The organism is Stenotrophomonas sp. PAMC25021, assembly GCF_004795795.1.
Taxonomy (GTDB): domain Bacteria; phylum Pseudomonadota; class Gammaproteobacteria; order Xanthomonadales; family Xanthomonadaceae; genus Stenotrophomonas; species Stenotrophomonas muris.
Genome location: NZ_CP039255.1, coordinates 734,919 through 790,586, shown reverse-complemented (window position 1 = coordinate 790,586; position 55,668 = coordinate 734,919). Strand labels below are relative to the sequence as shown.

Sequence of the window (55,668 nt, the reverse complement as noted above, 5' to 3'; positions counted from 1 at the left end):
GAAGGTGCCGGTGCACCTCAACGTGTTTGCCGACGACGCCAAATCGCTGAAGCCGAGCGAGGCGCAGATCACGATGCACCGCGCGCTGGTGCAGCAGGCCGACAAGCTCTACGGCGCGCGGCACTACAACCACTATGAGTTCCTGCTGGCATTGACCGACCGCCTCGGCGGCATCGGCCTGGAGCATCACCGTTCCAGTGAGAACAGCGCCGACCCGGGCTACTTCACCGAGTGGGACAACAACGCGTGGATGCGCGATCTGCTGCCGCACGAGTACACCCATTCCTGGAACGGCAAGTACCGTCGCGGCGCGGATCTCGCCACCGCCAACTTCAACACGCCGATGGGCGACAGCCTGCTGTGGGTCTACGAAGGCCAGACCCAGTTCTGGGGCCAGGTGCTGGCGGCGCGTTCAGGGCTGTGGTCGACCGCGCAGGCGCGCGACATGCTGGCCAACGTGGCCGCGACCTATGACCGTGGTCGCCCGGGCCTGGCCTGGCGGCCGCTGCAGGACACCACCAATGACCCGACCATCGCGCAGCGCCGCACTCTGCCTTACCGCAACTATCAGATGAGCGAGGACTACTACTCCGGCGGCCAGATGCTGTGGCTGGAAGTGGAGGGCAAGCTGCGCGAACTGAGCGGCAACCGGCGTAGCCTGGATGACTTCGCACGTGCGTTCTTCGGCGTCGGCAACGGCGACTGGGACGTCAACCCGTACACCTTCAACGACGTGGTCGCGACCTTGAACGGCATCGCGCCGTATGACTGGGCGACGTTCCTGCGCGGGCGCCTGGACGGCCACGGCTCGTTGACCGGCGGCCTGGAACTGGCGGGCTGGAAGCTGGTCTACCGCGATACGCCGAACGATGCCTACAAGGCACAGGAAAAACGCGCCAAGGCGGCGCTGCTGGCGTACTCGCTGGGTGCGACCGTGCTCGACAGCGGTGTGGTCGGCGACGTGATCTGGGACAGCCCGGCGTTCAATGCCGGCCTGGCGCCGGGCATGAAGGTGATTGCCGTTGGCGGGCGCGAGTACAGCAGCCAGCGCTTGAAGGATGCGGTAGCTGCGGCGGCGAAGGACAAGGCGCCGATCGTGCTGCTGGTGAAGCAGTTCGACCGCATCGAAACGATGAACATCGCCTACCACGGTGGCCTGCAGTACCCGGTGCTGGAGCGTATCGCCGGCAAGCCTGACCGCCTTGCGGACCTGTGGAAGGCACGATGAAACCGCGCGCCCGCGATGGCGTGATCCTGTTGATGGCGATCCTCGCCATCCTCGGTGCGTTCCTGCACGGCGACGGGCGCTGGCTGCATTGGCTGGCCAAGCCGACCACCACGCTGCTGATCGCTGCCATCGCCTGGCGCGTGCATGATCCAGCGCAGCCGTTCTACCGACGCGCGGTGCTGGCTGGCATGCTGCTGTCGTGCGTGGGGGATATCGCGCTGATGTTGCCGATGGATGCGTTCGTGCCGGGGCTGGTCGCGTTCCTGCTGGCGCACCTCTGCTACATCGTCGCCTTCCGCGATGGCCTGCGTGCCGGGCGTGGCCTGCTCGCCGCCAGCGTCCTGCTCGGTGCGTTCGCTGTACTCAATGTACTTGGCCTGTGGCCGCACCTGCCCGCACCGATGCGCATTCCGGTGCTGGCATACGTGGTGGTGCTAGCCTCGATGGCGGTCCTGGCGCTCGCACGCCAGTGGCGGCGACCGCACACCGATGCAATGGATGCCAGCAGCTCCCGCTGGGCGGCCGCCGGTGCGCTGCTGTTCGTCGCCAGCGACTCGCTGCTGGCCTGGGACCGCTTCGCCGGCGGCCTGCCACTGGCCAGCCTGCTGGTGCTGTCCACCTACTACGGCGCGCAGTACGCCATCGCCCGCTCCGTGAAACAGCAAAAAGGGGACGGAGGGGATTAAGTCGCAGACGGCACCAAGGCACAAACGACTTAATCCCCTCCGTCCCCTTTTCGCGTTGACTATCGGAGGGTCGCGTTGCCGGAACGGCCTTGTGCGTCGAAAGAGAGGCGTGCGGACTGGCGATCACCGACGACTTCGTCCGGCAGCCAGACCAGAGTGCCACCCTTGCGCACGATCACATAGACGTGGCCGACTTCACCGGGAGTGCCCATCAATGCGTTGCGCTGTGCCTGCAGTGCCTGGGCCACGCGCGGCACCGCCTCGAAATCGATGTTGGCCAGCGCCGTGCTGCTGCGGCGCAGGGTGATGGTGGGCGCGAAGCGCTGCGGATTGACCGGGTCGCCCTTGCGCCACTGGCCGCGTTCGAAGTGGTAGCTGTCCACGCGTGACGGCTGCTGCGGATCCACCAGGTCCAGATTGATCCGGCCATCGTCGTAGAAGTGGATGCTGTGGAATACCGTCAGCCGGTGCCCGGCCAGCGCAGGCATCTGTTCCAGTGCCTGGCGGGCGGCCAGCAGGTAGTCCGCATCGAACAACCGGTTGTTGCGTTCGGGCACCGGCGGCAACCGCGGCTCGGTCATCGGCGCGAGCGAAGCGGGCCTCTCGCGCGCTGGCGGCATGGCGATCGGCGCGCTTGCGCTGTTGGCCTGCACCGAATGGCCCAGTGTTTCGCCCAGCGTCTGCAGGGCTCCGCCAGCCACGGCGACGCCGGCCAGCACCAGCAACACCACGGAGAACACCAGCCGGGTCGAGGGCGGCTGCTTCATACACCCTCCAGGCGAACGTTGCGGCGATCTTCCGGGTCGTACAACAGCGTGACCCGCTCGCGCGGAAGATTGGCCAGCTCGATCAACGGGATGAAGCGGCGCACGCTCACCTGCTGCACGCCACCTTCGCGGTCGATGTATTCCAGCTGGAACTCCACCTGCGGCTGCTCGTTGAGATAGGTGCCGGTCTGGCGCAGCTTCAGCACCTTCGCATCCACGCCGATGCCGCGATACTTCAGCGCGTCACCGCGGGCGTCGGCCTGCAGCAGCCGGCCGAGCAGGCGCAGGCCCAGCGCGTAGCCGCACAACACCAGCGGGCACACCAGCAGCGGATGACCGAGCGACAGGAAGGTCCAGCCCAGTCCCTCACTCTGCAGCCGATAGGCGGCCACATAGGCACTGGCCACCGCCACGATGCCGATCGCTGCGCCGACACCACGACGCCAGAGGCTGGCGACATCCAATTCAGGCTGGGCACCCTCCAGCACCACGTTGGGGAACGCGCCCGGCATCCGGCTCAGGCGTACCTCGATACGCTTGCCGGCCACGAAACGCTGCAGCTGCGGCTTGCTGTCCACCACCAGCATCTGTTCGTTGATGGGCGTGCCGGACAGGTTCTGGAAGCCCAGTTGCAGCTTCCACTGCGCGAAGCCGCGCACGTGCACGCCGGTCGGCTCGGCCTGTTCGATCAACGCGTCGCGCGGCTCACCGCCGGCCAGGATGGTGCGCACCCGATGCAGCGCGCGCGGCGGGCCCAGCAGCAGGTAGTGCAGGAAGGCGAGCAGCAGGGCCAGCCACAGGATCACCGACAGCGCGAGCAGCAGCAGGGCCAGCCATGGCGCGCTGCGGTCGGCCAGTTGCACCGGCCACGACGTGCCGACATAGAGGATGCAGGGGAAGGGCAACGCGAAGAACAGCAGGAACGCGCCCCAGAACCAGAGATAGGCCTTCATGGGGTGGTGGGGAACCGATGGAACAGGGCGCGTAGGGTACTACGCTCAGCGGATCTGCAGGGTCAGCAGGAAGTAGCGGCCGAGCGGATCGTCGAGCCCCGGCATCTGGCCACCGTTGCCAACCAGATAGTTCACCGGTTGCGTGTCGAGCACGTTGTGCACGTCCAGCGCGGCGACCACGCGCGGCCCCAGGCGTCGTGCGAGATGCAGGTTCCAGCGCAGCTGCCGGGGGTTCATGCAGTGGTTCTGCTCGCGCTGTTCCTCCGGGCATTCCGCACCGGGCAGCCAGGCGCGCGTGCGCCCCACCTGGTTGCCGCGCAGGGCGATGTCCCAGTTGCTGTTCTGCCACTGCACGTTCAGCACGGCGGCCATCGTCGGCGTGACATGGCCGCGCAGGTCCACCGTTGCATCATGGCCACGTTCGCGGCGCAGTTCCTGCTGCTTCAGCGCATCGAGCGAGAACAGCCACTGGCCGGTGCTGCCGGTATCGATGTGGTACTCCCCGCGCAGTACAAAGTTGCGCGAGGTGGTGCGGCCGATGTTGTCGAAGGACAGGCGCAGGTTGCTCAGGTGGCCGTCCTCGTCCAGCTCCCAGGTGCCGGGGTTCCACACCGCGTCGGCCGGTTGCAGGGCCAGGATCTCGTTGCGCAGTTCGACGATGTTGTGGGTGAGTGACAGCGAGAACGTATCGGTCGGCGTCCAGGTCGCGGCCAGGGAATGGCTGCGCGACCGCTCGGCCTTCAACGCATCGTTCTCCACCACGTCCACGGTGACGCTGCAGCGCCCGTTGCCGCTGCTCTGCGCGCAGTCGGGCAGGGCGCTGGAGGCCGGCAGCTCGATCGCACCGAAATAGCCCGGGGGGCGCCGCTGCTCGAACAGGCTGGGCGCACGGTAGCCGCGCCCGCTGGCAAGCAGGAAGGACCACCGGGGCGTGGGGCTCCAGCGCAGGCCAACACGGGGTGAAAAGGCCTGGTAGTCGCCATCGCGGTCCCAGCGTGCGGCCAGGTCCATGCGCAGCGTGTGCGCCAGGGGCAGGCCGAGTTCGGCGTAGGCGCCGCCACTGCGGCGCGCCAGGTGGCGCTGCTCCTGCGGCAGGCCCAGCGCCAGGTCACCCTGGCTCAGCAGGGCGTCGGGATGCGAGGTCCAGCGCTCCTGGCGCAGGTCGATGCCGGTGGCCAGCTGTGCAGCACCGCCGGCCAATGGCATCAGCTCCCGCTGCATGCCCCACCAGCCCTGCCACTGCTCGGTGCGCCCGCGATTGCGGATCGACGGGAACAACTGCTCGGCCGCGCCCGCCGGCAACGAGGTGAAGCCGGGCAGGAAATCCAGTGTCTCGGCGACCCGCAGCAGGGGCTCGGCGCGCACGGTGCCCGACGTGGACAGGCTGACATCGCTGCGCTGTGCGCTGATGCCGGCATCCCAGCTGCGCCGGCCCTGGTCGCGGCCAATGCCGAAGGTGACGTCGGCGTCGGTGGCACGTACATGCGGACGCACGTTGCCGGCTTCGCGCAGCACGCTGTTGAAGGTGAACCCGTACAGGCCGATGGCAACGGCGGTTGGACCAAGGTCGAAGCGTTGCCGGTTGTGGCTGGCCCGCGCCTCGGCGTAGGCATAGCGACCTTCGCCGCGCTCATGTCGGTAGCGCAGGTAGGTCGAAGCGGTATCCGAGGCCGGTTGCAGCGAGCGTGGTCGGGCGCTGTCGAACCAGCAGGCACCATCGCGCCGCGTCAATGGGCCTTCGCAGCGTTCTGCCGGCCAGTAGCGTCCATCGCGGAACGCGCCGATCAGGTACTGCGAGGTTTCCGCATGCCATTGGCGGCGATCACCGGCCACGTGGTCGATGCGGTGCAGGTCGATGCCGGCGAACCAGCGGTCCCCTCCGTCGCGCACGCCGCCGGTGGCCGCCTGCACGCGATACTGGCCAGCGTCGCCGCGCCCGCTCAGGCCGGTCTGCAGCATGGCTTCCGGGCCGTCAGCCTGGTCGCGCAGGATGATGTTGACCACGCCAGACATCGCGTCGGCGCCATAGATGGCCGAGGCGCCGCCACGTACCAGCTCGATGCGTTCGACGAAGCTGAGCGGAATTCCCCCAAGATCGGTGAGCCCACCCTGTTCCAGCGACACCATGGGATAGCGTGGCAGGCGACGGCCATTGACCAGGAACAGGGTCGCACGCGGGCCCATGCCGTCCAGGCTGGTGGTGGTGGCCGCACCCACCGGCAGGTACTGCGAATCGCCACTGCGCGAGGTGCTCATCGCCGGGTGGCCGTTCATGCCCGGCAAGTGCCGCAGCAGGTCGAACAGGCTGCCGTAGCCGCTGCGCAGGATGTCATCGCGGTCGATGATGGTGACCGGCAGCGTGGTCTGCACGGAGGTGCGCGGCAGCCGGCTGCCGGTGACATGGATCGGCGCCAGTTCCACCTGCGGCGGCGCGTCGGCGGACTTGTGTGGCGAACCTGCTGCGGGCGTGGCGCGTGCCGCGACCGACGGTGGCGATGGCGGCGCGGGGCGGGTGCGGCGGACGACGAATCCGCCAGCAGGCGTACGCAGGATGTTCACCGGCATGCCCGCGACCAGTTCCTTCAGGGCCGCAGCCGCATCGCGGTGGCCATGGGTGCCGGCCGTGCGCAGGCCATCCAGCTCACGCGCATCGAACAGCAGGGCAATGCCGCTCTGTCGCGCCCACTGCTGCAGGGCCGGCGCCAGCGGGCCTGAACCAACATCGACCTCCAGGGTGCCCGCTTGCTCGGCCGCAGCGGCAGACGGCAGGGCGGGGATGCCCAACGCGAGGCAGAACAGGGTGCGGAGCAGCAGCCCCCCCTGCAGCGCGCCCGGTACTGCCATCACCGCAGGCCTCCTCAGTACGTGCGGCGCAGTTCCAGCGCGCCATCCGGTCGCGTCTGGCCAGCCACCGACCAGCCCAGTTCCAGTGCCGACAGCAGTTCCTGCGCGTCGCCGGCACGGAAGGTACCGCTTACCGCCAGGCTGGCGATCTCCGGATCGGCGATCACCAGCGGCGTGTGGCCGTAGCGGTTCATGCGTTCGACCACGATCGACAGCGGTGTGGCATCGAACACCAGCTGTCCCTGCAGCCAGCCTTCAGCGGCGGCATTGGACGACAGTGCCGGACCGGGCTGGATGCGGCCCGACGGCAGTACCTGCAGTTGCTGGCCGGGCGCCAGGGTGTGCTGGGTGCCCCCGCTGCTGACTTCCACCGCACCTTCCAGCAGTGCGACTTCGACCAGGCCATCATGCAGGCGTTCCACCTGAAAGGTGGTGCCGATGTCGCGGATGGTGCTGTCGCCGGCGCGCAGCTGCAGGGCCTTGCCCGACGGTGCGACCTGCAGCTGCAGGCGGCCACGTTCCAGCACCAGGTTGCGATGGCGCCAACCGAAACGGGCGTGCAGGGTGGTGCCCGCATCCAGCGTGGCCACGCTGCCATCGGCCAGCGTCTGCTGCCGGGGCTGGTGGGAATCGTTGGCATAGCGCAGCGGCGTGGGGTTGCCGTCGACGGCAATCATCCAGCCGATCCCGATGGCCAGGCAGACGCCTGCGGCGGCGGCCACTGCCGGCAGCCAGCGACGCGGCGCCGGCCGTGCCGCACGTGCCGCGGCGGTGCGCAGCCACGGGTCGGCGGCCAGTTCCTCGCCCTGCTGGAACAGGGTCTCGGCCTGGATCCAGGCAGTGACATGGGCCGGGTCCTCGGCCAACCAGTCCTCGAACGTCTCGCGCTCGCCCGGCGTACAGTCCGGAGCCTCCAGCCGCGCCACCCAGGCGCTGGCGCGTTCGAACAGCTGCGTATCTTCCCTGGGCCTGGCGTGACTCATCCGTTGTCCCTGTCGTTGTGCAGCGGATCCGTTCCGAGTTCCTGGCGCAGGCCCTGCAGGGCGCGGGCGATGTGTTTTTCCACGGTCTTGGCAGTAATTCCACAGTGCCGCGCGATCTGCGTGTAGCTCATGCCGGTGATCCGGTTGAGCAGGTACACCTCGCGCGCGCGCTCGGGCAGCTTGAACAGGGCCTGCCGCAGCAGGGACAGCATCTGCCCGGACTCGGCCTGGCGCAATGGATCGGGCGACGTGCTGGAAGGCTCGTTGCCGCCATCATGTTCGGCGAGGGACAGATGCGGCCGCGACTGCGACGAACGGCCGCGGTCTGCCAGGCGGTTGCGGGCGATACGATACAGCAGCAGCCGCAGCTCGTCGGCACTGTGCGCGCGATAGCGGATCAGCCGCTCCATGCAGTCCTGCGCGATGTCCTCGGCATCCTCCGGCCCGACACCGCGCGTGCGCAGGAACGCACACAACGGCGCGCGTTCCTCCCGCACGAACGCAATGAACGCGTCCGCCGGCGCGGACAGGTCCGGCGCGCGATGGATCAGAGGAGAGGGGGCGGACAGGGCTGGCCTCGGACGTCGGTGGCGGGTACGTCTTCGAGTTTTACGCGACGATGACCGGATGGGGAAGAGTGTGCGTGGCCCACGAATCCATTGTGAATGCGTTCATGTTTCGAGGGGCGCTGCACTGGGGGAGGGCGCACCGTCCGGACGTTGAACTTTCGACCCGTGCGTTGCGGGTGGAGAGAGAGAACACATGAAGCATTCGAAGTTGAGCCTGGCCCTGGCAGCGTTGCTGGGCATCACCGCCATGGCGGCGGTTGATGACGTCATGGCAATGAATTATCACGTGCAGGACGATCGCGTCTTCCTCAGCGGCGGCGTAACCGTTGCCGATGTGGTGGCGCTGCCCGCGCTGCTGGCCAAGGCGCAGGCCGAAGGACGCCCGATCCGCGAAGTCGTGCTGCGCACGTCCAACGGTGGCGCGCTGATCGCCGGCGAGTGGCTGCAGGCGGTGATCCGCACCCAGGGCCTGGACACGATCGTGTCCGGCCACTGCATTTCGTCCTGCTCGATCATGCAGTCCGGCGGCGTCAACCGTTATCTCGGCGGCGACCTGCCGCTGGTCGATTCGGTGCAGATCCATGCCGCCAGCAGTGGTGGCAGGATCACCTACGCACCGTCGCCGCGCATGACCCAGATCTACACCGGCAACTATGGCGGCGGCATGGATGCCGGCCTGCTGCACAAGGCCATGTATGAGGTGGTGCGGCCCAATGGCCTGCTGGTGTTCCGCGACCCGGCGCGCACCACGGGTACATCGGTCACCTTCGATCCGGATGGCAGCGGCAGCAAGCTGGAGTCGTTCCCGGGCCAGGACATCCGCGGCAACAACATCATCAACACGGCAGGCTATCGCGATCCGGGCGACACCCTGCATGTGACCAGCAACGTCAGCGGCGACATCAATCCGGGCTACCTGCGCACCGCGCGCCAGTTGCAGGCCTTCGTCGACGACGATTTCGCGCGCTGGAACACCGACTGGGCCAGCACCTACATCAACTACGCGGTGAGCCTGTACAACGTCTCCACGCGGGGGCCGAACGGCATCGGCACGCAGTCGCTGCAGCAGCTGCTTGCCGACCCCGACCTCCAGGATGAGCTGCGCGGCCAGTTGCGGCTGGCCGATCTGGATGCCTCCACCCTGGCAAGTTCGGCGGGCGTGATCCGTGTCAGCAATGGCGCCACCTGGCGCACCGCCGAAACCACCGGCGCCGATTTCATGCTGGTCGACAACGGCACCATCGCGCTGGAGGGCGGCGCGCTGCGCACCCCCGAGCTGCGGGTGATGCCGGGCAGCATCGTGGTTGGCCACGGTGATATCGCATCGGTCGGCACCGACAGCGATGCCTTGCTGGATGGCACCGGCCCGTCCTGGCGCGAAGACGGCTTCAACCGCCTGCGCGTGTTCGGCACGCTGATGCCGCGTGGCGGTGATCTGGTGACCCACGGCTACGTCAACATCATGCCCGGCGGGCAGGTGCTGTTCGATGTTACCGAGGCCGGTGGCACCGGCAGTGGCCGCCTGCGTGTCGGCAGCTTCTACGATGGCGGTGCCGAAGAGGGGGCGCTGGTGATCGCGCAGGGCGCACACCTGGCGTTGAACGTCGCCCAGGGCTTCTATGCCGGCACCTACCGCCGCGATCTGGTGGAAGGGCCGATCTACCAGGGCGGTTTCCAGGATGCCGTGCGACTGGGCGACACCGGCTACAGCGCCAGCATCACCGCGGGCGAAGTATTCCGCCCGCGCCACAATTCGCTGCTCAGCTTCAACGTCAACCAGACGACCGACGGGCTGTGGCTGACCGCCAACCCGGGCTTCGATCAGCTGGGCCTGTTTGCCAACGGCACCTCCGGCGATGGACTGGGGCGCGCGCTGGCAGCCGCATCGGATCGCCAGGACAGCGGCCTGAAGTCGCTGCTCGGCGCGCTGCAGTTCACCGACCGCGATGTGATCGCACAGCAGGCCGGCGCCCTGCGCGGTGATGCACATGCCAGCCTGCGCCTGGCCGACAATGCACTGCTGGGCAGCATCGGCAACGTGGTGCAGCAGCACCAGGCAGCGATGCGCAGTGGCGGCGATGCCGATGGCCTGGCCTCGCAGGCGGCGCAGTCGGTGTCGGCGCAGCCGGGCATGCGCCATGGCAGCCTGTTCAACCAGCTGGCCATGCATCTGGTCGAGCCGGCCGGCGAGGCTGCTGGCGACAGCCGCGCGGCGGGTGGCAGCCGTGGCCTGTGGGCGCGCGGTTTCGCCAGCCATGGCCGCATCGACGCCGACGGTGGCGTGGCCGGCCTGAGCCATAACATCGGCGGCATCGTGGTCGGTGCCGACACGCACGTGGCCGATGACCGCGTCACCCTCGGCGTCAGCGTGGCCGCCGCGGACATGTCGACCAAGGCCAGCGATGGCTCCGGTTTCAGTGGCGACGTGCGCGCGCTGGATGTGGGCGGCTACCTGGATGCGACCTATTCGCGTGGCTACCTGTCGGCGGCCGTGCGCTACACCGACCTGCGCCACGATACCCGCCGCAGCCTTTCGGCCATCGATGGCCTGCAACAGCCGCTGCGTGCCCGATACAGCAACGACGCGATCTCGGCGCGGGTGGAGCATGCGTTCTCCTTCACCACCGGCAAGGGACTGGTGATCCAGCCGCTGCTGCCGGTGGTGGATTACGCGCGGACCTCGGCCACCCGCTTCAACGAAGGGCAGGGCGCTGGTGCGCTGGCAGGACGCAGCGGCAGCCTGGAGAGCATCCGCGTGGGTGCCGGCCTGCAGCTGTTCAAGACCTTCGAGGGCAACAACGGCGAGCGCATCACCCCGCGTGCCCGCGTGGTCTGGCAGAAGGAGCTGGGCGACTCGCAGGCGCGCTATAGCACCGGTTTTGCTGCGGCCCCGGACCTGGTGTTTGGTGCCAGCAGCCAGGCCGTGGGCGAGCAGGTACTGGCCTGGAACGTGGGCGTGACCAGTCGCGCCAGCGAGCGCCTGTCGATCATGGCCGACTACGTGGGTGAGCGCCGCGACGGGCAGATCCAGAACGGCGTGATGCTGGGTCTGGGCTACCGGTTCTAAGCGGTACCCGGCCCCGGCGATATGCGTATCGCCGGGGCCATCCCATCAGGGCAGGTGCTGCGGTATGGTCGGCAGGGAACTCCAGCCAGGCCCCGTCATGCAGATCGCCGTTTTCAGTGCCCGCCCCTACGATCGTCGCTTCCTGGACGAGGCCAACCAGCGCGATGCGACCGGGCAGGGCTTTGCGTTCGTGTACTTCGATGCCGCGCTGGACGTGCATACCGCTGCGTTGGCACAGGACTGCGCCGCCGTCTGCGTGTTCGTCAATGACCGCCTCGACGCGCCGGTACTGCACGCGCTGCATGCACTGGGCGTACGCGCCGTACTGCTGCGCTGCGCCGGCTTCAACAATGTGGACCTGGCCGCCGCGAAAGCGCTGGACCTGTTCGTCGCACGGGTGCCGGCCTATTCCCCCGAAGCCGTGGCCGAGCACGCGCTGGCGCTGGTGATGACGCTCAACCGGCAGACCCATCGCGCCTACAACCGCGTGCGCGAGGGCAACTTCATGCTCGATGGCCTGCTCGGGCGCACCCTGCATGGGCGCACGGTCGGCATCGTCGGCACCGGCAAGATCGGCCTGGCCACCGCGCGCATCTTCAAGGGCATGGGCTGCACCGTGCTGGGGCACGACCCGTATCCATCGCCGGCCTTCGCCGGCGTGGGGGGCAGGGTTGGTCTGGATGAACTGCTGGCGCGGGCCGACATCGTCTCGCTGCATTGCCCGTTGACGCCCGATACCCAGCACCTGATCAATGACGCCTCGTTGGCGCGGATGAAGACCGGCGCGATGCTGGTCAACACGTCACGCGGCGCGCTTGTGGACACCCATGCGGTGATCCGCGCGCTGAAATCGCGGCGGCTGGGTCATCTGGCCATCGACGTCTACGAGCAGGAAAGCGCGCTGTTCTTCCAGGACCTTTCCGGCGAGATCATCGACGACGAGGCCTTCCAACGCCTGATGACCTTCCCCAACGTGCTGGTGACCGGCCACCAGGGCTTCTTCACCATGGAGGCGCTGCAGGAGATCTCGGCGATCACGCTGGAGAACCTGCGCGATTTCGCCGCGGGGCGCGCCTGCGTCAATGCGGTGGGTACTGGCTGATAATGCGGCCAGGTAGGCCACCGACGATGCCTGCAGAGGGAGTAATACATCCATGACCCAGACGACGTTCAGGGCCATCATGAAGTGGATCAATCTGGCGGTCGCGCTGCTGATCATCCTGCTGGCGACGCGTTACCTGTGGAGCCGGGCCACCAGCGGACAGCTGGGCGGCATGCACGACGTCGCCCTGGTCGGGCTTTCGTTGTTCTGCGTGTTTTTCGGGGTGCTGACCGTGCAGTCGATCCGCCGCGCCAGGGGCAGGCAGGGGGAGCGCCAGCAGGCTGACCTCGATTGACCTGCTGATCGCCACCCCCTACAATTCCCTGCTAGGCCGGAATAGCTCAGTTGGTAGAGCGGCGCATTCGTAATGCGTAGGTCGTAGGTTCGATTCCTATTTCCGGCACCAGTTTCAAGGTTGCAAAAAGCAGTAAAATCAAGGGGTTGGCCGGGTATCCGTCCAGCCCCTTTTTCTTGCCACCCCCAGTCCACCCCGGGAAAAACAGGGATTTCCAGGGATCGTTTTTCCCCACTTTTTCCCCAGCCCATGAACGGAATGCTGCACATCTTGCGCACCATGTTCCCCGACAAGCCGCTCTTGTCGGTCGAAGACGTGGCGCGCGTGCTCAACCGAACGGGGGCCGGCGGCTACGAGCAAACCCGCGAGCAACTGGCGGCCGGCGTCATCGTTCCCGGCCTGCGCAAACTGGGCGGTAGTTGGCTGGTGCCGGTGACCGCGCTCGCCGAGGCGCTCGACGGGCTCACAGACACCGACGCGGCCGGGCAGGCCACCCCAAAGGCCCACCCAGCCCGGCACACGGTCACCCGTGCCAACCCCATCGTGCCGCGCAAGGGGGGGCGGGTTCCTGACCGGGCCAAGCACATGGCACTGGCCGACATGACGTCCCTGGCTTTTGCGTTGGCCACCTTCGATGCAGCGGAGTTTTGGGGCGAGGTGCTGGCCGTGCTGGGGCAGCCCTTGCCGCGCCCTGCGCTGACCGCAACGCCCGCCGACTGCTTCGCCGAGCTTCAGCCCTGGGTGCGGCAGAACGGGCGTTTGGTGGGCCATGTGCAACTGCTGCCCATCGAGGAGCGCGACAGGGCCCTGGCAGAGGGCGAAATCTGGGAGGCCCCCCTGGCCGAGGCGCTGCTGGAGCCTTGGACCAGCGTTGCGGCGCGCGAGCCATTCGATGACGCGATGGAGGCGGCTCAGTCCGCGTTCCAGGCGGCGTGGAGGGAGGTCCGCAACCAAGCCCGTGCTCAAGGCTTGGACGACGGTCTGCCGCCCGCGGCGGACCCAATCACTCGCACGCCGTTCCGCTTCTAAGCATCTACAGTCCCCACCGATCCTAGTGGTTGCCCCGTATGTCGTTTGATTCGAAAGCAAAGACCGAAGCGGCGCTGATCCGTCGCTATGCTGACCGCTACGGGCACGTGGATGACACGTTCGCGGGCGGGTGGGGGGTAACCTGGGGAAAGTTGCTGCGCGCTCTGGACAAAGAGCTGGCCGATGAGAAGAAGCAACGCCAGGAACTGGGGGCTGGCAAGCGGGAGGCGGTGTGGATGGACACATGGACCGCAGCCGAGGCCGCGGGCCTGCTGAACATGACTTACGAAGCCTTCAACGCGTGGGCTCGCAAGGTGGGCGTGGTGGTGGACAAGCCGGGGCAGGCACGCACCCACGCAGCCATATCGTTGGTGGACCTTCTCGACGCCCTCGAGGACGAGAAAACGCGTCCGGCAGGGCGCCCATGGCGGGACGCGAGGGAGCCAGGCCATCTCTTGGGGGCCACGCGAACGTTGCCGGAAGGCTTGGCGACGTTTCGAGAGCAGCTCAATGGCGACCTCCTGCTCACGATTGGGGTCGATGAGCGAGGCGAGCGGGTGGTGGCGTCGGTAAGACCTGGTCAAACCTTGGGCGCGAAGGATCACATTCGGATGTTCTTCCGAGGCAAGAGCATCGCTGAGGTTGATCAACACAACTACTTCAAACTCGAGGTCGAGAAGTGCGGACTGGCCGAAGCGTTCGGCATGCCTTGGGCACAGCCCGCACTGAAAGGCGCGTTGCTCCAATGCCACAAGGACTGGCTGGGTGCCGTTTCCGACTTCATGGCGTGGGAGGAATCCCTGGCCATCAAAGACGCATCGGAAGCCCGGGCTGCATTCGATGCCGAAGAGGACCCGCAGGCCGCGCCAGCCATGGTGCTGAAAGCGCGCGAAGCAGAGCGAATGAAGGACGCGAAGATGGCGCTCACGGCTCGTAACGAAGCAAGGGCGGAACTGCTGGACGTCTCGCTTCCGGCCCCTGCCCCGAGCAGAAAGGGAACGCCCTTTTAGACGGCCCTTCAGGGGCGCAACGCCCCTGTCTCGCCGGCTGCCCGCCGGCTCGGTCGTGGAGAGATAAAAGCGGGGAGGCAGCGGCTTCCGCCGCCGCCCCAGCGTGGCTGGATGAATGAGGATTCAGGTCCAAGAGGGGAGGCCCTCTTAGGGCATCGAAGCGCGCGGATCGTGACTGGAAAATGGAGCCACACCAGCACGGAGACAGTCATGCAACCGCTCATCCTCTCGCTCGACCCCTCGCTCTTGAACCAGTTCTCTAACGTGACCTCGCAGGCCCTCGCGGACGCCCTGGCCGACGTTCTGCCCCACGCGTTGGGCGTGCTTGCCGCCGACACCAGCACGTCGGTCAACGTGCCCAACCGCGACCTGCGGGGCGTGCCCTCCGGCCAGGTGCTCACCCTGCAGCTGGCAACGCTGGACGCCTTCCTCGACGTCCAAGACGCCGCCAACGGCTAAGCCAGCAGCGCAGCGGTAGCCCGGGGCCAGGTCTGGCCCAACCCCTCAACCCTTTTCGCGAAACGCGGCCGACCAGCCGTGCTGGCGGAGCTTTGCCCCAAAAAACTCAAACCTGGAGATTTCCCATGAACGTTGTTGCTCGCCCCCTCCCTGTTTCGACCAAGCCGAAGAAGCCCGCGAAGAAGCCCAAGCAGACCAGGCTTTCGCTCGCCGTCGCCAACAACGTTGGTTACGACCGGGCGCCGGAAGGCATCACGACCGAAACCTGGCTCACCCCGCCGGAGATCGTCCACGGCCTGGGTCCGTTTGACCTGGATCCCTGCATCCCGCAGCAGGGCATGCCCTGGCGCACGGCCACCCGGATGCTGAAGCCCAGCGACGACGGGCTCAAGACGCCCTGGCCAAAGTCGGCGTTTGTGTGGATGAATCCGCCCTACGGCGGGCACAAGAACAGCCCGACCAGCCAGCACCGCTGGATGGAGAAGGCCGCCGAGCATGGCAACGGGATTGCCCTTGTGCTGGCGCGGATGGAAACGAGCTGGATGCAGGAGTCGGTGCTCAACCACCCCAGCGTTTCAGCGGTGGTGTTCACGAAGGGGCGTCTGTCGTTCTGCCGCCCGGATGGGACCCTGGGCACGAGTTGCCCGGCGGGATCGGTGTTCATCGGCTACGGTGCTGCAGCCGCGCGCAGGCTCAAGCGGGGAGTGGAGTCTGGCCTGATTCGCGGAACCTACCTCGACATGGCCCACGTGAGCCGGGTGGCGGGCGCTGACGTGGGGGCGGCTAACAATGAATGAGGTCACTGCGCTTGTGAAGGCCATCCGCGCCATTCCTTCCACTCCTGGCAAGCCGTGGAATCCGCGGGTTGCATTCGAAACGTTCGTTCAGCACGCACTGATGTCAATGGCACATATCCACGCAGACACCAAGGGTCACCTCGACACCAAAGTCCTTGCTTTTGGACCCTTGAAAAAAAATGTCGAAGAAGCGCCTGAAGTGGTAGCAGCCATCAACGCTTACATCAAAGCGGTCTTCGCAAGCAGGCCGTTTGACGATGTCCTGGGACGGGTCCATGCCGAGCTGCTGGCCAGGAAGGGTGGAGAAGGGCTGGGTCAGTCTTTCACTCCCGGCGATCTTCTCGATCTGGTTCAAGCCCTTGCCACCAGGCATCGGCCTGGTGGGAGCGGAGCCAAGGTCTACGACAGCTGTTGCGGCGCGGGTTCGCTTGCCCTTGCCGCGATCAGGAGTCAACTGAAACACCTTCCAAGCGAAAAAATCCTGGTGCTGGCGGGTGACATCGATCCGTTGTGCGCAGCGATGACGGCTTTGCAGATCCACGCGAATCAAACGTTTCATTTCCTGCCGCTTGGGGCGGTCAAAGTCACGGTGGGGAACGAACTGACCGGTCCCAGGCGCCCCGGGTTTTGGTCCCACTTCCACCTCTACGAGTAGAGGCCGGAGGCCCGCCTTCCCTCTTCAAGACTCGGCGGCGAGCAGCCGCCGGCTCTTGCTCCAAGCCGCTTTTGCTTTTGCTCTTCAACCCGCAGAAACCGGGTAACAAGTGCTTGTTACCCCGCTTTCATGAAAGCCGTTCCATACGAAAAATAATCCAACCGTATCGGTTTGTTAGGAAAGACTGCTGGTTAACGCTCCTGCTGGTTAACGCCAAAACCGTTAACCAGCATACAAACCAGCAGCAAAACCCTTGCCACGTAAGGCTTTGAAGGCTCCTGCTGGTTTGCTGGTTAATTTTTTCACTTTTTCTCTGCAACTATAAAATGTTAAGAGTGAGTGAAAATCTCTCGACCAGATGAGACGTTGGCGCGTAGCGTAAACCTGTTTTTTTAACCAGCAAGCCAGCAGCTAGCTTATTTTTTGAACAAAAACGAGATTAAACAATCACTTGGAAGGTTTTTAGTTGCTGGTTTGGCTGCTGGTTTAAGAAAAAACAGAAAACCAGCAGGAAAGTTAACCAGCGGCTAAAAAATATTTCTGGGAAAGGGGCTTGACGGTTTCAAGAAACCTGCTTTCTTGAATGTATTACGGATGCAACACGGAGAACCCATGAGCACGCAGCAGAACCAAACCCCACGCAAAGACCCTTTCAATGCCCGCATGGAAAGGGCGTTGATTGAGCGGCTGAAAGCCGAAGCCAAACGCTCGGGGATCTCGCCCAGCGAGAAACTGCGCCGAATCCTGGACAACGCGTTGCCGCACGTCGCCTAACCCCACAAACGCGAAACCCCGCCTGGCAGGGCGGGGAGTCGTTGGAGCCAACAACAATGTCTACAAACAATCTCGCCCAAGATCCGTCGGTCGTCAACCCCCCAGAGGTTGCTTTTCTCATCGAAAAGCACTGGGAGAAAAACCGTCGGGATTACGCCAGCAATCTCAAGGTTGAACAACGCGCCTTGGATCGCCACAAGCAAACCAAGCTCAACAAAGGCGAGCTGCGCCCGGAAAGCCTGGACTTCCTGTTCGCTCGCCACCTCCAGCTGGGGCTCGACGGGCACCTCTGGGCCAGCGTCCGCGACGAATCCGCGACGCAATCGACGCTGGTCTACCGCTGGAGTGCAAACCACTGGGCGTTGGTTCACCGCGGCCTCGGCGACGGCCTGGCGTCCGACTGGCTCGATGCCAATATCCCGGCGAAGGCCAGCGACAAGCTCGCCTCCAGCTGCTGGGCCTACGCCCGGACGCGGTTGGGTCAGCAGAGCGCGCTGCCGCAACTGGAACCCAAGCGGGCGGTGGTCCCGTGCGCTGACGCTTACCTGGAAATCACGGCAGATGGCATTCAAGCGCTGGAGCCCAAGCCGCGCTATGGCATGACCCACGCCCTGAACATCGCCACGGGCGCCACGCCCGGCCAGCGCTACATCCCCAGCTCGGTGCCCGCCGACAGCCTGCTGGGCAAGTTCTTGGCCCATGCGCTGCCGGACGAGGGCGTGCGTGCCTTGGTGCAGGAACAATGCGGCATGACCTTGCTGCCCGGTTCCTACCAGATTGCAGCGTGGTGGCACGGGGCCGCCGGCAGCGGCAAATCGACGCTCGCCGAATGCGTGGAAGGCGTCCACAACAAGGTGGCTCGCTTGGACTTGGCCACCCTGGGGGACACGTTTGCGCTCGAAGGCATCCTCGGCAGCCAGCTGATCCTGGTGGATGAGGTGGAGTGCGAGAAGTGGAAGGAAGGCACGTTCAAAACGCTGGTGAGTGGCAACGGGATCGGCATCAACCGAAAACACCTCTCCGTTCTGAACTACCACTCCAAGGCCAAGTGGATCATCAGCAGCAACAGCGCGCCGTTCTACCGCGACAAGTCCGGTGGCGTTGCCCGACGCCTTTCCATCGTGGAGTGGGCCAACGTCATCCCGGAAAAAGACCGCGTGGAGGACTTCAGTCGTAAGTTGCTGGAGGAAGAAGGCCAACTGTTCCTCGATTGGATGCTCGAAGGCGCCCGCCGAGTCGTGGCCCGCGGTCGCTTCATGGCCGACCACGAGCTCCCGGAGGCTGCGCGTGCTTACAAGCAGGCCGTCATCCACAACGCCGATTCCATCGCCGCCTGGGCCCATGCCGACCGCGTGCAGTTCGGTGCCGCCGCTGGCAGTGAGCAGTGGCAAAGCGTCAAGGCCATCCATGCCCGCTATGTGGCCTGGTGCGAGAAGAAGGGCTTTGAACCGGAGGAAATCCTCTCGCAGCGCCAGTTCACCCGCGGCTTGAAGACGGCTGGACACCTTCGTGGGCGCCCGTCGAACCGCCGCATCCATGGAGAGCAAGCGGACTGCTACCTCTGCAGCTGGAAGGGCGAGCAGACCGACGCCGAACGCGCGCAAGAGCAGGAGCTCAAGCGGCTGGAGGCCCTGACCCCAGAAGCCCGTCAAGCCGAAACTGAGCAGGTCAAGGCGGCCAACGACGCCCAGAACGCAGCACTGGCCGCCGCCGCCGAACGGCAAGATGAGCAGGATTTTGCCGAGCTGCCCGAGGCGATCCAGCACCTGTTCGGCTTTGCCAACACGCCCTACGAGCAGGTCCAGGCCGAACGCCGCGCAGAGCGGGAGCGCCAAGCCAAGAACGCCGCCGCATGGGAGAGGCAGGATCGCCGGGAGCGACAGGCGCGCGAGCAACGCAAGGCCGAAGCGGAAAAGAAGAAGGCCGGCTAACCCAGCAACGCCGGGCATTTCCGGGGCAGGCCTTTACAACCGGCGACGTTGCGCTATTGCAAAGGGGTATCCAAACCAAAACGGAGCCCCCATGCCATCGCCCAACCACATCCCCGACGACGCGTTCCCCGAATCGGCCATCAGCCCGGCCGATCTAGAGAGCCCAGAGACGCCGGAAGCGGACCCGCAATACTTGCTCGTGCAGAGCGGGTTTGGTCTCCACGTCCGTCTTGGCAAAGACGGCGACCAGGGATTGCGCAGCGAGGACGAAATCGCCGAGCTGGTGCGGCGAGCGTTGTATCACCGCAAGAGTCTGACCCTTCATATCGAGTTCTGACCCCATCCACCCACAACCACCTGTTGAGAGGCGCAGGAGGTTGAAAAAGATTTGAGGCAACCACCCATGTCCAAGTATTCGGATCTCATCCAAACCACCGCCGAGCGAATGCTCCAACTCATGCAGCAAGGCACCATCCCCTGGCGCCGCCCATGGAATGATCCCGACGCCCCGCAGAACGGCTCGATCAACGGGCCTTGGAACCCGACCACGGGCAAGGCTTATCGCGGCAGCAACACACTCATCCTGCGCGGTGCCCAACTAACCCATGGCTACCAAGACGACCGCTGGCTGACCTATCGCCAGGCCGAAAGCATTGGCACCCAGGTCAAGCGCGGCGAGAAGGGGCAGCGGATCGCCTACTGGGATTTCAGCAAGACGGGCAAGGCCAAAGACGGGGCCGAGCCGTTGACCGAGGGCGAAGAGAAGAACGGATACCAAGGGCCATCGGTGTTCGTCGCCACGGTGTTCAATGCCAGCCAAATGGACGGCATGCCCGAGCCCCCGCCGCCCTTCGTCATGCCCGAGTCGATCCGCCACTTGCGTGTGCGGGAGTTGTTGGACAAGCACCAGCCAAAACTTCATCACGACGGTGGCAACCGAGCGTTCTACTCCATCGCCGCGGATTCGATTCACCTGCCGAAGCACCACACTTTCAGAGATGACGTCAGCTATCAGGCCACGTTGCTCCACGAGTTGGCCCACTGGACCGGCGCCAAACACCGGCTCGACCGCGACCAGGCCGGTCGGTTCGGCAGCCAGGACTACGCAAAAGAGGAACTGGTGGCGGAGTTGTCCAGCCTTTTCATTTCCGAGCGCCTGGGTATTGCCCTGGGCAAGGAGCACGAAGAGCAACACGCCGCCTACCTGCAGTCCTGGATGAAAGCCCTGGCCGATGACCCCAGGACCCTGTTCCGCGCAGCCAGCCAAGCGGAGAAGGTCATGACCTTTTTGGACATCCCGGCGTTTGAACGCGAGCCGCTGCCGCAGGTCAAGAAGGAGCAGGACATGGAGCAGGGGCGAAAGACGGAAGCCGGTCGAAGGACCCCATCGCGACGCAAGGAACGCCAGGTTGCTTAGCGCAGGTAGGGGGTTGACCTTTTGAGGTTTCGAGTTAGAAATGAATGTGCTGGGGGAAGACCCGGCTGTGGTCCGATTCCTCTACTTCTAACTGAGAACTTTTCCAGGGTGAGCGGTTAGAAGGTGGTTGGGTGGTTATCCTTGCTGTATCGGTGGTTTCCGGTGGTTGCTGTCGCCGGGGTGGAAAGAATGCTTAGTTAACCGACCTGAGAAATCACTAACTAGGCACCATGTTTTTTCTTGAGCTTCTTACGCTGGGTTGAGAGGGGTGGCGAAAGCCGCCCCTTTTCTCTTTGCGGCCCCTTGCGCATCCCCCTTTCTTTGTTAAGACATGAGTATCACTCACCAAGCGGAGGAACCATGGCTGGCAACGTCTTTTCAAATCTACTTCGACCCTTCATCCGTCAAAAGGACACGGAACTACCAGGCGTGGCTTCTTCTGAGCCGCCTGAACCCCCGGTCCGGGAGCGCTTGGATGATTCAAGCCAGCGGCCAGTGGCTTCGGTGGAGCCGGTAAAAGTTTCACCCGGTGAACGTCCTCAGATGATCCCATCTTCCAATCAGACCCGGTCGGGTCAACAGAGCGCTCTGCAGGCCCAAGGGGCGATCCCATCTTCTAGTCGGACCCGGTTGGGATCGCAGAGTGCGCCCCCATCGTTCAACGATGAGGCAACGGATCGGTTGGGGAGCACTTTGGCCTTCGCTGGTCTGAAGACGAAGGGTCGCTTCGAGGACGAGGTAAGGCAGGCCATCGAAGACGGCGCCGATGTGAAAGGGTATCGCGACGCGCGCGGCGATTCCGCCTTGCATAAATGTCAGGAGCCGTGGCAGATGGAACTGCTTATCTCGGCTGGGGCGGATGTTCACGCGTTGGACAAACAAGGGCGTTCGCCTTTTGATCGCCTGTTGAGCACATACCAAAGGGAACCCGCTTGGTCCGAAAAACCTACTGCGGAAGGTTTGGCGCTGTTGGCGAAGGCCGGAGCGGATGTCAATGCCCTAAGCCAAGGGCAATCCGCTCTGCATGTTGCTGCGAAGCGAGGGCTTGAAGGCGATTGCCACATGCTTATCGATGCCGGCGCCGACGTGAATCTGCGGACGGACGGGGGAGACACCCCGCTCCACCTGGCCAGCGACCCAAGCGTTGTGCTGCGCTTGCTGGATGCCAAGGCCGATCCCTCCCTGCTGAACTCGAATGGCGAGCCAGCGCTAAAACATGATCCTATGCTTTATCGAGAAAGTATTCGGAACCACCGAGACGATTTTTCGCCGCGTGAGCGCGTCGATGCGGCGACCGACCCGATTTTCCTGGCCGAGACGCCCAGCGAGCTTGTCGCTGCGTTGGGGCAGGGCGGTAGTGTGAGGGACACCGATGCGCTGGGCCGAACCGCGCTTCATTACGTCAAAACGGGGGAGATGGTGCAGGCGTTGGTGTTGGCCGGGGCCCAGGTTGACGCAAAAGACATGGAGGGAAACATTCCTGCCCATACCGCGGACGAGCGCGCGATGGAAGAGTTGGTCGATGGGGTGGGGCGAGGCGTTCCCCAGCACCACGTAGAGAACGACAGGGGGGAAACCCCTTATGCGAGCCGGGATTACTACCACGAGGCTCGGTATTGGGATGCCGAAGCGGAAGAGCAGGCCGCGGAAAAGGCGGAGCAGACGAAGGAGGAGCAAGACCGCGTGCTCAACATTGTGGCCCTCGTTGAGGCCGGCGACGCCAAACGTCTGCTGGAGCAGGTGGATCCCAACGAAGAACTGGTCAGTCGGAACCGAACGTTCAACATCGACGGAGACGAGGGCTGGGCCTACAACAACTATGCCGGCTACAGCGTCCTCCATGAAGCGGCGAAGCAGGGAAAGACGGAACTCTGCCGAGAACTGGTGTTCGCAGGGGCGGACTGGGACAAGGGGTGTAAGCTCGTCGGCGAGCAAGGCTTTGACAACCATGTCAACGGCTTTCGAAACGAGCCTGGCATGAAGCCCATCGATTTTGCGAGCAACCGAGAGACCAAGTCGTTCTTGAACAACGCTGAGAACGAGCTGCGAGCCCACAACCGATCCAAGCTCTTGGACGAGCTTCTTCCCGCTGCCAATGCTTGGAAGCCACCGGAAGGCGGGTTTGGGGCCGACGCCCAACGGCAGGTCGGTGCGGCCATGAAGGCCCATGGGCAGGACGGCCAAACCCTGGAAGCCCCTCGCTTGCGAGCGCGCTTCTAAGGCCAAGGGAAAGGGCGGCGAAAGCCGCCTTTTCTTTTCCCGATCCCCTTGCGCAAACCAAACCGTTTGTTATGGGTAGTGCAACCCATTCAAAAAAGGAGGCCTCATGCGCGCGTTGATTCTTTCTCTGGCCCTTGCCAGCCTGCTCCCCCTTGCCGCCAGCGCCGCCGAGCCCCGTAGCGATTCGGTCGCCGTTGCCGTCGGGGTGAATGCCACCGTGATCACGCCGCACACCATCGCAGTAAGGGTCACACACGCCTGGGAGGCGTCCCCCACGGAAACCGCCACCGGGGTTCAGTCCTTCGAACCCATGGAAGCGCCGGGCCGTGGCCCATACGCGGCTTACAACTCAATCTTGAAGAAGAACCCCGCAACACGCGAAAGCGTCACGCTGTGGGTGATTGACGAGGCGCAGCGCTACTACACGCTCCGAGTGACGTATGAGCGCGTCCCATGCCGCGACACGCGAAACAACGGTGTGGATGACAGCGTATGTGCGCTGCGCATCGCTGGCCGCATTCTGCCGTTCTACATGCAGGGCGACGAGCAGGGGGCTTTTGAGGTGGGGGATCAAGTTTTTCTCCGCTCCGAAGGGACCGCGCAGCCAGTGATTACAGAGCTTGAGGCAGCTTCCGTATCCGTAGTCATCGGTGCGGGCAGAGAAAATGTAGCCGTTGGAGGGCAGCGCTGATGGCAATCTATATTATTTTTGTTCCGGTTGGGGTCTTTGTCTGGGACGGCATGGGCTCTTTGCCCCGAGAACTTTTTGAGCTTCCTTTTGACAAAGTTGCTCTCATTTCGGGGGATACAGCGAGACAGATCCTAGATGGCATGGAATGTTCCGGGGTTGCAGGAGCATTGCCGAATGACGCCCGGTTGCACGCGAAGGTCGAGCTCCCAATGGCTTGGAATCTGAAGCCCAGCCAGTGGGGCCAGCCTCTCACCTTCCAGGCGCGCCCGCTGAGGAGTCGCGCGGGAGGCCGCCCATGGTGAGCGCGATCCTTCTGCTGACCCTGCTGAGTCTCATGGTCCTGGTCCCTCTCTGGACGTTTAAGCGCTTTGGCGATGCCAAGGCAGCTTGGCAACGGGTGAGGGGCGGTGAGCGAGACGCTCGCACGCACGGCCGCGTCGTGATCCATGGCGGGCTGTTTGGAGTTGGGATGGTGGTCATCGCCGCGTTCTTGGCCCAAGCCACCTTCAGCGTCTGGCACCAGCTCGCCACCGGGGGAGGCCTGTTTGTCCTCGGCACGGTCGCGGTGCTCTGTCTGCTGGCCTTTTTCTGGGGCAAGGGGAGGTCGCGCGGATGAGTGCGTTGACGATGCTGGTCCTTTCCATGCTGGTCCTTGCTGTGTTTCTCTGCTCGGCGGCGTTTCTCTCTTTTATGATCGCGTTGACTTACCCGACCGTAAAGCAATCGCTGGCCCTATTCTGCGCCGGGAAGCGCGACGCATCGCTCTACGTGGATTTCGCGATTTTTGGGGGGATCTTCGCGGGTTGCGTCCTCACGCTCGCATTCGGGGCGGTGGTAATGGCCCTCAACATTTCCAGCGCTGAGGACGCCGCTCTATACGCGGCCACCTTGCTTAGCGCGGGGCTGGGCTACTGGGTGGGCCGATGAACCGCGAGCCTTCCACCTTGTTTGCCCCAGGCGTTCTTCCCGGGCCTGACGGCATCGAGCTGCTCCCCATGCCTGCGGAGATCCAAGCCATCTACGACGCTGCCCAACGCAACACGCCTTTCAGCATGGACGTGGACGACGCCCTGGCCGCGCACCGCCAAACGTGTGGTGAGCGGGATCAAATCGAGCACGCCCGACGGGTAGACCCGTCCGATGCCATGCCCATCGACCCGGAGGCTCGTCGCCAAGCCTATGAACGTCAGCGGCGGTATGCGATTGGCGCCGGCATGACCGCAGGCCTGACGCTTGGGGCCATCGCCCAGGCGCTTGGTGTGTCACCCTCCGAGATTCAAGGCGACCTGGCGGCGATGGATCGATGAGTCCGCGCAAAGGCTTCCTCGGCGGCCGCTCCCCGGCCCAGGTTCAATCCTGGCTGGACGAAGGGGTGAGCCAGCGCGCCCTGGCCCAACGCCTGGGCGTCACCCACCAGGCCGTGAACCGCTTCGTCCGGCGGCACCGCCTGGCGGGCTCCGGACGGCAGGCGTTCCGGGACCGCCAAGCCCGCGAGCTCGCTGAGCGTCGCCAGCAGGTGCAGCGGCTGGTCCGAGCCGGGCTGACCTCGGCCGAGGTGGCCCAGCGCTTGGGCTTGTCGCCGGCCACCATCGGCCTGGACCGCCGAGCCCTTCGCTTGGGGCGTGTCCTGAAAGGGCCAGAGCACCGCACCTTGCGCGGGCTGGCCCTGGACCAGGTTCGGGCTCGCTTGAAGGAGGTCAGCCGGGCTCACCTGGCGCGGGAACTCGGGGTGAGCAGTTCCGCCGTCTATCGCTACTGCGGGAAGGTGGGCCTCAGCCGTCCGTAGCCGAGATGCTTCTTGGCCCGCTGGTCGCTAAGTGGCCCAGCATATAGTTCGCGATCAGGCCCCGATCACGGGAAGGTTATTTCGATCAATGGCTTAGCCGCCGTTAGGCTTTGGAGCATTGGCCGAAATGCACCCGCTGAACGATACTTGGAGCCTGTTCGAGGGGATGTATTCGATGCCGCTGCTCAACTGGTCCGACCGTGACGAGGACCTAACCCGTTCCGCCCTGACGCCTTACCGCCTCCTGGAGCCGGTGGTCAGCTTGTCCTATGGGGAGGTGGACTCCCCCAACATGCTGATCGAGGGCGACAACCTGGATGCGTTGAAGGCGTTGCTGCCTTACTACGCTGGCCAGGTTGGTTGCGTCTACATAGACCCGCCGTTCAATACCGGAGCGATGTTCCCGAAATACGACGACAACTTCGAGCATTCGATTTGGTTGTCAATGATGTATGCCAGGCTCGAACTCATCCACGAGCTTGTTTCAGAGAAGGGATCTCTTTTTCTTCATCTGGACGATAACGAGGTTGACTATGCGAAGGTGATGCTGGATGAGATTTTTGGCCGGTCCAACTTCGTCAACAGGATAACTATCGCTGCCCGCTCGCCTTCTGCATTTAGCACTGTCAATCCTGGTGTATTCAAAGCATCGGAATACATTCTTTGGTATGCGAAGGACAAAGAGAAGTTTGAAGACGTAAGTGCCCGCATTCCACGCGGTGTTGACTATGCCTACAACCTTTGGCTGGAGAACCGGGATTTGCCTGAGAGTGAATGGAGGTTTTCGTCTCTTGCCGATAAATATGCTGAGGTGCCGCGGAACGCAAGGATCAAACACCCTAAGTCTATTCTCCAGCACTTCGACAAGTGGGTTCTGAAGAACTCAAGCCAAGTCTGCCGCTTGGCATCCATTAGCGACTCCGGTGCGGGTCAGGCAATCGTTGATCTAAAGAAAGAGTCTCTCACTCGACCTGGTGAAGTTCTAAAGCTGGAGCGGGGCGAATCGCTCGATACGGTCTACATCTTGGACGGTCAGCAAATCCTTTTCTACAGCAAGAACGTTGTTGAGATTGATGGAGAGCCTGTCGCCTCCTCAATGCTTACGAATATCTGGAGTGATATCTCGTGGGAGGGCATTGCTGGCGAGGGCGGCGTGACATTTAAGAAAGGTAAAAAGCCCGAGCGGCTCCTGCGTCGTTGCATTGAGTTAACGACTAAACCTGGGGACCTTGTTCTCGATAGTTTTCTTGGAAGCGGGACGACAGCAGCAGTTGCTTTGAAGCTCAATCGCAGGTTTGTTGGTATTGAGCGAGGTGACCAGGCGCGAAGCCATTGCCAAGCGAGGCTTGTATCCGTTGTGGAAGGTGAGCAATCAGGTATTTCGAAAGAAGTCGGTTGGAAAGGTGGCGGTGGCTTTCGCTTCTACAAGCTCGGCGTGCCCGTATTCGATGACCAAGGTCACATCCGCGAGGGCATCAAGTTCGAACACTTGGCCGCCCACGTCTGGTTTGCCGAAACGGGCACCGCACGCTCCACACGTGCCTCGAAGCAACCGTTCCTGGGTGAGCACCATGGGATCGGCTATTACCTGCTGTTCAATGGCATCTTGGGCGACGAGAGCAAGACCGGCGGCAACGTGCTGACCAAGCGGGTGGTGAAAGGCCTGCAGCCATTTGACGGGCCCAAGGTGATCTACGGCGAGTCCTGCGACTTGCCCAAGGAGCGGCTGGAAGAGCTCCAGATCACCTTCAAGCAAACCCCCTACGACATCAAGGCACGCTAAGCATGGCTCTTTCTCTCAAGGTGTATCAGCAGCGGGCCTTGTGCAGCCTGGCCCAGTTCCTAGAAGACGCCAGGCTGACCGGCCCCGCATCCGCGTTTGAGAAGAACGTGGATGCCGGTCTGATCGCCCACTACAAGCCCATGCCGGGTATGGAAGCCTCGCCCTACGTCTGCCTTCGCATCCCCACTGGCGGCGGCAAAACGGTTATGGGCGCGCACATCATCCAGGCGGCAGGCGACGCCTACCTCGAGCGCGAGTTCCCGCTGGTCATGTGGATGGTGCCCACCACCCAGATCAAGACCCAGACGCTGGAAGCCTTCAAGAACCCCCGCCACCCCTATCGCCAGGAGCTGGACGAGGCGTTTGGGGGCAAGGTCGCGGTGTTCGACGTGGAAGACTTCACCCACATCCGCCCTGCTGATCTGGGAACCAAGGTCTGCGTGGTCATTTCGACGATGGCCGCGCTGCGCGTGGAGAACCAGGAAGGCCGCAAGGTTTACGAGCACCACGAAGATCTGGAGCCTCACTTCGCCGGCAGCGTGTCCGATTTGCCCTACTTGGAGCAGAACAAGGCGGGAAAGGCCATCGCGTCCTTTGCCAATCTGCTGAAACTTCACGGTCCGTTGGTCATCACCGACGAAGCCCACAATGCCAACACGCCCCTGTCCTATCAGGTCTACGAGCGCCTGGGTGCCAAGGTAGTGGTGGAGCTCACCGCAACCCCGGAAGCCAGTAAAAGCAATGTGCTGGTCAGCGTCAGTGCCTTTGAGCTCAAGGGCGCGGACATGATCAAGTTCCCAGTCGTGCTCAAGGAGCACGTCGGGCAATGGGAAGTCGCCGTGGGCAGCGCTGTGGCCCGCCGCAACGAGTTGGGCAAGACCGCGCTGGGCGAGCCGGATTACATCCGTCCCATCCTGCTGATTCAGGCTGAGAACGCCAAGGGCACTGCCACGGTCGAGGAGGTCAAGAAGCACCTCATCGACAACGAGAAGGTGCCCGAGAAGGCGATTGCCATCGCCACGGGCGATCAGCGCGAGATCGACGGCGTGGACCTGTTCGCCAAGGATTGCCCCATCGAGGTCATCATCACCAAGCAAGCGCTCAAGGAAGGGTGGGATTGCTCCTTTGCCTACGTCTTCTGCTCGGTGGCCCAGGTCAAGAGCGACAAGGACATCCAGCAGCTGCTGGGCCGCGTGCTGCGCATGCCGTATGCCACCCGCCGCAAGCAGGAGGTCATGAACAAGGCCTACGCCCATGTCACCACTGCGGCGTTCAATCTGGCTGCCGCAGAGCTCACCAAGTCGCTCATCGACATCGGCTTCAACCCTCTGGAGGCCGTGGGCGCGGTGCTGCCGGATCCCACACCTGGGCCCGGCTTGGACTTGCGAGGCGGCAAGGTCAATCCGGTTCCCGTGACGCCCAAGACCACCATTGCCGTGAGCAAACAACCGGATCTTACTGGTATCCCTGCTCGGGACCAGACCAGCGTTGTTTTCACTCCGAACGAGGAAGGCAAGGGCGGCTCGGTGGAGATCACGGGCGAGGTGGACGAGTCCACCGTGGAAGCGATCACCAAGGCTGTGCCAACCAAGGAGCGGGAGGAGGCCACGGCAACCATCGAGCGCCACCAGATCGCTTCCAAGGCCGTCAAAGCCCCCAGCCAGAACGGCGCAGTGTTCAGCGTGCCCCGGCTTGGGGTCATGGAGCAGGGCGAGCTGGAGTTCGTGGAGAGCGGCGCCACGCCGCCGGGCTTCACCTGGGACTTGCTGGCCTATCCCCCGGACTTGACAAGCCTCAAGTTCAATGCAGATAGCAAGACCTTTGAAGTCGATTTGGTGGAAGAGAAGGTCAGCTACACGCCGATTGATGACGACGTGAACACCTACTTGCCAGGCTTCGCCAAGGACCGCACACAGGCGGACCTGGTGGGCTGGCTGGACCAGAAGATCCGCGATCCGGGGATCAAGCAGCCCGTGCTGCGGGAGTGGTTGCGCCGGTCCATCAGCGGGCTGTCCGAAGATCGGGGCTTCTCGCTATCCCAACTGCTCAATGGCCAGTTCGTGCTCCGACGGAAGCTCGGCGAGCAGCTTCAGATCGCCAAGGCGGAGGCGCTCAAGGATGGCTTCCAGCAGGCCCTGTTTGGTGCCGACGCAGAGATCGTGGTCAGCGACGAGCCCGATGCCATGTTCACCTATCCGGCGGACATGACCCAGTATCCAGCGCATTCTTACTACCAAGGCGGCACATATCGCTTCCGCAAGCACTACTACCCCTTCGTGGGCGATCTTCAATGGAAGACCGCCGGGGGCAAGGTGGGCGAGGAGTTCCTCTGCGCCCAGGCCATCGATCAGCTGGACGAGGTGGAGTTTTGGGTCCGCAACCTGGTGGACAAGAGCCAGTTCTGGATGCCGACGTCCAAGCAGCGGACCTACCCTGACTTTGTAGCAAAGCTCAAGGACGGTCGCCTGCTGGTCGTTGAATACAAGGGCGGCGACCGATACACGGCGGACTCCGAGAAGGAGAAGCGAATGATCGGCGAGCTATGGGCTGCTAAGAGCAACGGCCGAGGGGTCTACCTCATGGCCCAGTTGAAGGATGAGAAGGGCAACAGCGTGACCGAGCAGCTGAAGGCAGCCATCGGGGAGTGACTTCATAACAGGGGGAAGGGAATGGCTGTCTATATTTCAGATCTCGATATTCGCAACTTTCGGTCGTGCGTTTCTACGCAGTTGCAGCTGACCGAGTTCACGCCACTCGTTGGGTTGAACAACTGCGGTAAAAGCAACTGCCTCACTGCACTTCAATGGTTGGTAAAAGGGGGGCGCTGGAAGGAGGAAGACTTCCACGATCCACTTCTGCCTATTGAGGTATCTGGCCGTCTCTATGGCATCGTCGAAGAAGACCTTGCCATGCTGGACTTGAAGCATCGAACAAGGATCGAGCCGCATGTGCGTGATGGCGTGCTTCGCATCCGAAAGCATCAGCAAGGGGCTGGCAGTGGCGTTTCACTGACCGTGTTGAACTTAGACACGAACGAGTGGGATCCAAATCCGACTGGCATTGATCAGGCCATCTCAGCTCTTTTCCCGGATCCAATACGGATCGGGGCTATGGAGGATGCGGAAGAGGATGCCAGTAAGGCAAAGACCAGTACGACGATTGGTAAGCTTTTAATAGACATGGTCGCAGCTATTCAAGAAAGGCATCAGGCGGATCTATCGCCGCACCTTTTGGCAATCGTTGGAATGCTTTCCGCTGAGGGTGCAGAACGATTTGAAGAGCTGGGGAGGATTGACGCCTCCATCAATCAAAAAATCGCCGATCTGTTCCCTGGGGTGAGCATCAAGCTGGATTTCCCCGTCCCTGTGTTGAACGACCTCATCAAGGCGGGAACCGTCAAGGTCTATGAGGGAGACGGAAAGGGCAGGGGATTTGGTTCATACGGGCATGGTGCCCAGCGCGCTATTCAGATGGCAATGGTGCGCCACCTGGCTGACCTCAAGCGAGGCGTTGCCATAGCCGGTGGAGTGACGCTGCTGCTGATTGATGAGCCCGAGCTGTTCATGCATCCCTTTGCTGTAGAGCAGGTTCGCGAAGCACTGAGGGCACTTTCCGCGTCGGGCTATCAGGTGGTCTTTTCGACCCACTCTGCTCAAATGATCCTCGCGCGCGACGCTAAAAATGCTTTGTTGATGACGAAGAAGCATCCGCAGGGGACCCAAGCAAGGCCCAGGCTTCAGTCGGTGGTCGAGCAGTTGGTTGCCGAGCCTACGCATCAGCTCCACCAGATCTTCAGTTTGACCAACTCTTCCCAGATGCTCTTCGCTGACAAGGTGGTCTTGACCGAGGGAAAGACAGAGCTCCGGTTGCTCCCCAGCCTCTTCAATGCAGTCTCCGGCAAGACCATGGGGCAGTCTTCGCTCGCGATTGTCGCGATGAGCGGCGTCTCGGATACCCAGAAGTCCATGGAGATCCTGGAGGCGCTGGGCCTTCCAGCATGCGCGATTGTGGACCTTGATTACGCGTTTCGGCAGGCCACCAAGCACGGTTTCCTTGACCCGAGCGACACTGATATCGCTACATGCCGCTCGATGCTAAGAACGATGGCGGACGAGGGTCAGATCACCTTGGACGAAGGGGGACTCCCTAAGAAGGGCCCCCAGGGCCCGGCCTCGAAGGCTTTCGAGCTTCTAGCGGAAAGAGTAGAAGCATTGCCGCACATCCAGGCACTCGTCCGAAAGCTTCGGGACAAATCGATCTGGCTATGGAGCCGGGGTGCCATCGAGCCTCATGTTGGGCTGACCGAAAAGAAGGAGCACGCCTGGCTGGCGTTCCAAGTGAAGGTCGAAAGCGATGGGGTGGATGCAGCATGTGCGGACGCAGCAAGCGTGCGAGAACTCGTGGAGTGGCTGGCTCGCTAACGTCCGCTAGCACGTTGGCTAGTCCACCGGCCCGGAGCGCTCGCGGAGCTTCTCGCAAGCGCGCTGGGCGGCATGACCATCGTTAGTCTGGCAGGGCGAATGTGAGTTTAGCCAACCCGTGCCGGCATGGCTTGGAGCGTGGCGTTCAGTTCGTTGCCGAACGCCACGATGAACTTGCTTTGACGGTTATGTTCTTTTCGCAGCGTCTCCAGCACCCAGCGGGCGGGATAGGATCTGTCTCCGAAGGTGAACTCGCCGAACTGCAAGCCATGTTCCTTTACCTGATCTATCTCAAACTTCGTTTGATAGGAAACTTTGATCAAGGATCGATGCTTGGAATGGTTGTTGAGGTCATCGATGTAGACGAAACTTTCGTCCGCAACGAGTTGGCTGTAGACCTCTTTCAGTGGCTCAGGAAGGCGTCTGTTCACCTCCTTTCGGGTGATGTCTCGCAAGCGCTGGATACGAGTTTTTTCATCCAAGTCCATTCCTAATGCCCAGTAGGCGAAGTAGGCCAAGTGGTCGGGGAGAGAGTGAAGGTTCTGGACGCAAGCAAATGCATGGGCGTGGGAAAAGCGAAAGTGTTCCCAGGCCCCGGGCTCGTCGTCTTCGTCAAATACGCCCAAAAAAACCAACATGGCCTCATCGCTGGTTCGGCCTTCCATCGGCTTCTTGATGAAATAGTTGGCTTGCCTGTAGTGGTATTCGCTGAAGTAAATGCGCTCATTGAGTGCCTGTAGGCAAGAACGCACCTTCTCTAACTGATCGCGGCCAAAGATTCGTTCGACCTGTCCACGCGTTTCGTCGTTATTCCATCGCTTCCTAACCTGGTTCATCCATTCACCCTAACTAGCTGGTCACACCTCGTAGTTTATGCCGGACACAATGCATCCTGCTTGACCGACCAAGCCGGTTTCCGGATGGGCTTGCTTGCCCTTTGGCCGCCATGCCGCGCCCGCGAACTCTTCCTTGGCGAGCCAAAGTCGGCGGGAGAGTGCTGCGGCCTGGTTTCGCGCGCGAGCGTCAATGCTGTGGGCTAGGGCACCGCTGGTGGCACCACGACATCAAGGAGCGTGAAGTCCAGGCCCAATGGGACGGCGAAGGTTTGGGCAATGACTTTCTGACTCTTGCCCAGCGAGTCGCCAGGAGCTTTGACCTCCACGAAGCGGAGCTGCCGTTCCCTCCACATCGTGATGTCCGGCCAGCCGCGGCGGTATTCGTAGGGGTTAGAGGCGAAAATGGTGGCAATGCGGTGAAGCAAATCAGAGCCGGCAACTTCAAACAGTTCCAATAGCATCCAGCGCTCCAGGCCGGGAAACACATCGAGAACTGACGAGGTGTCGGACGAATGCCCCCACGCCGTTTGCTCTATGTGTGGACCCCGAGACGCCATTTGGTCAAAGTTAGCCGCCACTTGACCGGCGGTTGCGCGGGCCAGATTCGTGAGCAACTCGGCAACGGTGTAGGATCGTCCGTAGGATGGTTCTGCGGCCAGCGTATAGAGCGCCTCGACGTAGCGCATGCGCTCGTCGTATCCAAGGTTCTGGAACGACATGGCTTTGATGAGGGTCAGCAAAAGGCCGCCTTCGCCGCTGAACCCTCGCCATCCTTGCTGGGCGAAGTGGGACAGGGCCGCCTTTTCGACCGAAAGCGGCTGGCTCATTTGTGGGCACATCCACTGTTTCGGGCCGGGGCCGCATTTCAGGCGGACCTTCTCGTATCCAAACCCCGCCTTTTCGGCATTTCGCTGTCGGACCGTGATCATGTCTCATCTTAGCTCAGGGGTGACGATTGGAAATGCCTATCCCGACCAGCGCTGAAGGTGTGAGCGCCGCCGGGCGACGGTTAGCAGGGGGATTGATCATGAGATTGAAAGAAGTTTTGGCTCGTCGCTGCACTATTCGCCGTATGCCCACCCGTTATCGCCAAATATGAGGAGGTGAATAAGGCATCCGTCCAAGTCGGCACCGCGACGCCGCGGGGCAACTCGACGAGTCTCGAATGCAAGGCAGGCAGCCTGGCGATCGCCCAGCGCTACGGGAGGGGCTCGATGGCCGTTTCGATGACCAGCTAACACGCCTGAATCCAGTCCACCCGACCGCTAGGGGTCTTCTTCTAAAGCTTTTTGACCAAGAGCGTCGAGGCCGGACGCACGCTGATCTGCCGCACGAGGCTGGTTTCGGTGGATGGAAGTTGGCCGAAGGGCGCGTCCTGCGTTGGCCCTGGCTCCGCCGATGGGCTATAACCCTTGCTTGCCCTCAACGGAGTATTTGCCTTGGCCTTGACCACTCTTCAGTCGATCAACGCAGAAATCAAGCACCTCGAAGCCCAAAAGCGGCTGGTTGAGAAGCGCGATGGTGAGGTGCCCAAGGCGATTGCGGTGCTTCAGAAGTATGCGAAGGTTCTCAGCCCCGCCCAGCGTCGCCAGGTTGCCAAGCTCATTGGCGAGGCCATTGACGTCAAGCCGGCGCGTTCCCCGAAACCTTCTGTGGGGCCGCTGAAGGGCCGAAAGCTCGGCAAAGTCGCCCCCAAGTATCGACTCCCGACGGGAGAGACCTGGGCAGGCCGAGGGCTGGCACCCAAGGCTTTCACGGCATGGGCCAAGTCGGCCGAAGGCAAGGCGTGGGCGCAGGCCAACCCTGGGGCCAAGTTCCCGCCCGCCGCTGGCAAGGTGAAGAAGGCCGCGGCTAAGGGAGCTGCGAAGGTGGGCAAGGTCGCCAAGAAGGCAAAGCCGATTCGGAAACCTGCCAAGAAGGCCAAGGCGAAGCCGGCAGCTTAATCCCTGCACAAAGACCCTGCGAATGCCCGTGCCAAGGCGTTGGCCGCTGCACACGTGTTGCTCGAAATGGCCGACGGGACGCTCTTGCAAGGGGAGGCTGGAACGCGACTGCGCACCGAGTTTGGGCTTCACTGGTCCGCCTTGACGTGCGTCCAATACTTGTCAGGGAAGGACGCGGTCGCTGCATTGACCGCCCTTCCGAGCGATGGGAGCGAGCAGGGGCGGACGAAATCGGATCTCCTCCAAGCCGTGGTCATGGCCCTGGCGGTTGTCCGCGAGGCGCGAGGGAGTGGTTGAGGGAAGGTGTCTGCCAGCAAGCTGTCCCTGCGCCTTCAAGAGGTGCGAGCCGGCTCAAACGAGGGTTCGTAGAGCTTGATGAGGTCATACAGGAGCATGCGCAATCCCTGGCGGCAGTCTGGACCACCATCTTCCCACTGCCAGCCGCTTCTGAACCAAGGCCCGGAACGCTTCAGGGGAGGGAGCTGGTCCCGTTCGCTTGTGCCTGCACTGGTTGCATCGGGCATGCGCGGCCACCACATTCCCGGATACGTCTCGGCCCCCATCCTGCTGGGCGACCAGGTGCTCCGCGGTGCATTGAAAGGCTCGAGCCTTGCTGGGCTTCAGCCCGAGCTCTGAAGGAGCTGCGAGCCACATCGGCAGGCCGCAGTAGTAGCAGCGGCCGAACTGGGCATGGAAGGCAGACGTGCGGAGGGATTTGCGGCGTTTGGTCGTCATGGATGGCTCCGGAATCGAAAAAAGATTCCCGCGCCCCCATTGGGTGGACCTCGGGCACCCGGAGCCTATTGGCTATGCGGGCACAACACCGACGCTTCTGCGACCGGCGATTGCTTTTTAGCTCACTCGTGCCCTCGGTGCAAGCGCTTGGGTTGGCCCCTGCAACTCTTGTTGCCCGATCCTCTTGCGGAAATAGATTTATCGAGTATTGGTGAAGCAAGCCCAATCCGGGCCACTTTCCCTTTCCCTAAATCCGAGGAGGATTTTTCATGCGCAAGACCCTTTCTTTTTCTCTGGCCTTGATGGCCGCGTTTTCTGCCGCTTCGGCCTCCGCCGCCGACGTCACCGAAGACTTGATGATTTCTGCGACCGTGAACAACGAGTGCAGCCTGCTCGTGACCCAGCTGGGCGGCGGTGAATACAACGGTTTGGCGTCCGGCACGCAGGGTTATTCCAACGGCGCGTTGCTGGTTCGCTGCAACCAAGGCACCGCCTTCAGCATCGTGCCCGGCGACGGGTTGAACTACGGCGCCGCGATTGCTCGTCCCAATCACCGCGCCGTGTCCGATGGGGCCGGAAACTTCGTCGCCTACGGCCTCTTCAAAGATCCCGGTGCCAGCCAAGTGTGGGGCAGTGGGGCCGATGCTTGGGAGGGCGTGGGAACCGGTGAGCAGCAGATGATCGGTATCGGTTATGCCTTCTACGATTTGAACAAGGTGCCCGGTGGAACCTTCTCCGACACCATCGCCGTAACCCTGACTTATTGATCCTCAACCGTTTCCCTTAAAGCCCCCGGAAATCCTCGGGGGTTTTCTTTTGGGGGTGGGTTGACAACTTTGAATGTTTTGGTTGGATCAAAGGAGGTGATCGGTTTGGAGGAGTGATGTTGAAGCGTTTGTTGGCCGTTTCGTTGTGCTCATTGTTCGCCGTGCCTGCGTGGGCGGGCAACGTGTCGCTATTTCCCACAAGCATCGTGGCCCCGGCTGGAGAAAAGGCAGGGGCGTTGACCTTGGAAAACCATGGGGAAACCCCCGAGCGCTTTCAGGTGACGGTGCTGGACTGGTCCCAAGATCCCAGCGGGCAGGACGTGACCGGCCCCGCCAAGGCGGTGATCGCGGCACCGTCCATTGTCGAAATCCCGCCTGGGTCCCGCCGGGCCGTGCGGTTGGTGCGCACCCAAGGCATCGGCACGCCGGGCTACTACCGCGTGCTGCTGCGCCAGTTGCCCCAGCCGTCCACGGCGGGCCAGGTGCAGTTGTTGATCCACCAGAACCTGCCGGTGGGGTTTGAAGACGCCAAGGCCGGTCCTCCGGTGCTCACGGCCCGCTTCACCGCCGACGGCCTTCTGCTGACCAACACCGGTTCGACCGCCGCGCGCCTGATCGCCGTCGGTCCTCAAGGCATGCCGGCATGGCGCGAAGGGGCGTTGGGATGGGTATTGCCGGGGCAGAGCAAGCACGTGGAGCTCAAGCCTGGTCTCAAGGCGTCCACGCTCTCAATCACGGTCAACGGGGCTCCCGTCGTCGTCCCCGTGAACTGAGGGCGACACGTGCGGCGGGGAAGCGTCCTGGGCCTCGCGCTGGCCCTGTCCATTGGCAGCGCGCACGCGGCCATCCCAGACGGGGTGGAGCCGGTGCTGGCCGCGCCGATCCAGGCCAACGGGCTGCCCGCGAAGGACCCCGTGTTGCTCTGGCAGCAAAATGGGGCCTGGGTGGCCGAATCCACGACCTGGCAGCAGCTCGGCGTGACCCTTCGCCCGGGCGAGGAGGGCCAGGACCTGACCGACCAAGCCTTGGGCGTGACCGTGGCTTACACCCCCGAGAACGCCACCGTCCAGCTCACCATTCCGGCTGACCGCAAGCCGGCGCAGCAGCTCAGCCAGCACGGCACTCCGGTTTCTCAGGTGTCGCCCGGCATCGGGGGCGTCTTGGTCAACTACAACCTCGCCACCCAGATTGCAGGCGGGCAACAAGCGACGTCCTTGGCACTGGACGCGCGCACCGGAGGGCGTTGGGGCGTGGTCTCCACCACCGGGCAGCTCAACCAATCCCCCAACGGGTTTGGCATGCGCCGCGGCATGACCGCTTGGCAGAAAGACGACCTGCCGCGCCAACGGACTTGGCAAGCCGGCGATGTCTACGCCACGCCCCGCATCGGCCCGGTGGCGCTGGGCGGCATTCGCCTCGCGAAGGACCCGGCAGCGCTGGATCCGCTCACGCCGACGTGGCCCGTCCCGACCTTAGGGGGGATCGCGTTGGACCCGGGGCAGGTCAAGGTCCTGTCCAACCAGGCTGAAATCACACGCCAAGACGTCAAGGCCGGCCCCTTCACCGTGGACGGTCGAAACGTGGCATTTGGAGCCAGCCAAACGGATGTAGTGGTGCGTGACGCCTACGGCCGGGAAACCGCCGTTTCCACTGCACGGCTCTATGTCGCCCCGACCCTGCTGCGTCCCGGGCTCTCCGCCTGGGAAATCGCCGCCGGCCAGGTCCGCGAAGACGAAAATCGCTACGGCACGGCCGGCGTCAGTGCTTCTTGGGCCAAGGGCGTCAACGACCGCTGGACCATCCGAGCCGGTGGGCAGGTGGACGAGAACGGCAAGGGCAACGTCACCGTGGGTTCCACCTGGGCCCCGGGCACCTGGGGCGTGCTTGACGGCGAGGTGGGCCGCTCAAGCGACGGCGGGACGCGCTGGGCTGCCCGCTACGACTACCGAGGGCCCGCGTTTGGCGTGCGGCTGGAACACGAAGAAAACGACGGCTTCTGGCGACTGCAGAGCGAGACGGCGCTGCCCATCGTTTCGCGCACCCAAGCCAGCGTTTCCTACCGCCCGGATCGCCGCTTCACCGTGCGTGGCATCTACAGCGCCATCGACACGGGGCGCTCCAGCCTGGCCTTCGCCTCCTTGGGCGCGAGCGCGAACCTGGGCACTGCAGGCCAGGTGTCCGCCAACGTGCTGAAGGACCTCAACGGCGGCGATCTCCAGGTATCGGCGAGCTACACGTATCGCTTCGGCAGCAAGGCCAGCGTGGGCGTGCGGGCCCGCCAAGCCCCAGGCCAGGATGCCCTGACCACCCGAGCGACCTACCGCACCGACGGCGGCCTTCGCTTGGCGGCAGAGCACACCGAGGGCGATCAGGGCAGCACCCGGGCCACGGCGGATGCCATGACGCGTTACGGCGACGCCCGGATCATGGTGGACCACTACGACGGGCAAACCCAGGTGGCGGCCAACTTCTCCGGCGCCGTGTTCCTGGACCACCGCGGCGTGGCCTTCGGGCGACCCGCCTACGCCAGCTTCGCCGTGGTGGATGTGCCGGGCCAGGCGGGCTTGCCGGTGCGGGTCAACGGAGCGCCGGTCGGCCAGACCAACAAGCAAGGCCGCGTGTTGGTGACCGACGTTCCCTCCCTGCTACCCACCACCGTCAGCCTCAAGGACAAGGAGCTGCCGGTGGGCGTGGAGATCGGGGAGACCGAAAAGCAATCCGTGGCGCCCCGCCAAGGCGGTGTGCGGGTGACCTTCCCCGTGCTGACGCAGAACGCCCGGGCCTTCACCCTGACAGGGGCCCGCATCGCGCCGGGCACCCTGGCATCTACGCTGAACGAACAAGCCATGGTGGGCTACGACGGAGCGCTCTACTTGGAGCACCCCGAGCCGGGGATGGCCGTCGAGGTGTCCGGCGTGTGCAAAGCCGTGTTGCCGTCGCCACTGCCGGGCATTGGGGTTGTGGCGGAGGTGAGGTGCGACTAAGCGTCCGGATCCCCTTCGCGGGTGGGCGGACCAGACGATCCCCGTCCTTACCAGCAATCACTTGGAAAACCTTCGACCTCTAGTCTGCGCCATTGCCTAAACGCCGAGGCACGACTACATTCCGTGGAAGGGGGGACGGCCAGACCAGTTGAGAAGGAGCGCCCAATGCCCATCAGGGCTGTGGTGTATGTCAGCGAGGCGTCCGACGCGTTGCGCGGCGATCTGCTTGGCCTCCGGAGCGGCAAGCTCCAGGAGCTGGTCGACGACGCAACTCGTTTTAACCGGGATGCCGGCGTGAGTGGGGTGCTCTTGTTCGACGGGACGCGCTTTCTCCAATACCTGGAAGGCCCCCCGGACGGGTTGGACGTGGCGTTCTCTAGGGTGCTCGGAGCCTCGAGCCATCACGATCTGATCGAGCTGCAAAGAGGGACGATCACGGATCGCCGCTTGCCTTACTGGCCCATGCGCTGGTTGCCAGTGGAAGTCAAGGAGCTGAGCGAGGTCGCGGTGGGCGATTGGGCCGGCTTCAAGGTGCGGGGCGACGGAGAAGCATTGAACGCAACCGCGATCGACCGTTTGATGTTTCTGGTGAGCAGGCGCGCACTGGTGGGGAAGTGAGTTGTTGGCGACCGCCAGGCCGCGCAAGGACTCCGACCTCTACGTGCAGCCCAAGTCTTCGTGGATCGCCGTAACAAGCTGTCGGAAGCGGTAAGGCTTCGGGAGAAATCGAACCTTCTCGGGCAGCGGGGGCAGCTGCGAGCGTTGAAGGCCAGACGCGAGCATGACGCGGGCCTGGGGTTGAGCAACCGCGGCTTCCGCCGCGACCTCCAGCCCGTCGGCGCTGTCCGGCATGTTGAAGTCGGTCACTACCACCGCGAACTTGGCGCTGCCGCGCAGGAGGACGAGGGCCTCGTCCCCGTTGCTGGCGGGAGTGACTTGGAAGCCCTGAGAGGTCAGGGCCTCGACGACGACGCTGCGGAGATCGTCTTCGTCTTCAACAAACAACACGTGGATCGGCATCTCAATGCTCTGGTGCGGGGAAGCAAAGGCTGACGCGGGTTCCCTTCCCAAGCTCGCTCTGGAGCTCGGTGAACCCGCCGGACTGGGCCGTGAAGCCAAACACTTGGCTCAAGCCCAGCCCGCTGCCCCTTCCAATGGGTTTGGTAGTGAAAAACGGTTCAAATACCCTGGCCTGCTGGTCCGCCTCAATCCCTGAACCGTCGTCTCGGACGCTCAAGCAGATGTAAGGGCTTTCACTGGCGTTGGGCAACGTAGGATCGCGGGTTTGCCGCGCAGAGGCCGTGATGAGGATCGTTCCGCCCTTCGGCATGGCATCGCGGCTGTTGCACACCAGGTTAAGGATTGCGGCCTCCAGCTGTGCTTTGTCCAGCGACAAGGTCGGAAGGCCTCGAGAAACCTCGACCGTCAATGCGATCGCGTCGCCGGCAGAGCGGCGCAGCAGCGCTTCGCATTCGGCCATCAAGGCGGCCAAATCGACGGCCTCTGGCACCAGGGTTTGGCCCTTGCCGAAGGTCAGCAACTGCCGAGTCAAAAGGGCCCCGCGCTCGGCGGCCCGCTGCGCGGTATCGATGAGCTTGGCCACGCCTCCGTCTTTCACCCTCAGGCTGATGAGATCCAGACAGTTGGCCACGATCGTCAACAGGTTGTTGAAATCATGGGCCAAGCCGAGCGTGAACTTGCCGATGGCCTCCATCTTCTGCGCCTGCAGGAGATCGCGCTGGGCTTGGAGCAGCTGCTCCTGCGCTTCGTGGCGCTCGGTGATGTCGCGGGTGATTTTGGCAAACCCCACCAGTTCCCCGTCTTCCCAGATGGGGTCGATCACCACGCTGGCGCGGAAGCGGCTTCCGTCCTGACGCAATCGCCAGCCCTCAGCAACGTAGCGCCCCTCCAAGGCCGCGGTCCGCAGGTTTCGCTCTGGTAGGCCGGCTTGGGCCTCTTCGGGCAGGTAGAAGCGGGAAAAGTTGGTGCCGACCACGTCGGCAGCCTGGTAGCCCTTGATTCGTTGCCCACCCGGGTTCCAGGTCTGGATCACCCCGCTGGGGTCGAGCATGTAGAGGGCGTAGTCGGTGACGGAGTTCACCAGCAGGGCAAACTGCCGGCTCTCGTCCCTCAAATCGGTTTTCGCTTTCGCTGGTTGGTTCATAGGTCATCCTCTCGGCAGGGCCACCGAAGGGCGACAGAGTGCGCAGTGTAGAAGAGCGACGGCCGTCATCCTTTTACGCCCTCTTCACAAATCGGGCGAGCCCTCGGGCCACACTGTTCAATCGTGGCACATCCACTCAGAGCGCTTGTAGGGAGAAAGTCATGGGATTGGACGGCAAAGCAGTAAGGGTTCTTCTTGTAGAGGACGAACCCACCCTCATGATGGTCTTGGAGCAGGCCATTGCCCAAGTCGGCTACGACGTCTCCAAGACGGCGGAAGACTTGCCCACAGCCTTGGCGTGCGCCAAGGAAGCCGCCTTCGATGTTGCGGTGCTGGACGTCAACTTAAACGGGGTCGAGTCTTACCCCGTGGCCGATCGCTTGGTCGAGTTGGGGGTGCCGTTCCTGTTTACGACCGGCCTTGGGGCCAGCCGGCTGCCCGAACGCTTCAAAGGCACGCCCTTCCTTGAAAAGCCGTTCCGCCTGAAAGAGATCGCCGCCGCCCTCCAGTCCCTTTGCCACGAACTGGAGGTTCACTGAGTTTCCGGGCCTTGGGCGCCGGTCGGGACCTTCGGGTCCCTTTTTTTATTTCAGCGGGGCCTCGACCTGCTGGTAGGTTCCCACAGTCTTGCTCATGCCCAGAATGTGGCCCTTCGCGGCCTTTAGCACTTCGTCCCGCGTCGCGCCGGCCTTCAGATCAAGCACGGTGTCCAAGGCCAACAGCTGGAAGTGGTAATGGTGCGGTGGATCGCCCACAGGCGGTTTGGGGCCGAAATAGCCCACCGATCCTCGGCTGTTCGCCCCCTGCAGCATTCCCTCCGGTTTCAGAAGCCGCGGATCGACCGGCAGGCCCTCGGGCAGCGATTGCTCGGTGGCTGGGATGTTGTAAGCGACCCAGTGAACGAAGGGTTTGACGTTGGCTGCATCCGGATCCTCCATGATCAGCGCATAGGACTTGGCACCAGGCATCGGGCTCCAAGAAAGAGCGGGCGATGCATCGTCGTGATACGCGCTGAAGCGGGGAGGCAATGCTTGGCCCGAGGAAAACGCCGGGGAGCGGAACTCGAACGTGGCGGCTTTGCCGATCCGATCCTTGGCCAACGGCACGCCCGAGCCTTGATTGACTTGGGCCATCAAGGGCCCGCTAGGCACTGCGGTCGCGGGGGAGGCGGACGCTTGGCCTGGGCCGTAAGTCACTCTGTAGATGACGCCGTTGGCATCGTCGCCGACCAAAAGTGCACCGCCCTTCGTCATCGCCAGACCGACGGGCCTTGCGATATGCGCCTGGCCGTTGTCGACCAGGAAGCCGGTCAAGAAGGGCTCAAACCCGACCGGCTTGCCGGCGTTGAAACGAACCCGCACCACCTCGTAGCCCGACGCAGGCTTGCGGTTCCAGGAACCGCGCATCGTCACGAAGGCGTCCCCCCGGTAAGCTGCCGGAAACTGCTGGCCGGTGTAGAACAGCATCTGCATGGGGGCCGCGTGGGCTGTGTAGCCGAGCACCATGGGCTCGCTTGTCGCCGCCCATTGCTGTTTGCTGATCTGCCCTGGCGGTGTGCTCTGGGGATTCACCCCGTCCTTGCCCCAGATGTGGGGCCAACCATACTTCTTTCCTTTCTGAATGCGGTTGAGCTCCTCGGGCTGCTCATCGTTGCCCAAGTAGTCGATGCCGTGATCCATCCCCCACAGCTCCCCCGTTTTGGAGTCCCAAGCAAAGCCGATGGTGTTCCGCAGGCCGCTGGCAAAGATGGACCGGCTCTTGCCATCCGGCGAGGACCTCAGCAGCGCCGCATGCTCGGGATTGGTCTCGTTGCACGCGTTACAGGACGAGCCCACGCTGATGTAGAGCATCTCATCAGGGCCAAAGGCCAGCGTGCGGTTGGGGTGCTGACCGCCATCGGGCAGGTCGTTGATGATCCGTTCCTCTGGACCCAACGTCCCGTCCGGGTGTATGGGGGCGCGATACACGTCGTTGGCCGTGGCGACATACAGCTGCCCGTTGGCGATGGCCAGCCCGTGCGCTCCTGGACGTGAGAAGACCACCTTCGGTTCGGCGTCCAAGGCTCCGTCTTCATTGGCATCCTCCAGCAACAGCACGTCGCCTTGATCTCGACGTGAGACATAAATCCGCCCATCTGGTCCCACGGCGATGATCCGGGGATTTTGAAGGCCTTGCGCCAAGGGACGCACTTGGAAGCCACTGGGCACCGTCAGGGCCTGAACGCGCTCGGGCGTCGCCTCCACCTTGGCGGGTTTGAACGTGTGGACGTTGGCTTGGACGTCGGTTCCGTCCCCCTGCTGAGCGAAGGCGAGGGAGGGGGCCAAGAAGACGAGCAAAAGCGCGGAACGGGTCATGAGGATGGCCTGGCGCTGAGGAGCGTTCAGCATGTGGCGGGAGCGGTCAATGGCCTGCGAATGCGTTGCATGCGCGCCGTTCACCACGAGGGCCATCGATCTCCAGGCCCACGCACCGCCGGTCTGAGATGCTCCGCCGTTCGCCAAGCCTTCACTCGGGGATCGCTTGATCCGCATCCCAGCCTCGATACGGTAAGGCTTCGCCCGACACGAGAGGAAGACATCCATGGCAGAGCTCAAAGAGAACCTGTTGGACTGGCTGCGCGACGCACACGCGATGGAACAGCAAGCCGAAACCATGCTGAAGGGGCAGGCTTCGCGGATCGAGCACTACCCAGTGCTGAAGGCGCGCATTGAAGAGCACATTCAGGAAACCATTGGCCAGCGCGAACGGCTGGAAGGGTGCATCAAGCGCTTGGGCGGCTCGCCGTCGACCCTCAAGGACGTGATGGGCAAGATGGCAGCCTTCGGTCAGGCCGTCGGCGGCATGACGGCCTCCGACGAGATCGTCAAAGGCGCGATGGCCGGTTACGTCTTCGAGCATTTCGAGATCGCCTCCTACACGGCCCTGATCGCCGCAGCGAAGACGGTGGGCGATGCAGAAACGGCCCGGATCTGCGAAGAAATCCTCGTGCAGGAAGAGGCGATGGCCGACTGGCTGGCGGCCCACCTGCCCGAGGTGACCGAAGAGTTCATGGTGCGCGACGCCACGCCGGGCGTCGAAGCCAAAAAGTAACCGCTGCGCCGCGCCGGCCGGGTTCACGCCCGGCCGACGCGGCCGGGCCTACAACGAAAGGCCCTAGGATTGGAGGCGGCTGGCATGCCCAGGCCCATCTGGAGTGGTTCGTTGTCCTTCGGGCTGCTCAACGTTCCGGTGTCCCTCATGTCCGGCGAGCGTCGCATGGATCTGAGCTTTCGCATGTTGGACGCACGAAACAAAAAGCCCATTCGCTACGAGCGGGTCAACGCCGAAACCGGCGAAGAAGTGCCTTGGAAGGACATCGTCAAAGCCTTTGAATACGACAAGGGCAGCTACGTCGTCATAGAGAAAGAAGACATCGCCGCGGCCGCCCCCGAGACGCACGAGTCCATCGACGTGGAGGCCTTTGTCGACGCCGAGAGCATCGGGCTGAGGTTCTTCGAAAAGCCCTACATCTTGGTGCCCGGCAAGAAGGCCGAAAAGGGCTATGTCCTGCTCCGAGAGACCCTGAAGGAAACCGGCAAGGTGGGCATCGCCAGGGTGGTCATCCGCACGCGCGAATACATTTGCGCGGTGATGCCCGAAGGCGATGCGTTGATCATGATCCTGCTTCGCTACCCGCAGGAGTTGGTGGCTCCGGACGAATACAAACTGCCGCAGGGGGGGGCGTCGGACTACCGGGTTGCGCCCAAAGAGCTCGAAATGGCCAAGCAGCTGATTGAGAGCATGACCTCTGAGTGGGAGCCGGACAGCTACCAGGACGAGTTCCGCGAGCGCCTGTCCGACATCATCAAGAAGCGGGTGAAGCAGGCCGGAGCCACGACCACCTTCGAGGAACCGGAACATCGCGAGGACTCGGCGACCAACGTGGTGGACTTCATGGCGCTGCTCCAGAAGAGCTTGGAAACCAACAAGCGCACCCCGGCGAAAGCAACGCCGGTGAAGACCGCCTCCAAGTCCTCCACCAAAGACAGCAAGCCTGCCAAGAAGGCCGCCATAAAGAAGGCCCCAGCAAAGAAAGCCGCAAAGAAAGCCCCCGCCAAGAAGGCTCTAAAGAGCGCCTGATCACCCAAGGAGAATCCCATGAGCGACGACAAGAAGAACACCGGCAGCCCGGACCGCGACCGCATCAACGTCAACGAAGACTACGAGCTGCAGTATTGGACCAAGGCGCTGGGCGTGTCGGTCGATCAGGTCCGGGCCGCTGTCAAAGCCGTTGGCCCCACCGCTGCGGCCGTTCGCAAGCACTTGGGCAAGTAACGTGGCGCCGTCATGTCCTTGGTCGAATACCGTCGCAAGCGCCGCTTTGACCAGACCAACGAGCCCGAGCCTGGCAAAGCGCTGCCGCAAGGGCAGCGCGCCATTTTCGTGGTCCAACTTCACCACGCCAGCCGCCGGCACTACGACTTCCGGCTGCAAATCGGCGACGCCCTGAAGAGTTGGGCCGTCCCCAAGGGCCCTAGCTACGACCCCAAGGTCAAACGGATGGCGGTCGAAGTGGAAGACCATCCCGTCGACTACGCTAGCTTCGAAGGCGAGATCCCCAAGGGGCAATACGGCGGTGGGCACGTGGCCCAGTTTGATCACGGCGTTTGGGCCACCCAAGGAGACCCAGAGGCACAACTTGCCAAGGGTCACCTGCGATTCGAGCTGTTCGGCACCAAGCTCAAAGGCGGGTGGCACTTGGTCCGGTCCGGCAAACCGGCCCGTCAGCCGCAGTGGCTGTTGTTCAAGGACGACGATGCGTATGCGAGCGATCTGGAAGCGGACGATCTGCTCGCCGATGTGTCGGCGGCCCCAACGGCAGACATCAGGAGGGCCGGCGGCGGTAAAGCCGACAAGAAGAAGCTCAAAGCCCTCCCTGCAAAGCGTGCGCGACGGAAGAACTGGGCCAAGAAGGCCTTGGCCCTGCCCAAAGCGAAAGAGGCGGCTCCGCCTTCCGGCCCCTTCGAGCCCCAGTTGGCCAAGCTGGGGGAGGCCCCGCCGCAGGGCGACCAATGGGTCCATGAGATCAAGTGGGACGGGTATCGGATCCTCGCAACGGTCGCCGATGGGGCCGTTCGGCTCTGGTCCCGCAACGCGTTGGAGTGGACCGACAAGATCCCCGAGATACGCGACGCCGTGGCGGAGTTGGGCCTTACCTCTGCTGCCTTGGATGGCGAACTCATCGCCGGATCGGGCACCAAGGAGGACTTCAACCTGCTCCAGGCGACATTGTCCGGGGAGCGGCAAGGCGCGCTGGCCTACGCGCTCTTCGACCTGCTCCACATCGATGGCGTGGACGTGGCCGCAGCACCTCTGTTGGAGCGCAAGGCGCTCCTGCAGGAGCTGCTGGCGGGCCAGGCCGGCCACTTGGCCTTCAGCTCTCACGTCCAAGGCGACGGCAACGAAGCCTACCGCCTGGCTGGCGAACAGCACTTTGAAGGCATCATTTCCAAGCGCGCCGATCGCGGCTACCACCCCGGCCGCAGCGACGACTGGCGCAAGACCAAGCAGCTGGCCAGCGACGAGTTCGCCGTGGTCGGTTACACGGCCCCCAAGGGCAGCCGCAGCGGCTTTGGCTCGCTTTTACTGGCCAAGCCCGACGCCAAACACGGTTGGCTCTACGTGGGCCGGGTGGGCACCGGGTTCTCCGACGCCTTGATCAAGGACGTGAGCAAGAGGATCCAAGGGGGAGGCAAGAAGCCGACGGCCTACGTGCCCACCGAGGACACCGATCTTCGCTCTGCCACGTGGTTCGAGCCGCGCTTCGTGGTGGAGGTGTTCTATCGCGGCATCGGGGGGCAGCAACTGCTGCGCCAAGCCTCCTTGAAAGCCGTGCGGGCCGACAAGGAAGTGAATGATTTGGCGGATTCGGATCGCGCCGCCCCGGCGAAACCGGCCCGTGGCAAACGGGCATCGGCGGCGTCTTCTGCCCGCAAGACCGCCGCAACGCCTCAAGTCGAACGCGTGCCCCCCAAACTGTCCTCCCCGAGCAAGGTCCTTTTCCCTGGCGACGGCTATACGAAGCAAGACGTTTGGGATTACTACTCGGCAGTGATGGATCACCTGCTGCCCGAGGTGATCAACCGGCCCTTGTCGATCATTCGCTGTCCCGCCGGCACTGGCAAGCCTTGCTTCTTCCAGAAGCACCACACCGCCGGGCTGGAGCTGGTGGACTCGGTCAAGCTGAAGGAGGACAGCGGCATCAACGCCCACTACCTCGTAGTGCGCGACGCGGCCAGCTTGCTGGAGCTGGTCCAGTTCAATGCCCTGGAGTTCCATCCGTGGGGAAGCCACGCGGAGGAGCCTGACCGTGCCGACCGGGTGGTATTCGATCTAGACCCCGGCCCAGATGTGCCTTTCGCGGAGGTAAAAAAGGCTGCCACTGATATCCGGAAGCTTCTGGCCCAACTAGAGCTGGAGTCCTTCCTGCGGGTATCCGGAGGCAAGGGCCTTCATGTCGTGGTGCCCTTGAATCCCGGGTGCGACTGGGACCTGACCAAGCGCTTCGCCAAAGGATTCGCCGACGCGTTGGCCCAGTCGGAACCTCAGCGGTTCTTGGCCACCGCCACCAAAGCCCTTCGAAACAAGCGGATCTTTGTCGACTACCTGCGTAACGGTCGAGGTGCCACCGCAGTGGCGTCGTATTCCCTGCGGGGTAGACCGGGCGCGCCTGTCGCGATGCCTCTGGCGTGGAGCGAGCTGCCAAACCTCAAACGGGCTGACGCGTTCACGATCAAGGACGTGCCGGGCAAGCTGAAACGTCGCCGCAAGGATCCCTGGGAGGGCATCGATGCGTTGAAGCAGAACTTGTCGAAATGGGCCCGAAACGACTAGCCGCTATCCCCGCGGTCGTGTCCGAGCGTAGACGGGAAGACGCGAGCGTCGTTGGCAGCTGCCGAGCACGTGATGAGCACGCGGGCTTGATGCCGGCTCCTGTCCAATGAGCCTCATGCAGTGCGATGCTCCCGCTCCGACCCCGGTGACCGTCTGGACCATCGGGCATTCCACTCGACCTTGGGACGAGTTCTTACACCTGCTGTTCGCACAAGGCATCTCGGCGATCGCGGACGTGCGTCGTTTCCCAGGATCGCGTCGTCACCCTTGGTTCGCATCCGAGCAGATGGCTAAAACGCTGCCAGCGCACGGCGTGGAGTATCTTTGGATTCCTGAACTGGGCGGGCGGCGCAAGGTGCAGCCGGATTCGCCCAATGGTGCGTGGGACAACGCCGCGTTTCAGGGCTACGCAGACCACATGGCGACCGCCGAGTTCGCCGGCGGGCTATCGAAGGTGCTTGCACTGGGGGGCGAACATCGGACCGCGCTGATGTGCGCGGAGGCACCGTGGTGGCGTTGCCACCGACGTCTCATCTCCGACCTGCTGACGCACCGGGGCCATGAGGTGCTGCACATCGTGTCCCACGCCGAACCCAAACCGCATCCGCTGAACCCGATGGCGCAGGCCGTCGGGCCAGCGCTTGTCTACCCACCGGCTCAGACGGAGCTGTTCTGAACCAACCAGTAGGGCGATCGCGTGTCGGGCCCGCCCGGCGCATTTTCTCCCTATCGAAGCTATGCGGACATGTCGGCTGCCTTGCAGTTGGCGCGCGCTTGCCGCACGGTGTTGTTGATAGACGACGGGCAGCCGCGCAACCCTGCCTGAATCGGCTTAGGCGGTCGTCCCTGGTCCCAGCTTCAGGTAATGGATCGGAGGCTGCCCCGTCAGAAAGTTGGCGTTCTCCTGAGGGATTCAGACTGGCTTTCGATCTTCATGTCTGCCATGAAGTAGTCTGGGATGGATGGTGAAGCGCAGGTTAGAAAACGATGCAAGGGGGAGGGGAGTGAGGAGTGCTCAGTATGATTCGCTTTGCAGCGCGCTCGATAGGATACATGGACGGCAAGCGCTGACGGATTTCGCCTCGGATTGGGGCCTCCACCGCAGTCCCAGCGAGGATGGCACAGTGGAGGTATGGAAAGGCGCGGCGATGGGGGCCGGCGTTGAGATCTTGTTGCTTCCGCCCGTGTCCGCTTCCAGCGACTGGGCCATCTCGACGCTGGTCACGGTCGGAGGCCGGGTCGAGCATGTCAGGCGACGTCCGTTTCGGATCTGACGAAGAGTGGCTGCTAAACGCCTACGACGGCCTTCCTTGGTGCAGCCAATACTGGGTCAGCAGGGAGGCGGCGCGCCGGTTCGCCGACGTCGACGCCAAGCCAGGACCTGTCCCACCACGGCCGTGAGCAGCAGCAGGGCATTGGTCACCACAAACACCGTTGACCCCAAAAGTGCACTGTAGGCGGTGAACAGGGTCGACGCGGTCATCTGACCGACAAACAGCCATTTGGAGACCGTTTCCGGATGGGGAGACTGCCACTGTTTGATCATTTGCCGGACCAACGTGGCTATCAACACGGCGGTTGCAGTCCAGCCAAGAACATCAGGATGCATGGCCGCTCACCCGTCCTTTGGGTCGTGGACAGTTGAACCGTCTTGGCCGTGCGCCGGGCGCTTATGAGGCTCCTCAATGATTTCCTTGTTGAGGATGCGAACCTCGCCCACCATCAGCAGGCGCATGTCGCGCACGATGTAGTCGGCCAACGCCTCATCGGTGATGTCATCACCGGCGATGTCCAGCCGGAAGCCTTGGCCCTGAATCCCGCCCCCGTTGCTGAAATCAATCTCGAAATCAAAGCACACCCGCTTCTCCATGTTGCCCTCTCCATCGGTGAGACTGGGCGGCACTGAAAGGCCGCTTACTACGCTTAGAAGGCGATCATCGGCGTAAGGAGGGCAGCCCACAACTGGCCCCATGCCCGGATCTGAGGGCAGGCTCACTGCCGTTCCCGCTTTCGGCGGTCGTAGAGTTTCATGTCCGCGCGATTGATGGTATCGGCCACCGATTCCGAGGGCCGACCAATGGCGCAACCGCCGGAAAAAGCGGATCGGTGCAGGTCAGCGTGGCCGAAATAGTGCGGCGGGCGTTGAACGATTTCTGACCGTGCCAGCACCCGTGGTGGTGCCCGTGTGCGACAAGATCCTGGCTTGCGGACACTACATCCACGGTCGCCAGTGGAAGCACCCGGAAACCCTCCGGGCCGTGTTTGAAAGTCGGCTCTACCTGCACCCGGCTGATCCGTCTGACGACACCGCAAGCGCTTGGAACTGGGTCAAGGCATGCTCGCCAGCGCAAGTGTGGACGCGCATGGGGGCTCCAACCCCAGCAGAGCTTGAGCGGGTCATACAGGCCGATACGAAGGCCCGAGATGCATTGCTTGCTCCGCGCTTGGAACTATCCGAGGAAGAAACGAGGCGATGCTTTGACGTTCGGTTGATCGCCGGACTGGCCATGACCGTCGCCCGGAAAGGATGGCCAGGGGCGCCATTGATGCATGGCGCGTATGGCCGCCACTGGATCATCGAATCGACCGCGAGAAAGAGGGAAGATATCCGTCTGCAGGACATCGGATTGCGTGTCTGGGCCGAGACGATGGCCATGAAGGCCAATCGCGCCACCCAGCAGGCTGCATCCGATAAGACACGGGGCTCCGAAGGGTTCTTGGTGACGCACGAGGTGGGGAGCTGCTGAAGCCGTTCCTGGGCGGGCGGTTTAAGAACGGCAACATCCACGTCATCTTCCACAAGCACGCCTTGCACCTGGTTGACCGCCTGAACGCCCGGATCGCGGGACCGCTGCCCAAGGCTTTGCCGGCGCCCGGTTGCCCCTGGACATTGCGGCATTGCATGGTGGAACGTGGAGGTGGGCACGGCCGGTCCCCTGAACCGCCAAGGGCTTGCTCCAGTGGCCGGCGGAAGGCATGCCCTCAGTGACTTTTGAGGGTGAAGCCCCGTGGCAGTCGCCACTGGAGAGCCGGGGTTGGGCCGTTGAGGGTTTACAGTAATCTCGCAAAACGGCAGGATCGGGGTTTGACCAAATCCAAGGGAAAACCGTGGCACTGACGCTCGAAGAAATCCGCAAGAAAAAGGCTGAAGCGGAGGCCTTGGTGGCCGAAATGGAAAAGGCCGAAGGCGACGCGCTGGCGGCCGAAGCCGGGGCCAGCTTTGCAGGAGTCTACGAGACCTTGCAGCAGTTTGCGCAGCATTACACGACGAAGCAGAAGAACGATCTGAAGGCGCTGCTTGAGCCACGCAAGGCGGTTTCTGCAAGCGCCGGCATCAGTCGCGCCCCGAAGTTCCAGATCCCGGACGGGACCACGTGGGCTGGCACCGGGCGGCAGCCCAAGGCATTCCTTGCGTGGGCCGAAACTGCTGAAGGCAAGGCGTGGAAGAAGAATAACCCGGACCAAGAATGGCCGGCGCACCCGTATAAGGCCTGACCGGCATTACAGCGTTGCAGATAGAGCCCCGGGAAACCGGGGCTTTTTTTGTGGGCGTTGAACCAATGACAGCCACGCTCAGGCTGGGGCGCAAGCCCCGGCCCCGAGCCTTTCTTCCCCGAAGGGGGCTCTTCAGGCGCGGCCCAAGCCGCGTTCTTTTGAGCTCTTGAAGACAAAAAGCAACGTCAAAAGTAGCATGGAGCAAAAGCGCTTTGGGAAAAAAGGCAGGTGGGGCCTCGGCTTCCGCCGGGCCCGGCGCTTGGCGGGAAATGTGCTGCGTTTCAAGTTTTCCATCGATCTGCGGCCCGTTTGGCGGTTTTGATACTTAGTCAATAAAACGTAGACGCAAAGTATTGCGATTTTTTGGGGGTGGCTTAGTTTGCGTGGGTAGCGAGGGAGCGCCCCCTCTTCAAAGGTTTTCGCATGATTGCTTACGTTATTGGCCGGTCCGGCTTACTTGCCCATGGTTATCGGGGGTTCTTCTAATGGCCCACCACCACGCCAGCCCCATCCAACTCCAGACGGGCGAGTGGGGCGCCCGGGTGCCCGCCCCGAACGTTCGGAACGGCGACAGGCTCACTGTGGTTGCCGGGAGCGGCAGCTCCTGGGAAGCCGTCGTTGTCGGCGTGGTTTGGCAAGGCCCGGAGGCCGCGATTTGCCAAACGGCTCGGGGGCTCATGCAGTGTGGGTGCTGCGGGGAAGTGGGGCAGAAAGGGGCCTACCCCTTCTCAACGTATCCGGCAGAAATGCAGCGTTGCGACGATTGCGCGGGTTCGGCATGAAGACGCCAGCAACGAGTCGCCGCAAACGCTTCTACGCATACCAGCGCCGCTCGGGTGGCCAGTGCTACTTCGACAAAGCCATGCACGCCCACCTCCAGCGGTATCCGCACACCATCGGCCATTACCAGCTCACACGCTTCCTGGGCACTTCCGCGTTGCTGACCGCTGAAGAAGCGGCCGCCCAAGGATGGATGGCCAAGCCGCACGGGAGCCCTGCATGACCAAACGCTACATTCTCCGCCCCCCAGAACGCTTGGTCGAAACCATCCACGAGACGTGGATTGACGCGCCCAGCAAAGCCGCGTTTCAAGCCCTGGCCGCCGCGCAAGGCCTGAGCATGCGCGCTGCACTGGCTCAACTCATCGAGCAACACGCCCAGATTCGAGAACCGTTTTCCCCTCGACGCCCGACGCCGTGGACCGGGGAGGGGTCGAAGGGGCGAGAGCGCTACAGGGCCGCGCTCCCCAGTGTGCAGCTGGGACTCCATGCCGTGACGGCCCTGCAGATTGACGCTAACCGGGCTGGGATTCGTCTGACCGAGGCCGTCCGCCAGCTGGTCTGGCTATGCATCCAAGCCAACGCCTGATCCCTCGGACGCCTTTTGCGGGCATGGGGCCAAGGACAGCCACGCGGAGGCTGGGGGAAGCCCTGGCCCACGTCCTAACCTCCCCGGAGGGGGCTTTTCAGGCGCGGCCCAGGCCGCGTTCTTTTGAGCTCTTGAAGAGAAAAAGGCAACGTCAAAAGTGGCATGAAGCAAAAGCGCATTGGGGGAAGGGCGGGTGGGGCCTCGGCTTCCGCCGGGCCCGACGCTGGGCTGGAAATGTGAGGTGTTTTAGGGTTTTTGTGTTTTCTGCTTTTTTCCGTCAGTTTTGTGTTTTAGTCATAAAAATGTAGGGTCAATCTATTGCGAAAAGTTGGTTTTCTTTTACTTTGAGATCAGAGAAGAGCGCCGATGCTCTTTAACCAAAGGGAACCCCATGTTGACGTTCTTTGCTTTTTGCCTCTTGGCTGGATTGGTCGCCGGATTGGCCATTGCTGATCGACTGGATGCGCTCTGATGAATACCCGCAGCCAAACCCAAGCGCCCGCCCGGTCCTCCACCCCTGGAGCCCTCCTGCGATTCCTGTTCGACGCCATGTCGGGCATGGGAGCGGCCAAGCTGGGATGGGAGATGGTGACCGACCCCAAGGCCAAGCTGTCGGACATTGCCATCGGCGTGTCGCTCTGCCTGGCTCCTGCAGCGATTGCGGCCACTTGGGCGCTTTGCCTGTTCGGCATCGCCCAACACCACCAGCTTTTTTGAAACCCGAACCCCTGACAACCACGGAGGACCTCGCTCGTGCGAAAACTTTTCAACAAACTGCTCAACATCGCCCTTTTTGGCATGGTTCTGTTCGCCCTGGACCAAGTCCCGGAACGCCTGGATCGCATGTCGCAAACCGCCCAGAACCTGGTTCAGCAGGTGGGCTACTCGGGCCCCATGCAGGGCATCCCCTCGGGCGTGCCAGACGGTTACGAGTTCTGATGACCCCCGCACCCTGGCCATCGTCGGAGCTCGTTCGCCTCGCATGGGCGGCACGCCGGGATCCTCTTGCCCGGCAGCACCTGCTTCAGGCGTTCCAAGAGGGGGCCGATTTCCATACCCCTCTGTCCAGCAGCGATCTGAACGACGACCTGTTTGCCGTCCCTGGGGATTGCTTGGCCGGGGTGGTGATTCGGGAAATGACGGGCGTCAAGGACGCCGAAGAGTGGCTGCACGCGTTTCTTCGCGCGCACGAGTTGCATCAAGCGCTGCCACCTGCTGTGGGAAGCGCTGGCAAGCGGCGCTTCTGATGAACGTGAGCACGCAGTAACGGGTGGTCAGGGCTACGCCTTGGGTTTCGCCGCGGTTTCCGCTCGCTTACCGAACTCCTTGCACCATTCGAGCATGTCTTGAACGTCCTTTAGCAGTTCGTCCGGACCCGGAAGCCAACTGGGGGTGTCGGTGGGTTGGGAGTGCTCGAATGCCGAATACTTCGTCATCATCCCGTCGATCAGTGCGCAGTCTGCTGGGGTGATTGCACTGAGCCGCTGTAGCTTGTTGAGCGTGTTGATCTCGCGCCGGTAGCGGTTGATGACGCCAGAACAAAGCTCGTCCTCTACAGAGCGCTCAACCAAGATTCGGAAGTTGCTGCAGGCGGCCTTCAGGGCAAGTTCTTTTAGTGGCGGATCAAGCTTCTTAAGCTGTCCGATGCTGCTGATCATTTGGTTCAAGCCGGATTGTGGCTTCAGAGAGAACGTATTGATCTGCGCCGGCATGCCGGTCCTGCTTCCATCGCGGGCGATCGATTCAACCGCGACCTTGACCGTAGGCTGATCGAGGTTGGCCCGCTGCTTGGCGGCACTCTGCAGTAGGACCATCAGTGACAATCGATGTGTGAACACGATCACCTGGCGATGCTCGGCCAGATCTACGAGGCGTTTGGCGACCGCCTCCTCAAAGCGCTGATCCAGGGAGGAGATGGGGTCGTCGAAGATCACGGGCATGCCCCGTTCAAGGCCCGTCGCGTCGGCCAGGAAGGCTGCCAACGCCACGATGCGTTGCTCACCCTCGCTCAGGATTTCACGATTCTTCTGGGCGCCTTGCGCGTCCTTCAGCTCAACGTAAAACGTGAACGCCCCTTTGCCTTGGGATCGATACGACATGCGGACAGGAAGCGAATGGCCCCCCAGCGCCCGCAACTCGGCATTGAAGCGGTCGCAATAGCCCTTGGCCAACTCCGACTCGCCAATGTCATTGCTTTTGGTCGTCAACTGGCTGGTTGAGGTGGACCGGACAGCGGCTTCCACCGTTCCCACGCGTTTGAGGCGGATCACGTCGGCCCATACCGCATCGCGCTGCTCCGACAGCCACTGTTGTGCTTTCAGCTCTGCTAGGCGGCTTTCCTTCTCCTTCCGTCCCGTCGGGTCCAGCAAGCCCGCCAGCGCGTCGCGATCAGCGCTAGTGGTCTTGACCTTCTGATCGTAGGCGTTGGTCCACACCGACCACTGCACTGCCGGAGCCGCCGTGGCCTCGGCCATGGCTTTCAATCTCGCATGGATGGCCTCAAACAGCTCAGTGGCTTGGGGGGCTTCCAAGCCAATAGCAGCGCACTGGGCCTGCCAGGCGACATCGGTGAGAGGACTGGGCAACGCTTTCTTCAGCGCCGTCAGCGCGTCTTCCGCGCTCTTAGCTTCTGTCTGCAGGGTGTCGTTGAGGTAGCTTTCAAAGCTGGCCAAGCGGGCCTTGCCGTCGTCTCCCAACGGTTGCTGGCAGAGGACACAACGGGATTCGTCCCCAACGTGGGGGAAAGGGTGGTCACGGTAGGCAAGACCTGTCGAATACGCCTTTGCAGCGTCCCAAAGGGTTCGCCACACGGCGTCTCCGACGCCTTTGAGCGGCAGCCCATTGAGGAAGGCCGTGGCATAGGCGGTGGCGGCCTGGCGCTTGACCTCTGCATTGCTGCGGGCATCCAAGAGGGCTTGGGCCTTCTCGCCGTTCAAGCTCTCCTTCAATGCCGAGATGCTTGTGGCCATCTGCGACAAGCGTTCTAGCTCTCCGACGGCCTTGGCGTGGGCCACTTCAGGGTTCGCCTGGGCCAGT

General features: G+C 63.1%; 55 protein-coding genes and 1 tRNA gene (2 of these 56 running past the window's edge). 42 read left to right on the top strand and 14 right to left on the bottom strand.

The window, feature by feature from the left end; genetic code table 11:
* Both E5790_RS03805 and E5790_RS03800 read left to right on the top strand, forming a co-directional pair.
* On the top strand, positions 1–1,228 hold the 3' portion of the coding sequence (locus E5790_RS03805; protein WP_111206924.1) for a M61 family metallopeptidase. The gene continues 656 nt to the left of window position 1, outside the view; 1,228 of the gene's 1,884 nt are visible here — the last part of the coding sequence; its start codon lies beyond the left edge, outside the window; it ends in the stop codon at positions 1,226–1,228.
* On the top strand, positions 1,225–1,914 hold the full coding sequence (locus E5790_RS03800; protein WP_049441215.1) for a lysoplasmalogenase: 690 nt from the start codon (positions 1,225–1,227) through the stop codon (positions 1,912–1,914). The genes E5790_RS03805 and E5790_RS03800 overlap by 4 nt, the downstream gene beginning before the upstream one ends.
* Positions 1,915–1,973: 59 nt before the next feature.
* On the opposite strand, the gene E5790_RS03795 is transcribed toward E5790_RS03800, so the two are convergent.
* From E5790_RS03795 to E5790_RS03775, 5 genes are read right to left on the bottom strand one after another with little or no spacing between them, the layout of a single operon-like run.
* A complete protein-coding gene (locus tag E5790_RS03795; RefSeq protein ID WP_111206923.1) occupies positions 1,974–2,681 on the bottom strand; it encodes a hypothetical protein in 708 nt (235 codons plus the stop codon).
* Complete coding sequence (locus E5790_RS03790; RefSeq protein WP_111206922.1) at positions 2,678–3,634, bottom strand: hypothetical protein; 957 nt, start codon at positions 3,632–3,634, stop codon at positions 2,678–2,680. The genes E5790_RS03795 and E5790_RS03790 overlap by 4 nt, the downstream gene beginning before the upstream one ends.
* A gap of 45 nt (positions 3,635–3,679) precedes the next feature.
* The gene (locus tag E5790_RS03785; protein ID WP_049441222.1) at positions 3,680–6,478 is read right to left on the bottom strand and encodes a TonB-dependent receptor; all 2,799 of its coding nucleotides are present in this window, start codon (positions 6,476–6,478) and stop codon (positions 3,680–3,682) included.
* A 14-nt stretch (positions 6,479–6,492) separates the two neighbouring features.
* Positions 6,493–7,461, bottom strand: coding sequence for a FecR domain-containing protein (locus E5790_RS03780; RefSeq protein WP_049441225.1), 969 nt, complete (start codon positions 7,459–7,461; stop codon positions 6,493–6,495).
* On the bottom strand, positions 7,458–7,958 hold the full coding sequence (locus tag E5790_RS03775) for a sigma-70 family RNA polymerase sigma factor (RefSeq protein WP_229653741.1): 501 nt from the start codon (positions 7,956–7,958) through the stop codon (positions 7,458–7,460). The genes E5790_RS03780 and E5790_RS03775 overlap by 4 nt, the downstream gene beginning before the upstream one ends.
* 265 nt (positions 7,959–8,223) lie before the next feature.
* On the opposite strand from E5790_RS03775, the gene E5790_RS03770 reads away from it, so the two are divergent.
* The 22 genes from E5790_RS03770 (at position 8,224) to E5790_RS03665 (ending at position 31,467) form a co-directional block, all read left to right on the top strand.
* Complete coding sequence (locus E5790_RS03770) at positions 8,224–11,097, top strand: autotransporter domain-containing protein (RefSeq protein WP_049441228.1); 2,874 nt, start codon at positions 8,224–8,226, stop codon at positions 11,095–11,097.
* 97 nt (positions 11,098–11,194) lie between these two features.
* On the top strand, positions 11,195–12,199 hold the full coding sequence (locus E5790_RS03765) for a 2-hydroxyacid dehydrogenase (RefSeq protein ID WP_111206921.1): 1,005 nt from the start codon (positions 11,195–11,197) through the stop codon (positions 12,197–12,199).
* A gap of 52 nt (positions 12,200–12,251) precedes the next feature.
* Positions 12,252–12,494 (top strand): hypothetical protein, encoded by a 243-nt coding sequence (locus E5790_RS03760; RefSeq protein ID WP_069117429.1) that lies wholly within the window; start codon positions 12,252–12,254, stop codon positions 12,492–12,494.
* A 35-nt stretch (positions 12,495–12,529) separates the two neighbouring features.
* A tRNA-Thr gene (locus E5790_RS03755) sits at positions 12,530–12,605 on the top strand.
* Between the two features lie 138 nt (positions 12,606–12,743).
* Positions 12,744–13,523 (top strand): hypothetical protein, encoded by a 780-nt coding sequence (locus E5790_RS03750; RefSeq protein ID WP_130519109.1) that lies wholly within the window; start codon positions 12,744–12,746, stop codon positions 13,521–13,523.
* A 38-nt stretch (positions 13,524–13,561) separates the two neighbouring features.
* A complete protein-coding gene (locus E5790_RS03745) occupies positions 13,562–14,533 on the top strand; it encodes a hypothetical protein (RefSeq protein ID WP_024957509.1) in 972 nt (323 codons plus the stop codon).
* Positions 14,534–14,743: 210 nt separating this feature from the next.
* Positions 14,744–14,992 (top strand): hypothetical protein, encoded by a 249-nt coding sequence (locus tag E5790_RS03740; RefSeq protein ID WP_024957510.1) that lies wholly within the window; start codon positions 14,744–14,746, stop codon positions 14,990–14,992.
* 125 nt (positions 14,993–15,117) lie between these two features.
* A complete protein-coding gene (locus E5790_RS03735; protein ID WP_024957511.1) occupies positions 15,118–15,789 on the top strand; it encodes a DNA N-6-adenine-methyltransferase in 672 nt (223 codons plus the stop codon).
* The gene (locus tag E5790_RS03730) at positions 15,782–16,444 is read left to right on the top strand and encodes an N-6 DNA methylase (protein WP_136191691.1); all 663 of its coding nucleotides are present in this window, start codon (positions 15,782–15,784) and stop codon (positions 16,442–16,444) included. The genes E5790_RS03735 and E5790_RS03730 overlap by 8 nt, the downstream gene beginning before the upstream one ends.
* A 612-nt stretch (positions 16,445–17,056) precedes the next feature.
* Complete coding sequence (locus tag E5790_RS03725; protein WP_136191690.1) at positions 17,057–17,218, top strand: DUF3450 domain-containing protein; 162 nt, start codon at positions 17,057–17,059, stop codon at positions 17,216–17,218.
* 56 nt (positions 17,219–17,274) lie between these two features.
* Entirely contained in the window at positions 17,275–19,149 is a 1,875-nt protein-coding gene (locus E5790_RS03720) for a DUF5906 domain-containing protein (RefSeq protein ID WP_024957513.1), read from the top strand.
* 91 nt (positions 19,150–19,240) lie between these two features.
* Complete coding sequence (locus E5790_RS03715; RefSeq protein WP_024957514.1) at positions 19,241–19,486, top strand: hypothetical protein; 246 nt, start codon at positions 19,241–19,243, stop codon at positions 19,484–19,486.
* A gap of 66 nt (positions 19,487–19,552) precedes the next feature.
* Positions 19,553–20,566: a zincin-like metallopeptidase domain-containing protein gene (locus tag E5790_RS03710; protein ID WP_024957515.1), complete on the top strand. Its 1,014-nt coding sequence runs from the start codon at positions 19,553–19,555 to the stop codon at positions 20,564–20,566.
* 360 nt (positions 20,567–20,926) lie between these two features.
* Entirely contained in the window at positions 20,927–22,786 is a 1,860-nt protein-coding gene (locus E5790_RS03705; protein WP_077684467.1) for an ankyrin repeat domain-containing protein, read from the top strand.
* A gap of 106 nt (positions 22,787–22,892) precedes the next feature.
* The gene (locus tag E5790_RS03700) at positions 22,893–23,477 is read left to right on the top strand and encodes a hypothetical protein (RefSeq protein ID WP_024957517.1); all 585 of its coding nucleotides are present in this window, start codon (positions 22,893–22,895) and stop codon (positions 23,475–23,477) included.
* Positions 23,478–23,772: 295 nt separating this feature from the next.
* Positions 23,773–24,093 carry a hypothetical protein gene (locus E5790_RS03695; RefSeq protein ID WP_024957518.1) on the top strand — a complete coding sequence of 107 codons (321 nt, stop codon included), beginning with the start codon at positions 23,773–23,775 and terminating at the stop codon, positions 24,091–24,093.
* Positions 24,090–24,404, top strand: a complete 315-nt coding sequence (locus tag E5790_RS03690) for a hypothetical protein (RefSeq protein WP_024957519.1) — start codon at positions 24,090–24,092, stop codon at positions 24,402–24,404. The genes E5790_RS03695 and E5790_RS03690 overlap by 4 nt, the downstream gene beginning before the upstream one ends.
* A complete protein-coding gene (locus tag E5790_RS03685) occupies positions 24,401–24,784 on the top strand; it encodes a hypothetical protein (RefSeq protein WP_024957520.1) in 384 nt (127 codons plus the stop codon). Before E5790_RS03690 ends, E5790_RS03685 begins: the two co-directional genes overlap by 4 nt.
* The gene (locus tag E5790_RS03680; RefSeq protein ID WP_024957521.1) at positions 24,781–25,263 is read left to right on the top strand and encodes a hypothetical protein; all 483 of its coding nucleotides are present in this window, start codon (positions 24,781–24,783) and stop codon (positions 25,261–25,263) included. The genes E5790_RS03685 and E5790_RS03680 overlap by 4 nt, the downstream gene beginning before the upstream one ends.
* A 127-nt stretch (positions 25,264–25,390) precedes the next feature.
* Positions 25,391–27,046 (top strand): DNA methyltransferase, encoded by a 1,656-nt coding sequence (locus E5790_RS03675; RefSeq protein ID WP_197697521.1) that lies wholly within the window; start codon positions 25,391–25,393, stop codon positions 27,044–27,046.
* Between the two features lie 2 nt (positions 27,047–27,048).
* On the top strand, positions 27,049–29,694 hold the full coding sequence (locus E5790_RS03670) for a DEAD/DEAH box helicase family protein (RefSeq protein WP_136191689.1): 2,646 nt from the start codon (positions 27,049–27,051) through the stop codon (positions 29,692–29,694).
* Between the two features lie 21 nt (positions 29,695–29,715).
* Positions 29,716–31,467, top strand: a complete 1,752-nt coding sequence (locus E5790_RS03665; RefSeq protein ID WP_024957524.1) for an AAA family ATPase — start codon at positions 29,716–29,718, stop codon at positions 31,465–31,467.
* Positions 31,468–31,574: 107 nt separating this feature from the next.
* Here E5790_RS03665 and E5790_RS03660 read toward each other — a convergent pair whose 3' ends face one another.
* Positions 31,575–32,303 carry a hypothetical protein gene (locus E5790_RS03660; RefSeq protein ID WP_024957525.1) on the bottom strand — a complete coding sequence of 243 codons (729 nt, stop codon included), beginning with the start codon at positions 32,301–32,303 and terminating at the stop codon, positions 31,575–31,577.
* Between the two features lie 200 nt (positions 32,304–32,503).
* Positions 32,504–33,232 carry a VRR-NUC domain-containing protein gene (locus E5790_RS03655; protein WP_136191688.1) on the bottom strand — a complete coding sequence of 243 codons (729 nt, stop codon included), beginning with the start codon at positions 33,230–33,232 and terminating at the stop codon, positions 32,504–32,506.
* Between the two features lie 510 nt (positions 33,233–33,742).
* Between E5790_RS03655 and E5790_RS03650 the strand changes: the two genes are divergently transcribed.
* On the top strand, positions 33,743–34,246 hold the full coding sequence (locus E5790_RS03650; protein WP_024957527.1) for an H-NS family nucleoid-associated regulatory protein: 504 nt from the start codon (positions 33,743–33,745) through the stop codon (positions 34,244–34,246).
* Positions 34,247–34,627: 381 nt separating this feature from the next.
* On the opposite strand, the gene E5790_RS22200 is transcribed toward E5790_RS03650, so the two are convergent.
* Complete coding sequence (locus tag E5790_RS22200; protein ID WP_322888679.1) at positions 34,628–34,900, bottom strand: HNH endonuclease; 273 nt, start codon at positions 34,898–34,900, stop codon at positions 34,628–34,630.
* Between the two features lie 350 nt (positions 34,901–35,250).
* Between E5790_RS22200 and E5790_RS03640 the strand changes: the two genes are divergently transcribed.
* The 4 genes from E5790_RS03640 (at position 35,251) to E5790_RS03625 (ending at position 39,350) form a co-directional block, all read left to right on the top strand.
* Positions 35,251–35,748 carry a spore coat U domain-containing protein gene (locus tag E5790_RS03640; protein WP_077684466.1) on the top strand — a complete coding sequence of 166 codons (498 nt, stop codon included), beginning with the start codon at positions 35,251–35,253 and terminating at the stop codon, positions 35,746–35,748.
* A 116-nt stretch (positions 35,749–35,864) separates the two neighbouring features.
* Positions 35,865–36,521 carry a fimbria/pilus periplasmic chaperone gene (locus E5790_RS03635; RefSeq protein ID WP_024957530.1) on the top strand — a complete coding sequence of 219 codons (657 nt, stop codon included), beginning with the start codon at positions 35,865–35,867 and terminating at the stop codon, positions 36,519–36,521.
* A gap of 9 nt (positions 36,522–36,530) precedes the next feature.
* A complete protein-coding gene (locus E5790_RS03630; protein ID WP_136191687.1) occupies positions 36,531–38,732 on the top strand; it encodes a fimbria/pilus outer membrane usher protein in 2,202 nt (733 codons plus the stop codon).
* Positions 38,733–38,897: 165 nt separating this feature from the next.
* Positions 38,898–39,350, top strand: coding sequence for a BLUF domain-containing protein (locus tag E5790_RS03625; protein WP_100437276.1), 453 nt, complete (start codon positions 38,898–38,900; stop codon positions 39,348–39,350).
* Positions 39,351–39,389: 39 nt separating this feature from the next.
* Here the strand turns inward: E5790_RS03625 and E5790_RS03620 are convergent, their stop codons facing one another.
* Both E5790_RS03620 and E5790_RS03615 read right to left on the bottom strand, forming a co-directional pair.
* Positions 39,390–39,752, bottom strand: a complete 363-nt coding sequence (locus E5790_RS03620; protein ID WP_049433813.1) for a response regulator — start codon at positions 39,750–39,752, stop codon at positions 39,390–39,392.
* 1 nt (position 39,753) lies between these two features.
* On the bottom strand, positions 39,754–40,896 hold the full coding sequence (locus E5790_RS03615; protein ID WP_049433812.1) for a PAS domain-containing sensor histidine kinase: 1,143 nt from the start codon (positions 40,894–40,896) through the stop codon (positions 39,754–39,756).
* A 161-nt stretch (positions 40,897–41,057) separates the two neighbouring features.
* Between E5790_RS03615 and E5790_RS03610 the strand changes: the two genes are divergently transcribed.
* Positions 41,058–41,435, top strand: coding sequence for a response regulator (locus E5790_RS03610; RefSeq protein WP_033833396.1), 378 nt, complete (start codon positions 41,058–41,060; stop codon positions 41,433–41,435).
* Positions 41,436–41,480: 45 nt separating this feature from the next.
* Here the strand turns inward: E5790_RS03610 and E5790_RS03605 are convergent, their stop codons facing one another.
* Positions 41,481–43,346, bottom strand: a complete 1,866-nt coding sequence (locus tag E5790_RS03605; RefSeq protein ID WP_197585899.1) for a YbhB/YbcL family Raf kinase inhibitor-like protein — start codon at positions 43,344–43,346, stop codon at positions 41,481–41,483.
* A 130-nt stretch (positions 43,347–43,476) separates the two neighbouring features.
* Between E5790_RS03605 and E5790_RS03600 the strand changes: the two genes are divergently transcribed.
* The 5 genes from E5790_RS03600 (at position 43,477) to E5790_RS03580 (ending at position 48,445) form a co-directional block, all read left to right on the top strand.
* Positions 43,477–43,986: a DUF892 family protein gene (locus E5790_RS03600; protein ID WP_024957537.1), complete on the top strand. Its 510-nt coding sequence runs from the start codon at positions 43,477–43,479 to the stop codon at positions 43,984–43,986.
* 84 nt (positions 43,987–44,070) lie between these two features.
* On the top strand, positions 44,071–45,015 hold the full coding sequence (locus E5790_RS03595) for a Ku protein (RefSeq protein WP_024957538.1): 945 nt from the start codon (positions 44,071–44,073) through the stop codon (positions 45,013–45,015).
* Between the two features lie 18 nt (positions 45,016–45,033).
* Positions 45,034–45,210 (top strand): DUF3606 domain-containing protein, encoded by a 177-nt coding sequence (locus E5790_RS03590; protein WP_064485349.1) that lies wholly within the window; start codon positions 45,034–45,036, stop codon positions 45,208–45,210.
* 12 nt (positions 45,211–45,222) lie between these two features.
* Positions 45,223–47,769 carry a DNA ligase D gene (ligD, locus tag E5790_RS03585; RefSeq protein ID WP_024957539.1) on the top strand — a complete coding sequence of 849 codons (2,547 nt, stop codon included), beginning with the start codon at positions 45,223–45,225 and terminating at the stop codon, positions 47,767–47,769.
* A gap of 106 nt (positions 47,770–47,875) precedes the next feature.
* Positions 47,876–48,445, top strand: coding sequence for a DUF488 domain-containing protein (locus E5790_RS03580; RefSeq protein ID WP_024957540.1), 570 nt, complete (start codon positions 47,876–47,878; stop codon positions 48,443–48,445).
* 654 nt (positions 48,446–49,099) lie between these two features.
* On the opposite strand, the gene E5790_RS03575 is transcribed toward E5790_RS03580, so the two are convergent.
* A complete protein-coding gene (locus E5790_RS03575) occupies positions 49,100–49,378 on the bottom strand; it encodes a membrane protein (RefSeq protein ID WP_024957542.1) in 279 nt (92 codons plus the stop codon).
* Between the two features lie 6 nt (positions 49,379–49,384).
* Positions 49,385–49,639 (bottom strand): hypothetical protein, encoded by a 255-nt coding sequence (locus tag E5790_RS03570; RefSeq protein WP_024957543.1) that lies wholly within the window; start codon positions 49,637–49,639, stop codon positions 49,385–49,387.
* Positions 49,640–49,952: 313 nt separating this feature from the next.
* Between E5790_RS03570 and E5790_RS03565 the strand changes: the two genes are divergently transcribed.
* The 7 genes from E5790_RS03565 to E5790_RS03535 all read left to right on the top strand — a co-directional run bounded on the left by E5790_RS03565 (position 49,953) and on the right by E5790_RS03535 (position 53,879).
* Complete coding sequence (locus tag E5790_RS03565) at positions 49,953–50,516, top strand: hypothetical protein (RefSeq protein ID WP_136191686.1); 564 nt, start codon at positions 49,953–49,955, stop codon at positions 50,514–50,516.
* Positions 50,517–50,877: 361 nt separating this feature from the next.
* Positions 50,878–51,264: an H-NS family nucleoid-associated regulatory protein gene (locus E5790_RS03560; RefSeq protein WP_024957545.1), complete on the top strand. Its 387-nt coding sequence runs from the start codon at positions 50,878–50,880 to the stop codon at positions 51,262–51,264.
* A 778-nt stretch (positions 51,265–52,042) separates the two neighbouring features.
* Positions 52,043–52,267, top strand: coding sequence for a hypothetical protein (locus E5790_RS03555; protein ID WP_024957547.1), 225 nt, complete (start codon positions 52,043–52,045; stop codon positions 52,265–52,267).
* On the top strand, positions 52,264–52,632 hold the full coding sequence (locus E5790_RS03550) for a hypothetical protein (RefSeq protein ID WP_024957548.1): 369 nt from the start codon (positions 52,264–52,266) through the stop codon (positions 52,630–52,632). Before E5790_RS03555 ends, E5790_RS03550 begins: the two co-directional genes overlap by 4 nt.
* A gap of 471 nt (positions 52,633–53,103) precedes the next feature.
* Positions 53,104–53,349, top strand: a complete 246-nt coding sequence (locus tag E5790_RS03545) for a hypothetical protein (protein WP_024958712.1) — start codon at positions 53,104–53,106, stop codon at positions 53,347–53,349.
* A 36-nt stretch (positions 53,350–53,385) separates the two neighbouring features.
* A complete protein-coding gene (locus tag E5790_RS03540) occupies positions 53,386–53,571 on the top strand; it encodes a hypothetical protein (RefSeq protein ID WP_008268538.1) in 186 nt (61 codons plus the stop codon).
* Positions 53,571–53,879, top strand: coding sequence for a hypothetical protein (locus tag E5790_RS03535; RefSeq protein WP_024958711.1), 309 nt, complete (start codon positions 53,571–53,573; stop codon positions 53,877–53,879). Before E5790_RS03540 ends, E5790_RS03535 begins: the two co-directional genes overlap by 1 nt.
* Positions 53,880–53,912: 33 nt before the next feature.
* Here the strand turns inward: E5790_RS03535 and E5790_RS03530 are convergent, their stop codons facing one another.
* On the bottom strand, positions 53,913–55,668 hold the 3' portion of the coding sequence (locus E5790_RS03530) for an AAA family ATPase (RefSeq protein ID WP_230548558.1). The gene runs 851 nt beyond the window's last position; 1,756 of the gene's 2,607 nt are visible here — the last part of the coding sequence; the start codon falls outside the window, past its right edge; its stop codon occupies positions 53,913–53,915.

Bases quoted from the DNA above. Each gene is read 5' to 3' on its own strand.
- E5790_RS03800 (WP_049441215.1), top strand. From the start codon at position 1,225: ATGAAACCGCGCGCCCGCGATGGCGTGATCCTGTTGATGGCGATCCTC.
- E5790_RS03795 (WP_111206923.1), bottom strand. From the start codon at position 2,681: ATGAAGCAGCCGCCCTCGACCCGGCTGGTGTTCTCCGTGGTGTTGCTG.
- E5790_RS03790 (WP_111206922.1), bottom strand. From the start codon at position 3,634: ATGAAGGCCTATCTCTGGTTCTGGGGCGCGTTCCTGCTGTTCTTCGCG.
- E5790_RS03785 (WP_049441222.1), bottom strand. From the start codon at position 6,478: ATGGCAGTACCGGGCGCGCTGCAGGGGGGGCTGCTGCTCCGCACCCTG.
- E5790_RS03780 (WP_049441225.1), bottom strand. From the start codon at position 7,461: ATGAGTCACGCCAGGCCCAGGGAAGATACGCAGCTGTTCGAACGCGCC.
- E5790_RS03770 (WP_049441228.1), top strand. From the start codon at position 8,224: ATGAAGCATTCGAAGTTGAGCCTGGCCCTGGCAGCGTTGCTGGGCATC.
- E5790_RS03765 (WP_111206921.1), top strand. From the start codon at position 11,195: ATGCAGATCGCCGTTTTCAGTGCCCGCCCCTACGATCGTCGCTTCCTG.
- E5790_RS03760 (WP_069117429.1), top strand. From the start codon at position 12,252: ATGACCCAGACGACGTTCAGGGCCATCATGAAGTGGATCAATCTGGCG.
- E5790_RS03750 (WP_130519109.1), top strand. From the start codon at position 12,744: ATGAACGGAATGCTGCACATCTTGCGCACCATGTTCCCCGACAAGCCG.
- E5790_RS03745 (WP_024957509.1), top strand. From the start codon at position 13,562: ATGTCGTTTGATTCGAAAGCAAAGACCGAAGCGGCGCTGATCCGTCGC.
- E5790_RS03740 (WP_024957510.1), top strand. From the start codon at position 14,744: ATGCAACCGCTCATCCTCTCGCTCGACCCCTCGCTCTTGAACCAGTTC.
- E5790_RS03735 (WP_024957511.1), top strand. From the start codon at position 15,118: ATGAACGTTGTTGCTCGCCCCCTCCCTGTTTCGACCAAGCCGAAGAAG.
- E5790_RS03730 (WP_136191691.1), top strand. From the start codon at position 15,782: ATGAATGAGGTCACTGCGCTTGTGAAGGCCATCCGCGCCATTCCTTCC.
- E5790_RS03725 (WP_136191690.1), top strand. From the start codon at position 17,057: ATGAGCACGCAGCAGAACCAAACCCCACGCAAAGACCCTTTCAATGCC.
- E5790_RS03720 (WP_024957513.1), top strand. From the start codon at position 17,275: ATGTCTACAAACAATCTCGCCCAAGATCCGTCGGTCGTCAACCCCCCA.
- E5790_RS03715 (WP_024957514.1), top strand. From the start codon at position 19,241: ATGCCATCGCCCAACCACATCCCCGACGACGCGTTCCCCGAATCGGCC.
- E5790_RS03710 (WP_024957515.1), top strand. From the start codon at position 19,553: ATGTCCAAGTATTCGGATCTCATCCAAACCACCGCCGAGCGAATGCTC.
- E5790_RS03705 (WP_077684467.1), top strand. From the start codon at position 20,927: ATGGCTGGCAACGTCTTTTCAAATCTACTTCGACCCTTCATCCGTCAA.
- E5790_RS03700 (WP_024957517.1), top strand. From the start codon at position 22,893: ATGCGCGCGTTGATTCTTTCTCTGGCCCTTGCCAGCCTGCTCCCCCTT.
- E5790_RS03695 (WP_024957518.1), top strand. From the start codon at position 23,773: ATGGTGAGCGCGATCCTTCTGCTGACCCTGCTGAGTCTCATGGTCCTG.
- E5790_RS03690 (WP_024957519.1), top strand. From the start codon at position 24,090: ATGAGTGCGTTGACGATGCTGGTCCTTTCCATGCTGGTCCTTGCTGTG.
- E5790_RS03685 (WP_024957520.1), top strand. From the start codon at position 24,401: ATGAACCGCGAGCCTTCCACCTTGTTTGCCCCAGGCGTTCTTCCCGGG.
- E5790_RS03680 (WP_024957521.1), top strand. From the start codon at position 24,781: ATGAGTCCGCGCAAAGGCTTCCTCGGCGGCCGCTCCCCGGCCCAGGTT.
- E5790_RS03675 (WP_197697521.1), top strand. From the start codon at position 25,391: ATGCACCCGCTGAACGATACTTGGAGCCTGTTCGAGGGGATGTATTCG.
- E5790_RS03670 (WP_136191689.1), top strand. From the start codon at position 27,049: ATGGCTCTTTCTCTCAAGGTGTATCAGCAGCGGGCCTTGTGCAGCCTG.
- E5790_RS03665 (WP_024957524.1), top strand. From the start codon at position 29,716: ATGGCTGTCTATATTTCAGATCTCGATATTCGCAACTTTCGGTCGTGC.
- E5790_RS03660 (WP_024957525.1), bottom strand. From the start codon at position 32,303: ATGAACCAGGTTAGGAAGCGATGGAATAACGACGAAACGCGTGGACAG.
- E5790_RS03655 (WP_136191688.1), bottom strand. From the start codon at position 33,232: ATGATCACGGTCCGACAGCGAAATGCCGAAAAGGCGGGGTTTGGATAC.
- E5790_RS22200 (WP_322888679.1), bottom strand. From the start codon at position 34,900: ATGTGGCTCGCAGCTCCTTCAGAGCTCGGGCTGAAGCCCAGCAAGGCT.
- E5790_RS03640 (WP_077684466.1), top strand. From the start codon at position 35,251: ATGCGCAAGACCCTTTCTTTTTCTCTGGCCTTGATGGCCGCGTTTTCT.
- E5790_RS03635 (WP_024957530.1), top strand. From the start codon at position 35,865: ATGTTGAAGCGTTTGTTGGCCGTTTCGTTGTGCTCATTGTTCGCCGTG.
- E5790_RS03625 (WP_100437276.1), top strand. From the start codon at position 38,898: ATGCCCATCAGGGCTGTGGTGTATGTCAGCGAGGCGTCCGACGCGTTG.
- E5790_RS03620 (WP_049433813.1), bottom strand. From the start codon at position 39,752: ATGCCGATCCACGTGTTGTTTGTTGAAGACGAAGACGATCTCCGCAGC.
- E5790_RS03615 (WP_049433812.1), bottom strand. From the start codon at position 40,896: ATGAACCAACCAGCGAAAGCGAAAACCGATTTGAGGGACGAGAGCCGG.
- E5790_RS03610 (WP_033833396.1), top strand. From the start codon at position 41,058: ATGGGATTGGACGGCAAAGCAGTAAGGGTTCTTCTTGTAGAGGACGAA.
- E5790_RS03605 (WP_197585899.1), bottom strand. From the start codon at position 43,346: ATGGCCCTCGTGGTGAACGGCGCGCATGCAACGCATTCGCAGGCCATT.
- E5790_RS03600 (WP_024957537.1), top strand. From the start codon at position 43,477: ATGGCAGAGCTCAAAGAGAACCTGTTGGACTGGCTGCGCGACGCACAC.
- E5790_RS03595 (WP_024957538.1), top strand. From the start codon at position 44,071: ATGCCCAGGCCCATCTGGAGTGGTTCGTTGTCCTTCGGGCTGCTCAAC.
- E5790_RS03590 (WP_064485349.1), top strand. From the start codon at position 45,034: ATGAGCGACGACAAGAAGAACACCGGCAGCCCGGACCGCGACCGCATC.
- ligD (WP_024957539.1), top strand. From the start codon at position 45,223: ATGTCCTTGGTCGAATACCGTCGCAAGCGCCGCTTTGACCAGACCAAC.
- E5790_RS03580 (WP_024957540.1), top strand. From the start codon at position 47,876: ATGAGCCTCATGCAGTGCGATGCTCCCGCTCCGACCCCGGTGACCGTC.
- E5790_RS03575 (WP_024957542.1), bottom strand. From the start codon at position 49,378: ATGCATCCTGATGTTCTTGGCTGGACTGCAACCGCCGTGTTGATAGCC.
- E5790_RS03570 (WP_024957543.1), bottom strand. From the start codon at position 49,639: ATGGAGAAGCGGGTGTGCTTTGATTTCGAGATTGATTTCAGCAACGGG.
- E5790_RS03555 (WP_024957547.1), top strand. From the start codon at position 52,043: ATGAAGACGCCAGCAACGAGTCGCCGCAAACGCTTCTACGCATACCAG.
- E5790_RS03550 (WP_024957548.1), top strand. From the start codon at position 52,264: ATGACCAAACGCTACATTCTCCGCCCCCCAGAACGCTTGGTCGAAACC.
- E5790_RS03545 (WP_024958712.1), top strand. From the start codon at position 53,104: ATGAATACCCGCAGCCAAACCCAAGCGCCCGCCCGGTCCTCCACCCCT.
- E5790_RS03535 (WP_024958711.1), top strand. From the start codon at position 53,571: ATGACCCCCGCACCCTGGCCATCGTCGGAGCTCGTTCGCCTCGCATGG.